Source organism: Kitasatospora sp. NPDC085464 (assembly GCF_044541955.1).
Taxonomy (GTDB): Bacteria; Actinomycetota; Actinomycetes; order Streptomycetales; family Streptomycetaceae; genus Kitasatospora.
Genome location: NZ_JBITTM010000001.1, coordinates 305991 through 361928 on the forward strand (window position 1 = coordinate 305991; position 55938 = coordinate 361928).

Here is a 55938-nt window from a genome sequence, read left to right on the forward strand (position 1 = left end):
CGCGCAGTTCGAGGTGGCCCAGCTCGGTGTTGGGCACCAGCGCGCCGTCCACGAAGAGCGCGCTGCCGATGCCGGTGCCGAAGGTGAGCACCATGACGACGCCGGAGCGCCCGCGGCCCGCGCCGTGCGTGGTCTCGGCGAGGCCGGCCGCGTCGGCGTCGTTGAGGACGGTCGCCGGCAGGTCCAGCGCCTCGCGGAACAGGCCCTCGGCGTCCACGCCGATCCAGCCCTTGTCCACGTTGGCCGCCGTCCTGGTCCGGCCGTCGACCACCACGCCGGGGAAGGTCAGCCCGACCGGGCCCCGGTGGTCGAAGTGGCGTACCACCTCGCACACGGCGGCGACCACGGCTTCGGGGGCGGACGGCTGCGGGGTGAGCACCTTGTACCGCTCCTCGGCGAGCGCGCCCCGGGCGAGGTCGACCGGTGCGCCCTTGATGCCCGAGCCGCCGATGTCCACGCCGAATACCGCCGTCATCACGTCCACCCTCCGCTGTCGCCGCGGACCCGCTTGTCCACAGCCTGTGAACAAAGCTACGAGAGCGCGCACGGGCCCGCACCGCAAAGAGCGGCGGAGACCGGCACCGCGGAGAGCAGGACGCAACAGGCAGGCCGCACAGCAAAGGACCCGGCACCCCGCGAGGGGGTGCCGGGTCCTCCGGAAGCGTCAGAGCTTGCCGGCCGCCTCGGCGCGCAGGTCGCGGCGCAGCTCCTTGGGCAGCGAGAAGGTCAGGTGCTCCTCGGCGGTCTTGACGGTCTCGACCGTGTCGTAACCGCGCGCGGCCAGGAATTCGAGCACGCCCTCGACCAGGATCTCCGGGACGGAGGCGCCGCTGGTCAGGCCGACGGTGCCGACGCCCTCCAGCCACTCCTCGCGGATCTCCTCGGCGAAGTCCACCAGGTGGGCGGCCTTGGCGCCGTACTCCAGGCCGACCTCGACCAGGCGGACCGAGTTGGAGGAGTTCTTGGAGCCGACCACGATCAGCAGGTCGGTCTCGGGGGCCATCTGCTTGACCGCGACCTGGCGGTTCTGGGTCGCGTAGCAGATGTCGTCGCTGGGCGGGCTGACCAGCGCCGGGAAGCGCTTCTTCAGCTCGCCGACGGTGGCCATGGTCTCGTCCACCGACAGGGTGGTCTGGGACAGCCAGACGACCCGGGACTCGTCCCGGACCTGCACGTTGGCGACGTCCTCGGCACCGTCCACCAGGTGGATCCGGTCCGGGGCCTCGCCCATGGTGCCGATGACCTCCTCGTGGCCCTCGTGGCCCACCAGCAGGATGTCGAAGCCCTCGTCGGCGAAGCGCACGGCCTCCTTGTGCACCTTGGTCACCAGGGGGCAGGTGGCGTCGATGGTGGCGAGCCTGCCGGCACGCGCCTCGTCGTGGACGGACGGCGCGACGCCGTGCGCGGAGAAGACCACGATCGAGCCCTCGGGCACCTCCTCCGTCTCGTCGACGAAGATCGCGCCCTTCTTCTCCAGGGTCTGCACCACGTACTTGTTGTGGACGATCTGCTTGCGGACGTAGATCGGCGCCCCGTACTGCTCCAGGGCCTTCTCCACGGCGATCACGGCGCGGTCGACGCCCGCGCAGTAGCCCCGGGGGGCGGCGAGCAGGACACGGCGCGGCGCGGTGTTGGACATGGCTCCATCGTACGGGCGGCAGCGGGCGGCGCCGCCCGGGGCGGGGAGCCGCGCCGACAACGGGCATTTTCCGTACAGACCCGATCACAAGTGCTCAAATGTGGTGTCTATGAGCTCTGCGAGCGAGCAGGCGACGCCGAGCGGCCTGCGCCGCAGCCTGGGCGTCCGCGATCTGATGGTCTACGGGCTGCTGTTCATCGCCCCAATGGCCCCGGTCGGCGTGTTCGGCGTGCTGGACGCCAAGAGCCACGGGGCCGTCGCCACGGTGTACCTGGTCGCCACGGTGGCGATGGGATTCACCGCCTTCTCGTACGCCCAGATGGTGCGCGCGGTGCCGCAGACCGGGTCGGTGTTCGCCTACGCCCGGGCCGGGCTGGGCGATGGGCCGGGGTTCATCGCCGGGTGGATGGCGATGCTCGACTACCTGCTGATCCCGGCGGTGGCCTACCTGTTCTCCGGGATCGCGCTGCACTCGCTGGTGCCGGGCGTCTCGCGCTGGGTGTGGACGGCGATCGCGGTCGTGGTGACCACCGCGCTCAACCTGGTCGGGGTGCGGACGGCGGCGGCGGTCGGCTTCGCGGTGCTCGCGATGGAGATCGCGGTGCTGCTGGTGTTCGTGGTCGCGGCCGTGGTGGCACTGGCCCAGGACGGCGCCCGGCGGGGCTGGGACACCCCGTTCACCGCCGTCGGCGGCTTCTCGTCGACCGCCGTGGTCGCGGCGGTGTCCGTCGCGGTGCTCTCCTACCTGGGCTTCGACGCGATCGCGACCTTCGTGGAGGAGGCGGTCGGCGCCTCGGAGGCGGTCGCCCGGGCGCTGCTCTGGTGCCTGGCGCTGGCCGGGGTGCTGTTCGTGACGCAGACCTACCTGGCGGCGCTGCTGGAGCCGCTGGGTCCGCGGCAGCTGGCGGCCGATCCGGTGGCGCAGGGCTCGGCCTTCTACGACACGGTGGAGAGCGGCATCGGGCACTGGCTGCACGTGCTGGTGGCGGCGAGCAAGGCGATCGGCGCGGCCTTCGCGGCCCTGGCCGGGCAGGCCGCGGCCGGGCGGCTGGTCTTCGCGATGGCCCGGGACGGACGGCTGCCGCGCGTGCTCGGCTCGGTCGACCCGGCCAGTGCGGTGCCGCGCCGGGCGCTGCTCGCCGCCGCGGTGATCACGATGGCGGCGGCGGTCTGGGCGGCGAACCGGGACGACGGCCTGGACCGGCTGACCTCGGTGGTGAACGTGGGCGCGCTGACCGCCTTCGCACTGCTGCAGGCCTCGGTGATCGGCTGGTACACCGTGCAGCACGGCTCGCGGGACCGGCTGCGGCACCTCGTCGTCCCGCTGCTGGGGATCGCCGTGATCGGCGCGGTGGTCTACGAGGCCTCGGCCACCGCCCAGCTGGTCGGGCTGGTCTGGCTGGCCGTCGGCCTGGTGGTGCTCGGAGTGCAGGGTTCGCCGGGCAGTGTCGGCAGGCGCCGCTAGCCTCGTCCCATGGCCAACACCAGCTCCCCCGAAGCCCCGCTCCCGGTCGGCAAGGTCTCCGCGCTGATCGGCGGCTGGATCGACCGGCTCGGCGCGGTGTGGGTGGAGGGGCAGATCACCCAGCTCAGCCGCCGCCCCGGGGCGGGCGTGGTGTTCCTGACCCTGCGGGACCCGCAGGCGGACGTGTCGCTCACGGTGACCTGCTTCCGCTCGGTGTTCGACCAGGTCGCGGACGTCGTGCAGGAGGGCGCGCGGGTCGTCGTGCACGCCAAGCCAGAGTGGTACGCGGCGCGCGGGCAGCTGTCGATGCGCGCCTCGGAGATCCGGCCGGTGGGCCTGGGCGAGCTGCTGGCGCGGCTGGAGCAGCTGAAGCGGCGACTCGCCGGGGAGGGGCTGTTCGCGGCCGAGCGCAAGCGGCCGCTGCCGTTCCTGCCGCAGTGCGTCGGGCTGGTCACCGGGCGCGGCTCGGCGGCCGAGCGGGACGTGCTGGAGAACGCCCGGCGGCGCTGGCCGGCCGTCCGCTTCGAGGTGCGCAACGTCCCGGTGCAGGGGGTCAGCGCGGTGGAGCGGGTGAGCGCGGCGGTGCGGGAGCTGGACGAGCACCCCGAGGTGGACGTGATCATCGTGGCCCGGGGCGGCGGCAGCGTGGAGGACCTGCTGCCGTTCTCGGACGAGGGCCTGGTGCGGCTGGTCGCGGCCGCCCGTACGCCGGTGGTCAGCGCGATCGGGCACGAGCCCGACCAGCCGCTGCTGGACTTCGTCGCCGACCTGCGCGCCTCCACGCCGACCGATGCCGCCAAACGGGTGGTTCCGGACGTCGGCGAGGAGCTGGCCAAGGTCCGCCAGCTGCGCGACCGCGCCCGCCGGCACGTGCTGGCCCGGGTCGAGCGCGAGCAGCACGGGCTGGACGGGCTGCGCAGCCGCCCGTCGCTGGCCGCCCCGCACCGGATGCTGGACGGACGCGGCCAGGAGGTGGAGGGCCTGCTGGAGCGGGCCCGGCGCACCCTGCGGCACCGGCTGGACCACGCACAGAGCGACCTCGGGCACACCCTGGCCCGGGTGGTCGCGCTCTCCCCGGCGGCCACCCTGGAGCGCGGCTACGCGGTGCTCCAGCGGACGGACGGCACGGTGGTGACCGACCCGGCCCAGGTCGCGCCCGGCGAGGGGCTGCACGCCCGGGTCGCGGGCGGCGGCTTCCCGGTCACCGTGGCCGAGGAGGACTAGCGGTGTCCGTCCCACCCCCTACGCTGGCACGCATGGCAGAGCAGCAGGAGCAGCAGGAGCAGCAGGACGCGGCGGCGGCCCCGAACCCGGACGACGCGCTGGGCTACGAGCACGCCCGGGACGCGCTGCTGGACGTGGTCCGGCAGCTGGAGAACGGCGGCACGTCGCTGGAGGAGTCGCTGGCCCTGTGGGAGCGCGGCGAGCAGCTGGCCAAGGTGTGCCAGCGCTGGCTGGACGGCGCCCGGGCCCGGCTGGACGCCGCTCTGGCGGCCGAGGACGGCGGGGCCCCGGGCGGCGAGTGAGGCGGCCGGGGCGGGCGCGACCCGGCGGAGGGCGTGAGGTGGATCACATCGACTTGGGGAATCGTTGAAGATTCACCTATGTTGGAGGAACTGATCGGCCACGGCCGGTCACACCGACGAACCCCCTCCCGCATGAGGTGCAGAAGCATGACCACCGACGCCCTGGTACTCGACGCCGCCGCTCAGGACCTGCTGTTCCGCGAGGCGCGCACCGCGAACACCTTCACCGACGAGCCGGTCTCCGAGGAGCAGGTCCAGGCCATCTACGACCTGGTCAAGTTCGGCCCGACCGCGTTCAACCAGCAGCCGCTGCGCGTCGTCCTGGTCCGCTCGGCCGAGGGCCGCGAGCGCCTCGTCCAGCACATGGCGGACGGCAACAAGGCCAAGACCGCCGCCGCCCCGCTGGTCGCCGTCCTCGCCGTGGACAACGAGTTCCACGAGGAGCTGCCGACCCAGCTGCCGCACTTCCCGCAGGCCAAGGACATGTTCTTCTCGGAGCGCAGCGTCCGCGAGCAGTCCGCCACGCTGAACGGCGCCCTGCAGGCCGCCTACTTCATCATCGGCGTGCGCGCCGCCGGCCTTGCCGCGGGCCCGATGACCGGCTTCGACGCCGAGGGCATCAACAAGGAGTTCTTCGGCGACGGCGAGCACTCGGTGCTGGCCGTGGTCAACATCGGCAAGCCGGGCGAGGACGCCTGGTTCCCGCGTTCGCCGCGCCTGGCGTACGACGAGGTCGTCACCACGGTCTGACCGGCCCGCGCGAAAGGGCCCCGCACCGGTTCGTCCGGTGCGGGGCCCTTCGGCGTTCGGGTGCGGGGCGGCGCTACTTGAGCGCCTGCGCCAGCTCGGCCAGCTCCTCGTAGGAGGCGGTGCCGGTGAGCACGGTCGTCCCGGAGCCGGTCTGCGCGGTCAGCGCGCGGGCCTTCTCGCCCTGGACCCGGTCCCAGGTGTGGCCGTCCACGTCGGAGGTGCCGTCCGGCTTGCCGCCGCGGACCTTGTCGGCGAGCAGCGAGTCGCGCGGCGCGTCGCTCTGCTCGACCGCCGCGTACTGGCCGGACGGCGTCACGAAGCCCAGGTGCCAGGCGTTGCCCTTGCCGTTGCTCTGGTCGGCCGAGCGGTAGCTGACCGAGGTGGCCCGCCACTTGTCGGACAGCCCGTCCGGGGAGAGCAGCGGGTACGGCGCGGCACGCTTGGCGGTGGCCGCGGCCACCTTGTACTCGACCACGTGCACCGGATCGCCGTCGGCGTCGTGCGGGAGGAAGAGGTACCCGATCCAGACGACGAAACCGACCGCCACCATCGACAGGACCATGTCCCGTACGGTCTGGCGACCCCTCATGCCCTTGCTCTCTGCAGCCACCCCCACATGGTGACTCATCCACACAACGGCACGGCCACCCGGGGTGCCCACGTACGGGTGAACCGGGACGAAGCGGTGGTTTTCGCCTGAGCATGGCGACCCGCGCCACAGACAGTCATCTCGTGGGCAGATACGATCGCAGAACCCTCACCACGGCGTTCGACCAGGCAGTAGTCGGGCGCTCACTGGCCGTCGCGTACAGAGAGGTAACGACGATGACCACGCAGTACCCGCACCACCTTCCCAGCGCCCTGGAGGTCGCGCCCGAGGCTCCGGACCGGAACCTCGCGCTCGAACTTGTCCGGGTCACCGAGGCGGCCGCGATGGCCGCCGGCCGGTGGGTCGGCCGTGGCGACAAGAACGGCGCGGACGGCGCGGCCGTCAAGGCGATGCGCACCCTCGTCTCGACCGTCTCGATGAACGGCGTCGTCGTCATCGGCGAGGGCGAGAAGGACGAAGCCCCGATGCTCTACAACGGCGAGCGGGTCGGCGACGGCACCGGTGCCGAGTGCGACGTCGCGGTGGACCCGGTGGACGGCACCACCCTCACCGCCAAGGGCATGAACAACGCCGTGGCCGTGCTGGCCGTGGCCGACCGCGGCACCATGTTCGACCCCAGCGCCGTGTTCTACATGGACAAGCTGGTGGCCGGCCCGGAGGCCGCCGAGTTCGTCGACATCACCGCCCCGGCGGCGGTGAACATCCGCCGGGTCGCCAAGGCCAAGGGCAGCGCCGTCGAGGACGTCACCGTCGTCGTGCTCGACCGCCCGCGCCACGACGGCCTGGTCCGGGAGATCCGCGAGGCGGGCGCCCGGATCAAGTTCATCTCCGACGGCGACGTGGCCGGCGCCATCATGGCCGCCCGCGAGGGCACCGGCGTCGACCTGCTGATGGGCGTCGGCGGCACCCCGGAGGGCATCATCGCGGCCTGCGCGATGAAGTGCATGGGCGGCGTGATCCAGGGCCGGCTGTGGCCCAAGGACGACGCCGAGCGGCAGAAGGCCCTGGACGCCGGCCACGACCTGGACCGGGTGCTCACCACCGACGACCTGGTCAGCGGCGAGAACGTGTTCTTCGTCGCCACCGGCATCACCGACGGCGAACTGCTGCGCGGTGTGCACTACCGTTCGGAGACCGCCACCACCAGCTCGCTGGTGATGCGTTCCAAGAGCGGGACCATCCGCGAGATCAACTCCACCCACAAGCTCTCGAAGCTGCGGGCCTACAGCGCGATCGACTTCGACCGCGCCAACTGACGAACCGGAAACGGCGCGTTCTGCGGACAGCAGGCAGCGGCCCCGGCGGAATCCCCCTCCGCCGGGGCCGCGGCACGTCCGGCCCCTGGCCCCCGGCCCCGCGGCGCCCGACTCCCGGGTCTTCGGCCCGCCGTCACCCGGCTATCCGGCGCCCGGCGGCCGCCGTCACCCGGGCCGCCTCGCGCAGCTCGCCGTCCCGGCGCCGCCGCCGGGCCAGCACCACCCGCCGCTCGGCGGCCGTCAGCCCGCCCCAGACGCCGTACGGCTCCGGCTGGGCCAGCGCGTGCTCGCGGCACTCCAGCAGCACCGGGCAGCGGGCACAGACCTGCTTGGCCTGCTCCTCGCGGGACAGCCGGGCCGCCGTGGGCTCCTTGGAGGGCGCGAAGAACAGCCCCACCTCGTCCCGCCGGCACGCCGCGCCGGTGTGCCAGGGGTCGTCCTCGCCCGCGGGGGCACCCGTCGGGCCGCCCGGGGGCTGCGGCTGCGGGCGGACGCCGGGCCGGCGCTCCAGCAGCTGCGCGGCGGCGACTGGCGAGGTGGTGCGGGACTCGATCGGATGCAGCACGGCCGTACTCCTGACGAGGCTCTCGGACACGGGGAACCCCGCTCCCCTGCCCGGCTGCGAGCCCCCGCTGTCCAACCCCCGGAACGGCCGCTCGGCCGCCTCCGGTGCGCAGCCGTACAAGAAGCGATGTGCGGAAGGAACTACCCCGCCCGGCCGCGATTCATGCACACTGCACGCAATCGACTACGGAGTGCACCGGCCACAACGTCAAGTGCCCGACCGGGAGTTGGCTCCCGGTCGGGCGCTGTGCTGGTCAACAGGGTTTACTCGGTGCCGAGTTGGCGGCGAACCCACTCCTTGAGCTTCTTGCCCCGGCGCGGCTTGGCGGTGCAACCGCCGAACATCGCAAGGCCCTTGACCCGGACGACCGGAGCGTACGGGTCCGCAGCGGTCTGCTCGCGGACGTCGAAGCCGCCGAACAGGCCGACCCCGCCGCCCTGCAGGCTGACGTTCTCCGGCACCCGGACCTCGACCCCGCCGAACATCGCCATCACCACGATCTCGACCTCGGGCGACTCGAAGACCGCGTCGCTCAGGTCGATCTCCACCCCGCCGAACGCGGCGAAGGCCTTCAGGTGCGAACCCACCCGCCAGCGGCCCTTCCGGGACGCGCCGCCGAAGATCGCCACCACCGCCGGCGACTCCTGCCGTGCGGGCGGCTGGGGCGTCGGGGCCGCCGCACCCAGCGGCTGCTTCTCGAAGGACAGCGGCCGGGCCGGCAGGTCCCGGGTCAGCGGCGCCAGGTCGCCGAAGGTCTTGGCGGCGTACGCGGCCTCGATGCGCTCCGCGTGCTCGTCCGCGTCCAGGCGCCCCTCGGCGTAGGCGTCGCGCAGCAGCTCCGCGATCTTCTCGCGGTCGGCGTCCGAGACGCGCATCTCCGCCTGCGCCGCCGGCGCGTGCGACGGCTGCGGCTTGGCCCCGGGCTTCGCCTCCGGCCTTGGTTCGGGCTTGAGTTCGGACTTGGTCATCGGTACGGGCGCCGGCACCGGCTGCCCCGGATCGTCGTGCGACGGCGAGTTGTCCACGGGGGCCAGCCTAGTCGCTCGCACTACTGCCCGAGTGAGCCCGGTCACGCAAGGCTGACCTGTCCGCAGGACGGCTCCGGCCGGGTCCTACCCTGGATGGTGCTTCGCCGACGCAGCCGGACCACTGGATAGCTAAGGACCGCCCCGATGGCTCCCACGCCAGACTTCGAGTACAGCGACCTGCTCCCCCTGGGCGCTGACCCGACCCCGTACCGCAAGCTCACCTCCGAGGGTGTCTCCACCGTCGAGGCGGGCGGTCGCACCTTCCTCCAGGTCGAGCCCGAGGCCCTGCGGCTGCTGACGGCCGAGGCGATGCACGACATCTCGCACTACCTGCGCCCCGCCCACCTCGCCCAGCTGCGCCGCATCCTGGACGACCCGGAGGCCAGCCCCAACGACCGCTTCGTCGCGCTCGACCTGCTGAAGAACGTCAACATCTCGGCCGGCGGCATCCTCCCGATGTGCCAGGACACCGGCACCGCGATCGTCATGGGCAAGCGCGGCCAGAACGTGCTCACCCGGGGCGGCGACGAGTCCGCCATCGCGCGCGGCGTGTACGACGCGTACACCAAGCTCAACCTGCGCTACTCCCAGATGGCCCCGGTGACCATGTGGGACGAGAAGAACACCGGCAACAACCTGCCGGCCCAGATCGAGCTGTACGCCACCGACGGCGACGCGTACAAGTTCCTCTTCATGGCCAAGGGCGGCGGCTCCGCCAACAAGTCGTACCTGTACCAGGAGACCAAGGCCATCCTGAACGAGGCGAGCATGCTCTCGTTCCTGGAGCAGAAGATCCGCTCGCTCGGCACCGCGGCCTGCCCGCCGTACCACCTGGCCATCGTGATCGGCGGCACCAGCGCCGAGTTCGCGCTGAAGACCGCCAAGTACGCCTCGGCGCACTACCTGGACAACCTGCCGACCTCGGGCAACGCCAAGACCGGCCACGGCTTCCGCGACCTGGAGCTGGAGGCCAAGGTCACCGAGCTGACCCAGAAGATCGGCATCGGCGCCCAGTTCGGCGGCAAGTACTTCTGCCACGACGTGCGCGTGGTGCGCCTGCCGCGTCACGGCGCCTCGCTGCCGGTCGCCATGGCCGTCTCCTGCTCCGCCGACCGCCAGGCGCTGGGCAAGATCACCGCCGAGGGCGTCTTCCTGGAGCAGCTGGAGACCGACCCGGCGAAGTACCTGCCGGACACCACCGACGAACACCTCGACGACGACGTGGTGCGCATCGACCTCGACCAGCCGATGTCCGCGATCCGCGCCGAGCTCTCCAAGTACCCGGTGAAGACCCGCCTCTCGCTCACCGGCACCCTGGTCGTCGCCCGCGACATCGCCCACGCCAAGATCAAGGAGCGCCTGGACGCCGGCGAGGGCATGCCCAAGTACCTGCAGGACCACCCGGTCTACTACGCGGGCCCGGCCAAGACCCCCGAGGGCTACGCCTCCGGCTCCTTCGGCCCCACCACGGCCGGCCGGATGGACTCCTACGTCGACCAGTTCCAGGCGGCCGGCGGCTCGATGGTCATGCTCGCCAAGGGCAACCGCAGCAAGCAGGTCACCGACGCCTGCGCCGAGCACGGCGGCTTCTACCTCGGCTCCATCGGCGGCCCGGCGGCCCGCCTCGCCCAGGACTGCATCAAGAAGGTCGAGGTGCTGGAGTACGCCGAGCTCGGCATGGAGGCCGTCTGGCGCATCGAGGTCGAGGACTTCCCGGCGTTCATCGTGGTGGACGACAAGGGCAACGACTTCTTCCGCGAGACCACGGAGGGCCCGCTGATCACCAACCTGCGGGTCCGCTCGAAGGAGTAGCCCGCACGCCCGGGGAATGACCCCGCACGCCCCCGGACCGCCCCGGCCGCCCTGCGACCGGGGCGGTCTTCTCGTGGCACGTGGTACGGAGAACTCGTACCATCACGGTACGGGGACACGGTACGCAGATGGAGGCACGACGGTGGCGATCAGCGCAAGCGAGGCCCGCACGCAGCTCTTCCCGTTGATCAAGAAGGTCAACGACGACCACGCCCCCATAAGGATCACCTCGAAGAGCGGGGACGCGGTCCTCATGTCCGCCGAGGACTACGACTCGTGGCAGGAGACGATCCACCTCCTGCGCTCACCTGCCAACGCCCAGCGGCTCATGGAGGCCGTCGCCCGCGATCGGGCCGGTCAGGCCGGCGTCAGCCGGACCATGGAGGAGCTGGAATCCCTGGCAGGAGAGGTGTGAGGAGCGTCCACTTCGACCCGGACGCCTGGGAGGACTTCCTGTTCTGGCTCGCGTCGAACCGGAGGATGGCCCAGCGGATCACCCGCCTCGTCGGCGAGATCCAGCGCGACCCGTTCGGTGGCATCGGGAAGCCCGAACCGCTGAAGGGCGACCTGGCCGGCTACTGGTCCCGCCGGATCGATGACGAGCACCGACTGGTGTACCGGGCCGACGAGAAGGAAGTGAAGGTCCTCAAGGCCCGCTACCACTACCAGTAGCAGCAGCCGGGCGGCACGCGCTCACGCGTCGAAGTCGTACTCCAGGACGTAGGAGGCGGCGTCCAGGATCATCTCGTTGAGCTCGACCACCTGGCCCTCGTCGGCGAAGGCGGTGCGGCAGATCAGGATCACCGGGGTGCCGGCGGACAGCTCCAGGCGGGTGGACTCCTCCCCGCTGGGCATCCGGGAGCGGACCTCCTCGCGGAAGTGCACGGGCTTGGCGCCGATCTCGGCCAGCCGGGCGTAGGTGCCGCCGGGGCCGGTGTCCTCGCGGGTGATCGCGGTACCGGCGACCAGACCGGCGGGCAGGTAGGAGGTGGAGAGCAGCACCGGCTTGCCGTCCAGCACGAAGCGGCGGTTCCGTACGCACATCGCGGCACCCGGGTCCACGCCGAGCACCCGGGAGACGTGCTCGGGCGCGCCCCGCTCGGTGACGGACACCTGGTCGACCACCAGGCTGCGGTTGTCGATGTCGGCCGACCATATCGACCGGCCGGACCCCCACTGCCCCTGCGCCAGCCGCTGGATGCCGCGCCGGCGCAGCGGCCGGAAGTCCCGCACGAACACCCCGGCGCCGCGGCGCGCCTCGGCGATGCCCTCGCTCTGCAGCACGCCCAGCGCCTGGCGGGCGGTCATCCGGGCCACGCCGTACTCGTCCATGAGGTCGTTCTCGCCGGGCAGGCGGTCGCCCGCGCGGTACCGGCCGGTGTCGATGGCCGCCTTCAGCGCGTCGGCGATCCGCTGGTACTTGGGCTGCTTGTCGCCACTGCTGCCGGTCATCGCCGCTCCCTCTGCCTCGGACAAATCGTAGGCGCGCCCGCGGCCGCTAGTAAGCCGATACGACCGTTGACATCTCTAGAGATATTAGCTTCTCTAGAGATGCTGGCCAGTCGCCTACCGAGCGAGGAGCACAGCGGTGAGCATCCGACAGCGCAACGCCCCGGCCTACCGACCGCACGTGGGTGAACTCGTCCTCGACCGGAGGACCGGACGCACCGGCATCTACATGGACACCATCGGCGGCGAGCACTACCTGCGCCCCGAGGGCGGCGGCCTCGAATGGGCCGCCGAACCGCACCACGTCTCGCCCGTTCCCGGGCCCCTCGATTCGGCTGAATGACTTCGCCTCCGGTAATTCCGGCGAAATCCCCGCGAACAGTTACATTCCGGACCCTGCTATCCCGCCGGTGAATCCGGAATTCCGGAACGCCCCACGCACACCGCCGGGCACGTTACGGATGACGCCGGTCACCATGCGTGCACCGGGAACGGGAATCGGCCACCAGCGCACCGGCGCACGAACTGGCGTGCACATATCCGACAGCGCCCCCGCGCCCGGACGGGGGCACGGGGGCACTCGGACCGCGCGGGTTACGGGTGGCCGGAGATCATGCCCTCCGGCTCGTAGACCTCGCCCGACTTGTCGGTGGCCGGCGTGGCGGGCTCCACCACGTGGTCGGCCTCGTCACCGAAGAAGTCGTTCTCGATCGTGTTCTTCTGCGCGTCCGTCGGCGCGGTGTACTCGGTCGGGTTCGAGGACGCGGCCACCGCGCCCTCGACAGCCTTGCCCGCCTCCACAGCGGCTGCCGGGGCGTCGGTCTTCGTCCCGTTCTCGGGCGTCGACGCCGCCGGGGTCTCGCTCTGGTCGTTGGCCATTGGGCGGCCGCCTTTCGGTCATCAATTGTGTCCAGCCCGACCTCCGTGGCGCGGGCGCCGGGACAGTATCGTAGGGTTGATTAAATGTCCGATAAACATCGTGCGACTTGCGGCGCTGTCCGGCAGAGTCAGGCGCCCGCCTAAGCTGAAGCACCGCGGCGGACCGCCGAGCGCCCTTTCACGGAATCGACACCACAGGCCATCGGGGGACTTCATGGAGTTTCGGGAGACGCCGCAGGGCCCTGCGCTGCGCTTCCAAGTCCTCGGTCCGGTTCAGGCCTGGCTCGACGGAAAGCCCCTCTCCCTCGGCTCCCCCCAGCAGCAGGCGGTTCTGACCACCCTTCTGCTGCACTCCGGCCGTCCGGTCACCACCCAGGACCTGGTCGACTCCCTCTGGGGCGACCGGCCTCCGGCCCAGGCCGTGGCCGCGCTCCGCACCTACATCTCGCGCCTGCGCTCCGTCATCGAGCCCCGGCGGGAGGTGCGCCGCCCCGCCGAACTCCTGGTCTCGGTCGCCGACGGCTACGCGCTGCGCGTCCCGGGCGAGGCGCTCGACCTGACGGTCTTCGAGCGGCTCTCCTCCGAAGCCTCGGCCGCCCGCACGACGGGCGACAAGCACGAAGCGCACCGGTTGCTGTCGCAGGCGCTGGCCCTGTTCAGCGGCCGACCCCTCACCGGCATTCCGGGCCCCTACGCCGACGCCCAGCGGCTGCGACTGGGAGAACGCCAGGTGGCGGCCTCGGAGGAGCTGTGCACCGTCGCCCTCGACATCGGCCTGCACGCGGAGATCGTCGGCGAGCTCAACACCCTGACGGCCGAACACCCGCTGCGCGAGCGACTGCGCGAGCTGCTGATGCTGGCGCTGTACCGCTGCGGGCGCCAGGCCGAGGCGCTCGGCGTCTACACCGACACCCGCAAGCTGCTGATCGAGGAGCTCGGGGTCGAGCCGGGTGCGGGCCTGTCCGCGATCCACACCCGCATCCTGGCGGCCGATCCCGATCTCGTCCTTCCGGCCGCACCCGCCCCCGCGCCCCGCGAGGAGGGTCCGGCCGCTCCGCCGGCTCCGGCTCAACTGCCCGCTGACGTCTCTGACTTCAGCGGTCGAACGGAACTGGTGGGCGACCTCTCCACCGTCCTGATGAACGCCACCGGCCAGGCCGTGGTGGTCACCTCCCTGGCCGGAATCGGCGGCGTCGGCAAGACCACCCTCGCGGTGCACGTCGCCCACCGCGTCCGCGCCGAGTTCCCGGACGGCCAGCTGTACGTCGACCTGCGCGGGGCCGGCGCCTCGCCCGCCGACCCGGTCGTCGTCCTCGGCGACTTCCTGCACGCCCTCGGTGTCACCGAGAACCCCGACTCGCTCGAACAGCGCGCCGCCCTCTACCGCTCGCTGCTCGCCAACCGGCGGATGCTCATCCTGCTCGACAACGCGCGGGACGCCGACCAGATCCGACCGCTGATCCCCGGCGTCTCCGGCTGCGCCGTCCTCGCCACCAGTCGCTCCCGGCTGGCCGGCATCCCGGGCGCCCAGCTGTTCGACGTGGAGGAGCTGACCCCGGACGAGGCGCTGGCGCTCTTCTCGGCCATCGTCGGCGAGCAGCGGGTCGCCGCCGAGCCTGAAGCGGCCATGAAGGTGGTCGCCGCCTGTGGCTTCCTGCCGCTCGCCGTCCGCATCGCCGCCGCCCGGCTGGCCAGCCGACCGCGCTGGAGCGTCTCCGACCTGGCCCGCCGGTTAGCGGACCAGCGCCGACGGCTGGACGAACTCCAACTCGGCAACCTCGCCGTGGAGACCACCATCGGGCTCGGCTACGGACAGCTGTCCACCGACGAGGCCCGCGCCTTTCGACTCCTCGCCCTGATCGACTCCCCCGACGTCCCGCTGGCGGCCGCCGCGGCGCTGCTCGGCGTGGACGAGTACACCGCCGAAGACCTCGCGGAGGCGCTGGTCGAGGCGAACATGCTGGAGTGCTTCACCCCGGGCCGCTACCGCTACCACGACCTGCTCCGGCTGTACGCCCAGCGGCAGAACGAGCGGATCGGGGACGCCGCGGAGCAGGAACGGGCGGTGCTGCGACTGCTCGACCTGCTCGTTCCGACCGTCCGCAACGCGGCCCAGGTCATCGAGCCCGACGACCGGCTCCCGGAACCGCTCAATCCGTTGAGTTCCTCAGGCCTGGACCTGCCGACGAGCCAGGACGCGCGGCAATGGCTCCGGACCGAGATCACCTTCCTGCTCAGCACGGTCGAGGCGGCCGTCCGAGGGCCGGGCTTCGTCCTGCGACCGGCCGTCGACCTGCTGATCGTCCTGAACAGCCTGGTCGGGGATCCCACCCACGGCTCCCGCGTGCGCCGCTCCCTGGAGACCGCCGAACAGAATGCCGCTGCCTCCGGGGACTCCGCCGCGCTCGCCCGGGTGCACTTCGCCTTCGGAACGCTCCAGTCGATCACCAATGACTTCCAGGGCGCCGAACGGTCGCTCCGGAACAGCCTGAGCCTTCAGGGTGCCGAGGAGATGACCATTCTTCGGTCGGCGACGACGAACGATCTGGGCATCATCCTCAGCCTGACGAACCGCCCGGCCGAGGCCATCTCGTTCTTCGAGCAGGCCCTCGCCATCAGCCGGGTGGTGCGCGTTCCGATCAACGAGGCCCGGCTGCTCGGCAACATGGCCCGGGCGCAACTGAGGCTGGGCGACACCGAAACGGCGGTGCGCTCGGTCATCGAAGCGGTCACGACGGCCCGGACGTCGAGGAACGGCCCGTGCCTCGCCGACACCCTCTACCAAACGGGCGTGGTGCTCTCCTCCACCGATGAGCCGGGAGCAGCCGTCGAGTACCTGCGCGAGGCGCACCAGCTGTTCCAGTCCCACCAGAACCCCCTCTGGGAGGGCTACACCCTGGCCCGCCTCGCCTCCGCCCTGCTGGCTGCCGGGCAGCACGCCGACGCCGCCGAGGCGGCCGGCGAGTCGCTCGCGATCGGCCAGGAGATGGACTCCGCCTACTGCCAGGGCCTGGCCAACGCCGCGCTGGGCGAGGCGTTGCTCGCCCTCGCCCAGCCCGCTCGCGGGCTCGCGTGCCTCCAGGAGGCGCACGCGATCTTCACGCGGCTCGGTGTGCCAGAGGCCTCCCCCGTGGCGGACCTCATCGCCCAGCAGCACACCGAGCCCTTCTCTCCCCCCGCGCCGTAAGGCCTCCGCTCCCCACGGAGAACCTCCCCCGATCCGCGCGTCGGCGCTCCCGCAGCCCCCCGGCTGCGGGAGCGCCCTCAACGCTTCCCCGGCGCTGGACTCCACTGTGCACCGGACCGATTGACGTTCGATAAACGACCGACAGTCTGCCTGCGGACCGGAGAAACCGCAGGTCAGCGGCGCCACCCCGGCGCGCCGTACGGCGTGCGGGGTCCGGCGCACCACCCCTGCCCGCACCGTCGTGCTTCCGCAACCCCGGCCACATCGACCCAAGCGCGACGAGTTGGCCGGAAAGGGACCCCACGACGCAGTGATCACGCATATTCTCAGATGCCAGTACGCACACGAGTGTCTGCCGCAGAGCGGGTCTGGGTGCAGTCGTCTCTGTGCTGCGGGGAGCGTGACACACCGCCACCGGCAACGGCCCGCGGGGCCGCAGAGGAGCCGACCGGAGGCCACGGGTGGAAGGGTGCCTCTCAACGTGACGACCGGACAGATATCGGACGCGTTCCCCGTCGGCGAGGACGCGGGGGACGACGAACCCGAGGTACGACGGCGCCGCGCGGCCCGGGCCCTGCAGGCGGTCGCCTTCGACACCATCGGCGCGGGGTACGGCGAGGCGTTCCCCGCCAAGGACGGGCAGCTGGCCTGCGGCCGGCGGCTGCTCGCCGAGCTCGAACCCGGCGCCCGGGTCCTGGACGTGGGCTGCGGCACCGGCGAGCCGACCGTCCGCCAGCTGACCGGGGCCGGGCTGCGGGTGACCGGCGTGGACCTCTCCGACGTGATGCTCTCGCTGGCCCGGCGGGCGGCGTTCCCCGGCTCGTTCCCGCCGGTGTTCCATCGGATCGACCTGTACGATCTGGCCACCGCGCGCGCCGACCGGGTCTGGAACGCCCCCGGGCTCGGCCCCGTCGGCCACGGCGCCTTCGCCGCCGTCACCGCCTTCTTCTCGTTGATCCTGCTGCCGCAGGACGAGATCCCCACCGTTCTCCGGCGCCTGCACGAACTCCTGCGGCCGGGCGGACTGCTGGCGCTCGGTATGGTCGAGGCGGACCTGGATCACGTTCCGCTTCCGTTCCTTGGCAGAGAGCTGCGGATCAGTGGGTATCTGAGGGAGGATCTGGAGCGGGTTCTGGTCGCGGCCGGCTTCGCCGTCGAGGAGTGTTCGGGGCATCCGTACGCGCCGGCCAGTACCTCGCTGCCGCCGGAGGAACAGCTGTTCCTGTGCTGTCGACGCGTCGGCTGACCGACCGATCGACCGGAACACCCACCCACGGAACACCCACCGACCACACAGAATCCAGGACAGGCAGCCGTGCGCGACCAGCTCAAGACCGAGGCGGAGCAGCCGCCCGCCGTCCCGGGCCAGCGCCGCCAGGTCCCGGCCCGGGCGCAGGCCCCGACGAGGACGCCGGCCGCGCGGCCGGAGCGCGCCGACGTGGCGGACCGCCTCGCGTACCTCGACTCGGCGACCCGGCGGATCAACAGCGCCCTCGACCTGGCCGCGACGCTGCGCAACATCGGCCGAGTGCTGGTCCCTACCCTGGCCGACGCCGCCGTGGTCCACCTCCGCGACCCGCTGCCCAACGTCGAACGCGAGCCCGGCTTCCCGGAGGAGCTGCGGATCCACCACAGCACCGGCACCCGGATCGGCCGCCGCGGCCGTCCGGGCGGCTTCGACGACCGGCGCCGCTCCCGCTACGGCGCCCGCTCGACGGCCGACAGCGGCCCGGCCACCCCGGTGACCCGCGGCGGGGCGCTCGCGCACGCCCTGCTGAGCCGTCGCCCCGCGGAAGCGGCCGTCCTCGGCACGCCCGGCGCCGAGCGCACCGAGGTGCTGCTGCGCGAGCTGTACGGCACCCGCGGGGTGGCGCGGCTGGCCGCGGGCACCTCCGTGGTCGCCCTGCCGCTGCGCGGCCGCAAGGCCGTCCTCGGACTGCTGGTGCTGATCCGCCGCCCTCCCGAACGCACCGGCCGCCCGGTCTTCGACGCCGCGGACACCGCGACCGCGGCGCACCTCGCCACCCAGGCCGGGCTGGCCGTGGACACCGCCCTGCGGTACGCCCGCGAGTGGGAGATAGCCAACGAACTCCAGCGCAGCATGCTGCCGTTGCGCCTGCCGCAGCCGCACGGGGTCCGGATCGCCCAGCGCTACCTGCCCGGCGAGCGCGGCGCGCAGGTCGGCGGCGACTGGTACGACGCCGTGCCGCTGCCCGGGAACCGGGTCGCCCTGATCGTCGGCGACGTGATGGGCCACTCGCTCACCTCGGCCGCCATCATGGGCCAACTGCGCACCAGCGCCCAGACCTTGGCCGCCCTCGACCTGCCGCCGCACGAGGTGCTCTACCACCTGGACGAGCAGGCCCAGCGGCTCGGCCGCGAACAGCACCTGGCCACCTGCGTGTACGCGGTCTACGACCCGATCGCCAACCGGGTGGTGCTGGCCAACGCCGGGCACGTCCCGCCGGTGCTGGTCCGCCCGGACGGGACGGCCGAGCTGGTGGAGCTGGACTCCGGGGCGCCGATCGGGGTCGGCGGGGTGGACTTCAACTCGGTGGAGCTGCCCGCGCCGCCCGGCTCGGCGCTGCTGCTGTTCACCGACGGCCTGGTGGAGACCCGCACCCGCCCGATCAGCGACGGCCTGGAGGTGCTGCGCGCCCGGATCGCCGCCGCCCGCTGGCAGTCCCCCGAGCAGCTGTGCATGGAGGCGCTGCGGATCCTGCCGCCCGGCGACCGCGGGGACGACATCGCCCTGCTCGGCGCCTGCTTCGACGGCATCCCGGCCGGGGACGTCGCGCACTGGTACCTGCAGCCGCGCAACGAGACGCCTGGCCGGGCGCGCCGGCTGGCCGCGCACACCCTGCGCCGCTGGGGGCTGGACGAGCTCAGCGAGGCGACCGCGCTGATGGTCAGCGAGCTGGTGACCAACGCCGTCCAGCACGCGACCCGGCCGATCACCCTGAGCCTGGTGCGCACCACCCGGCTGCGCTGCGAGGTCGGCGACGACAGCCCGCTGCTGCCGCGCCCGCGCCGGGCCGGCCCGGAGGACGAGCGCGGGCGCGGGCTGCAGATAGTGGCGAGGTGCGCGGACCGCTGGGGCGCGACCCGGCTGGGCACCGGCAAGGTGGTCTGGTTCGAGCAGCGGCTGCCGCAGCCGTAGGCCGTCCGACGGCCCCGCCCGACGGGACATGCGCCGGCGCCCGGCGGAAGTGATCCCACCGGGCGCCGCTCGGACACCTCCCGGGCGCCCTCGACCGGGGTGTTCAGACCCCGACCGGCTCCTTCGCGGGCTGCTCCTGCAGCCGCGCGATCAGCTGCTCGCCCTCCATGTCCACCCTCGGCACGACCTTCTCCAGCGGCTTCGGGAACCACCAGGCGGCCCGGCCGAACAGCGCCATCGCGGCCGGCACCAGCGCCATCCGCACCACGAAGGCGTCCACCAGCACGCCCACCGCGAGGGCGAATCCGATCGGCTGGACGATCGGGTCGTGGCCGAAGACGAAGGCCCCGAAGACCGAGATCATGATCAGCGCGGCCGCCGTCACCACCCGGGCGCCGCCCTTGACCCCGCCCACGACCGCCTCGCGCGGCGCCTTGCCGTGGACGTGCTGCTCCTTCATCCCGGAGACCAGGAACAGCTCGTAGTCCATCGCCAGCCCGAACAGCACCCCGATCAGCAGGATCGGCACGAAGCTGACCACCGGACCGACCTTCGGCACGTCGATCACGCCGTCCAGCCAGCCCCACTGGTAGACCGCGACCACCGCGCCGAGCGAGGCGCCGATGCTGAGCAGGAAGCCGAGCACCGCCTTGATCGGCACGAGCACCGAGCGGAACGCCAGCGCGAGCAGCACCAGCGCGATGCCGACGATCACGGCGACGAACGGCGGCAGGGCCTGGCCGAGCTTGGTGGAGACGTCGATGTTGGCGGCGGCGGTGCCGGTGACGGCGATGTCCGCGCCGGTGGCGGACTTCAGCTCGGCGCGCTGCCCGCGGATCTCGTCGACCAGCGCCTTGGTGCCCTCGTCGTCCGGTCCGGTCCGCGGGATGACGGGCACCAGCGCGGTCCGGCCGCTCGGGTCGACCTGCGGCGGCAGCAGCGTCCGGACGCCCTCCAGGCTCTGCAGCCTGCCCGCCACGCCCTGCACCGCCTGCTCCGGGTGCGGCGCGCCCTGGGCGTCCACGACCACCACCAGGGGCGCGTTGAAGCCGGGCCCGAAGCTGTCGCTGACCAGGTCGTACGCCTTGCGCGCGTCCGTCCCGACGGCCTGCGAGCCGCCGCCCGGCAGGCCGAGGTCCAGACTCGCCGCGGGCACCGCCATGACGCCCAGCCCGGCCAGGCCGACGAGCAGGACGGGCAGCGGCCGGCGGACCACGAAGCGGGCCCAGCGCTCGCCCATGGCGGTCCTGCCGGAGGTGCGCAGGGCCCGCTTCCAGACCGGCAGCCGGTCGACGGCGCGGCCGACGAAGCCCAGCACCGCGGGCAGCAGCGTGATGGCGACCAGGACGGCCACCACGACGGCGCCGGAGGCGGCCAGGCCCATCACGGTGAGGAACGGGACGCCCGCGACGGCGAGCCCGGCGAGCGCGACGACCACGGTCAGGCCGGCGAAGACGACGGCGCTTCCGGCGGTCGCGGTGGCACGGGCGGCGGCCTCCTCCGGCTCCAGTCCCTCGTCCAGGTGGCGCCGGTGACGGAACAGGATGAACAGCGCGTAGTCGATGCCGACCGCGAGGCCGACCATCAGGGCCAGCACCGGTGCGGTGGTGATGATCTGGAACGAGCCGGTGAGCGCCAGCAGTCCGGCCATCGCCACGGCGACGCCGACCAGCGCGGTCAGCAGCGGCAGCCCGGCCGCGACCAGCGTGCCCAGGGTGATCACCAGCACCACCCCGGCCACCACCAGGCCGATCGACTCGGAGCCGCCCTCGATCTGGGCGAACTTGTTGTACGCGTCGCCGCCGAAGGCCACGTCCAGCCCGGCCGCGCGGGCCGGTTCGGCCGCCGCCCTGACCGCGTCGCGCTGCTGGTCGGTGACGTCGGCGAGCTTGTGGTCGAAGGAGACCAGGGCGATCGTCACCCGGCCGTCGGGCGAGACGGCGCCGGTCGCGTACGGGTCGGGCACCGCGGCCACACCGGGGACGTGGGCGATCCGGTCGACGGCCGCGCCGACCGCCGCGGCCGCCTCTGGCGCGGTGGCACCGCCGGGCGCGGGGGCGGCGAAGACGACCTGGGCGGATGCGTGACCCTGCGCCGGGAAGGTGTCCTTGATCCGGTCCAGCGTCGTCTGCGCCTCGGTGCCGGGCACCTTGAACTCGTCGCTGGTCTTGCCGGCGAACGCACCCGCGGCCCCACCGACCGCGATCAGCACGGCGATCCAGACGGCCAGGACGGCACGCCTTCGGCGGAAGCAGAAGCGGCCCAGTCGGTACAGGTACGTGGCCATGGGTGGTCCCTCGGAGTCGGTCAGGGCAGGTCTCGCTCCACCGTACGCGCAACCTTGTCGCGTGACAAAGTCGACCGACAGATGCATTCGACCGAATCATCTGACACAGTTGGCCGACCATGGCGATACCCTGGCTGGATGGCTCATGTCCCCGCCTCCGAACGCCGCCCGCAGCTGGTCCAGGCCGCCATCGACCTGATGGCCCGGGAGGGGATCGCCGCCGGCAGCACCCGCGCGATCGCGGCCGAACTGGGCGTGGCACAGGCGACGGTGCACTACACCTTCGGCACCAAGAAGGACCTCTACCGGGCGGTGATCGAGCAGCTGACCGCCGAGTTCATCGGCTACGTCCGCGACGCCTACCCCGGCGACGGCTCCTTCACCGAGCAGGTCAGGACGCTGGTCCACGCGCTCTGGGAGAGCTCGACCGGACCGGACGGCCGCTGCCAGCTCCTCACCGAGTTCTCGGCGCTGGCGATGCGCGACCCCGACCTGCAGGAGATCATGCGGGGGCTCCAGCAGGAGAGCGAGGGCACCGCGACCGAGATGATCACCGCGCTCGCCGCGGCGCACGGCCTGCAACTCGCCACGCCCGCCGAGGAGATCGCCGTCCACTTCCTGACCGGGTTCCACGGCCTGACCGACCGTTACCTGTCGCTGCGCGCCCCCGGCGAGCAGCCCGGCCCGGACACCCTGCGGGCGCTGGACGTCCTGGTGGCCACCGCGGTCGGGCTCTGCCTGGGCACGCCCGCCGGCCTCTAGGAGCCCGCGGGGCGGCCCCTCCGCTCAGGAACCGATGATCCGGACCGGCAGTTCGACCAGCACCTCGCGCAGCGCCGCCGCGAAGCGCTCGTACTCGTCGCCGCGGGCCGAGCCGGGCCGGACGGCCAGACCGATCCGGCGGCCGGGCGCCGGCTCGGCGAAGCGGACGGCGGCGAGCCGGTCGCTGCGCCCGGCCTCGACGTCCAGCGCCGTGGCGGGCAGCAGGGTCACCCCGAGGCCGCCGGCGACCAGCTGGACCAACGTGGACAGCCCGGCCGCACGGGTGGTCGAGCCCGCCGGGTCGGCGCCGACCTCGCGGCAGATGTCCAGCGCCTGGTCGCGCAGGCAGTGGCCCTCCTCCAGCAACAGCACGTCCAGGTCGAGCAGCACGTCGCGCGGGACGTCGACCCGCCCGGCGAGCGGATGGTCGGTCGGCGTGATCAGGACGAAGTCCTCGTCGAAGAGCGGGATGTCCAGGGTCGGGGAGGCCCCGCCGGCCGGGAGCGCGAGCAGCAGGACGTCCAGGCGCCCCGAGGCCAGGCCCTCCAGCAGCGAGGGGGTGCGCTCCTCGTGGACGTGCGGCTCCAGCTCCGGGAAGCGGTCGCGGACCAGCCGCAGCACGGTGGGCAGCAGGTAGGGCGCGACGGTCGGGATGACGCCCAGGTGCAACGGCCCGGTGAACGGGCGGCGGGCGGCCTCGACCTCCTCGGTGAGCGCCTGCAGCGAGGCGAGCACCCGACGGGCGTGCTGGTGCACCCGCTCCCCCAGCGGCGTGACGATCACCCTGCGCGTCGTACGCTCGACCAGCTGCGCGCCCAGCGACTCCTCCAGTGCCGCGACCGCACCGGACAGCGCGGGCTGGCTGGTCCCGGTCGCCGCCGCGGCCTCCCGGAAGTGCCGGTGCTCGGCCACCGCGACGAAGGCCCGCAGCTGGGCGACGGTCGGGGTGCGCGGACTGCGGACCGTGGCACTCGTCACAGTCGGGTCGGCCTTGGCGGCGGCGCTCCGCCGGGAGCCCGGCCGCGACGTGGGGGATTCGGTACTGATAGCAATCTCCGATCAGACACATCCAGTGTAGCTATTTCCCTGATCAGTCCACGATGTGGAATCGTGCTGGGTGTCCGGAATCCGGACAAAGCTCCCCTCATCTCACTTCAGGAGAAGCGAACGTGCTCACGATCGGTGACAAGTTCCCCGAGTTCGACCTCAAGGCCTGCGTCGACCTGGACGCCGCGAGCGCCTTCGCTGACATCAACCACAAGACCTACGAGGGCAAGTGGAAGATCGTCTTCTTCTGGCCGATGGACTTCACCTTCGTCTGCCCGACCGAGATCGCCGCGTTCGGCAAGCTGAACGACGAGTTCGCCGACCGTGACGCCCAGGTCCTCGGCGTCTCCGGCGACTCCGAGTTCGTGCACCACGCCTGGCGCAAGGACCACAAGGACCTGCGCGACCTGCCCTTCCCGATGCTGGCCGACATCAAGCACGACCTGATGCGCGCCTGCGGCGTCGAGGCCGAGGACGGCACCGCCCAGCGCGCCGTCTTCATCGTCGACCCGAACAACGAGATCCAGTTCGTCATGGTGACCGCCGGCTCCGTCGGCCGTAACCCCAAGGAGGTCCTGCGGGTGCTGGACGCCCTGCAGACCGACGAGCTGTGCCCGTGCAACTGGAACAAGGGCGAGGACACCCTCGACGCCCAGGCCCTGCTGGCGGGCTGACCCATGGCTCTCGACGACCTGAAGGCCGCCCTCCCGGACTACGCCAAGGACCTCAAGCTCAACCTGGGCTCGGTCATCGGCAACTCCGACCTCCCCGCCCAGCAGCTCTGGGGCACCGTGCTGTCCTGCGCGATGGCCAGCCGCAGCGCCGGTCTGCTGCGCGAGCTGGAGCCGGAGGCCAAGGCCAACCTCTCCCCCGAGGCGTACACCGCCGCCAAGGGCGCGGCCGCGATCATGGGGATGAACAACGTCTACTACCGGACGCTGCACCTGCTCTCCGACAAGGAGTACAGCACGATGCGGGCCGGTCTGCGGATGAACATCATCGGCACCCCGGGCGTCGAGAAGGTCGACTTCGAGCTCTGGTGCTTCGCCGTCTCGGCCATCAACGGCTGCGGCCAGTGCCTCGACTCGCACGAGGCCGTCCTGCGCAAGGCCGGCGTCGAGCGTGAGGTCATCCAGGCCTCGATGAAGATCGCCGCCGTCCTGCAGGCCGTGGCCGGCGTCCTCGACTCCGAGGCCGCCCTCGCCGACGTCACCGCCTGACGCACCCGGCACCCGAGCGGGCCCCCTCCCGGACACACGTCCGGGAGGGGGCCCGTCGCCGTTTCCCGGTACGCCCGCGCGGGTCAGTCCGCGGCGGGCTGGGCGACCGGGCTCGGCTGGACCGCCTGGTTCGGCTGGACCGCAGCCGTGGGCTGGGTGGCGGCGGTGCGCTCGGCGGCCTCGCGGGCGGCTTCGAGGGCGACGAACACGGCCTGGCCGGCCTCGTTGCGACGGCGGAGGTGGGTGATCACGGTGTTGGTGACGGCGATCAGCGGGACGGCGACGACCGCGCCGCCGATGCCGCCGATGATGCCGCCGGCCGCGACACCGAGGACCACGCCCAGCGGGTGCACCCGGACGGCCCGGCCGAGGATCAGCGGCTGCAGGATGTGGCTCTCGACCTGCATCACCGCGATCAGCACCACCAGCACCATCAGCGCCGTCCACGGCCCCTGGGTGACCAGGGCGATCAGCACCGCGACGGTGCCGGTGACCAGTGCGCCGACCAGCGGGACGAAGGCGCCCAGGAAGATGATCACGGCCAGCGGCATCGCCAGCGGGACGCCCAGCAGGTCGATGCCGATCCCGATGCAGACCGCGTCGATGAAGGCCACGCACACGGTGCCGCGCACGTAGGCGGTGAGCGTCGCCCACGCCTTCGGGCCGGCGCCGGCCATCGCGAAGCGGGAGTGCCGGGGCAGCCCGCGCAGCGCCCAGTTCCAGATCCGCTCACCGTCGTAGAGGAGGAAGAAGGTGGTGAAGAAGGTCATCAGCAGCGCGGTCAGCACCTCGACGGCGATCTGCGCGCCGGTGATCGAGGCCGAGGTGAGCTGATCGGTGTTGGTGGTGATCGCCTTGGTGATCTGGTCGGCGAAGTCCTTGATCTGCTGCTGGGTCAGGTGCAGCGGCCCGGTGATCAGCCAGTCCCGCAGCTGGTTGACACCGTCCTTGACCTGGGCGGTGACGTCCGGCAGGTTGGTGCTCACCTGCCAGACCACGAACCAGCCGACCAGTCCGATCCCGGCCAGGCCGCTCAGGAAGACCACGCCGGCCGCCAGCGAGCGCGGCGCCCCGTGCCGGCGCAGCCAGGACACCGAGGGCTCCAGCAGCGCGGCGATCAACAGCGAGGCCAGCACCGAGAAGGCGACCAGCCGCAGCATGTCGACCACGTAGAAGACGACGTAGAGCGCGGCGCCGAGCAGCAGCAGTCGCCAGGTCGACTCGGCGGCCACCCGCAGTCCCCACGGCACCGCCTCGGCGGGGGTGGCGGGCCGACCGGGGTGGTACTCGCGGCCGAGCCCGGCGTGCGCGGTGGGCTCGGTGGGCGCGGCCGGAGCCGGTGCGACGGGTGCGGGTGCCTCGGCGACCGGCACCCCCGCCGGCACCGCGGGCGCCGGGGCGGGGTCGGCCCTGGGGACCGGCACCGGGCCGGACACCTCGACGGCCGGCACGGGCCCCTCGACGAGCGCGTGACCCTCCGTGAGCACGGGCACGGCGAGTTCATGCGGGTCGGCCGCCATCGCGGCGCGTCTGCGCCGTTCGATCACGGCGGCCGCGCTCGCCACCACGGCCATGCCCTTGGCCACGGCCTTGAAGGCCTTTCCGCCCCGCGCCATCCTCGCTACCACCGCTCCCCTGCCCGGTCCGCCGTGCCCGGCGGTACGCCGCGGGTCCTGCCGCGGCCGTCAGGGATGACGCTACCCGGCGAGGGTGCGGCGAGTCCGGCCGCCGGTCAGTTCGATTCGACGACCTCACTCCGGAAACCGGGGCAAATCGCCATGTTCCCGCTGGTTTCGGATGCACTTCGCTGGGGAGGAGTCGGGACGAGACCCCGGAGAGCACGGCTCCGGAGGGCATCGAGAGCCAACCGCCGGCGGACCGGCCGGTGCGGGGAGCAACCAGGACCCCTCCCCGCGCCCCGCGTCCGCATCCAGGACCGCACCGCCCGAGAGCGCACTGGTCAGCGCAGCCCGGGCGGCGCGGTTCGTCTTCTCCCGCCGGCACGCCGGCCGCCCCGGCCCAGGAACGGCGACGGCCCAGGAACGGCGACGGCCCCGGCCGCCCGCCCGGGAAGGGCGAGCGGCCGGGGCCGCACGGAGTGCGCCGCCGCAGCAGCAGCCGCTCCTAGTACCAGCTGTGGGCCTGCCAGAACGACCAGGCGCCGCAGGGGCTGCCGTAGCGGCTGTTCATGTAGTTGAGGCCCCACTGGATCTGGGTGGCCGGGTTGGTGCGCCAGTCGGCGCCGACCGAGGCCATCTTCGAGCCGGGCAGCGCCTGGACGAGGCCGTACGCGCCGGAGCTCTTGTTGGTCGCGGTGTAGTCCCAGCCGCTCTCGCGCTTCACGATCTGGCTGAAGCACTGGAACTGGGCGTCGTTGCCGACGATCTGCCGGGCCAGGTCCTGGACCGAGCCGGGGCTGACCGAGACCGGGGGCGTGTTGGTGCTGCCGTCGACAGCAGTCATCGCCGAACGGGCCTTCGACCGGTTGGCGGCCTCGGCGGCAGCCTTGCGGGCGTCGTCGGCAGCCTTGGCAGCCTTGTCCGCGTCGGCCTTGGCCTGGGCGTCGGCCTTCGCCTGGGCGTCCGCGGCGGCCTTCTGGCGCGCGGCCTCCTCGGCGGCCTTCTGCTCCGCGGCGGCCTTGGCAGCTGCGTCGGCGGAGGCCTGCTGGGCGGTTGCCTGCTGGCCGATGTTGTCACTGATGGTCTGCGCCTGGGCGCCAGAGGGGACTTCGGCAAGCAGGGTCGCGCCGGCGACGTCGACCGTCTGCGTGGTCTTGCCCTCGCTGCCCGAGGCCATACCGACGACGGCACCGACAGCGGTGACGGCGGTGGCGGAGGCCACAGCAACTCCCCGGACCGAGATCCGAGTCACATGGATTCCTTCCAGCATCGCCCACGCGTGACCGTGCGGACGCAACATGCCCCTTGGCACGGACCTCCGCACGGTGCTCTGGTCACGGGAGGTGCTGGCCCGGCGTCCGGTGCCGAGGTGAGGCGACCGGGCGTTGGAATCGGGCGGCGTACGGCTCATCGGTGTTCAATTATGCGTCCACCGACCGGAGTTGGCGGACCTTCCGGGCCTGACTCCCGGGGTCCGGAAGCCCTGCCGCGCCGTACGCGGGGCCTGACAGAACCCTCACCATGCCGCACGGGACACCGCGGACGCAATTCCCGCCCGCGTGGCGCATGTCACATTCACCACCCCGGAGTTCACCGGACGGAAAGCACTCGATGTGATGAAACGGATGGGGCCCGCTCCGTCAGGAGCGGGCCCCGGGGCGCGAATTGACCGCATTGTCCGACTATGTCCCGATCAGGGACGGATCACGGGTGGATGTCCTCCAGCATCTCCGTGACCAGCGCCGCGATCGGCGAACGCTCCGAGCGCGTGAGCGTGATGTGCGCGAACAACGGATGCCCCTTCAGCTTCTCCACCACCGCCACCACGCCGTCGTACCGGCCCACCCGGAGGTTGTCCCGCTGCGCCACGTCGTGGGTGAGCACCACCCGCGAGCCCTGGCCGATCCGGGACAGCACCGTCAGCAGGACGTTCCGCTCCAGCGACTGCGCCTCGTCCACGATCACGAAGGCGTCGTGCAGCGAGCGCCCCCGGATGTGGGTCAGCGGCAGCACCTCCAGCATCCCCCGGGAGATGACCTCCTCGATCACGTCCGGCGTGGTGACGGCGGAGAGGGTGTCGAAGACCGCCTGCGCCCAGGGGCCCATCTTCTCCGCCTCGGAGCCCGGCAGGTAGCCGAGCTCCTGACCGCCGACCGCGTACAGCGGCCGGAAGACCATCACCTTGCGGTGCTGCCTCCGCTCCAGCACCGCCTCCAGACCCGCGCACAGCGCCAGCGCCGACTTGCCCGTACCGGCCCGGCCGCCCATCGAGACGATGCCGATGTCCGGATCGAGCAGGAGGTCCAGCGCCACCCGCTGTTCGGCGCTGCGCCCGCGCAGCCCGAACGCCTCGCGCTCCCCGCGCACCAGCCGGACCCGCCCGTCGCCGGTGACCCGGCCGAGCGCGCGGCCGCGCTCCGAGGTGAGCACCAGTCCGGTGTGGACGGGCAGTTCGTCCACCCCGTCGACGTCCACCCCGGCGTCGTGGCCGGTCGCGAACAGCGCGTCCACCTGATCGGCCGGGACGTGCAGCTCGGACATGCCCGTCCAGCCGGAGGTGATCGCCAGCTCGGCCCGGTACTCCTCGGCGAGCAGGCCCACCGAGCTGGCCTTGATCCGCAGCGGCAGGTCCTTGGAGACGACGGTGACGTCGTAGCCCTCGGCCTGCAGGTTGCGGGCGACCGCGAGGATCCGGGTGTCCGCCTCACCGCCGCCGGCGCGGTAGCCGACCGGCAGTATCGACACGTCGGAGTGGTTGAGCTCGACCCTGATGGTGCCGCCGAGCTCGCCGACCGGGATCGGCTCGTCGAGCCGGCCGTGGCGGATGCGGTAGTCGTCGAGCAGTCGCAGCGCCTGGCGGGCGAAGTAGCCCAACTCCGGGTGGTGCCGCTTGGCCTCCAGCTCGGTGACGACCACCACCGGCAGGACGACCTCGTGCTCGTCGAAGCGGGTCATGGCGAGCGGGTCCGCCAGGAGCACGCTGGTGTCGAGAACGTACGTGCGCCGGTCTGGTGTCCGGCGGCTCTTGGAACTGACCACTAGGCCTCCAGAGCGGATGACCCTGCGTCATCCGCGGCAAGCCGGCCTCGCTGCCCCGGTGGCCTCGGGGCCGGACTGACTGGAGTATTCCCAGGCGGGGGGCGGTGCATTCGCGCCCCCGGCGAACTGACGGATCATTGCCGGTGAACGTTTGGCCTCGCGCGGCACCCGGGTAGGCCAGCCCTACGGCGGTCACTTCGCCGCGCGGCCGCCGGCCGGGGCCGCGGGCCCGCGACCAGGACGGGTCTAGAGCCCGAGCCGCCGGTTGCGCTGTTCGAACGCGCGCAGGGCGCGCAGGAAGTCGACCTTGCGGAAGGCCGGCCAGTACGCCTCGCAGAAGTAGAACTCGCTGTGCGCGCTCTGCCAGAGCAGGAAGCCGGACAGCCGCTGCTCGCCCGAGGTGCGGATGATCAGGTCCGGGTCGGGCTGGTTGCGGGTGTAGAGGTGCTCGGAGATGTGCTCGACGGTCAGGATCTCGGCCAGTTCCTCGATCGAGGTGCCGCGGCCGGCCTGTTCCTGGAGCAGCGAGCGGACGGCGTCGGCGATCTCGTGCCGGCCGCCGTAGCCGACGGCGACGTTGACCGTGATGCCGTCGATGTCGGCGGTCTCGTCGGCGGCGCGCTTGAGCACGTCGGCGGTGTGCTGCGGGAGCAGGTCCAGCGCGCCGACCGGGTGGACCCGCCAGCGGCGGGCGGCCGCCAGGCCGGTGACGGCGTCCTCGATGATGCCGAGCAGCGGGACCAGCTCGTCGGCCGGGCGGTCCAGGTTGTCGGTGGAGAGCATCCAGAGGGTGACGACCTTGACGTGGGTCTCGTCGCACCAGCCGAGGAACTCGGTGATCTTGTCGGCGCCGCGCTGGTGCCCGTAGGCGGTGGAACCGCCCGCGGCCTTGGCCCAGCGGCGGTTGCCGTCGAGGATCACGCCGATGTGGTGCGGGGTGCGCGCGAGGTGGACCTCGACCCGGCGGCCGTAGAGCCCGTACATCCCGCCCAGCAGGGTGCGCAGCCCCGGCGTCCGTTCGGCGACATCGCGCAGACCCATGTTTCCCGGACCCCTCCGTGCTCGTTCAGCGGGTGCGTCACCACCCCGGCGCAGCCTACTCCGGCAGGCACGCGCACGGTAAAGCCGCAGGTAGCGGTCTGGTCACGGTCCTGTGCGAAGTCTGTCGCAGGGAGCGCGTCGGGGCCCTCGGGGGAGCGCCCGGCGGTCGTCCGGGAGCCGCCCGGGGCGTCCGGTGGCGGTGGCGGTGCGGACACGGAACGGTCTCCGGATCCTTAACGGAACCGTAAGCCGTCCGTCCGGTGCTTGACGACCAGCAATGGTCTAGTCCAGCTTGTGACCCGGGACGGAACGACCCTCCGCCGTCCCTCACCCAGGCTCACCCCGGGCCCTCCCACGGCCTGCTCGGACGCAAAGCCCTCCCCCCACACGCGGCCGCCGCGCCCCCCACCGCGGCGGCCGCTCCTCCTCCCCCAGGAGCGTCATCCCATGGCCCGTACGCCGAACCAGCCCTCCCACAAGCGCCGGCGCAGCCCCCTCCCGGCCGTCGCGGCCGGTGCCACCGCCCTCGCCCTGGCCGGCGGCGGCCTCGCCCTCTTCGCCGGCGGCGCCGGCGCGGCGGTCGGAAACCTGGTCACCAACGGCGGCTTCGACGGCGGCCTGGGCGGCTGGAGCTGCACCGGCGCCGCGGCCGCCGTGTCCTCGCCGGTCCACTCCGGCACCGGCGCGCTGCAGGCGACCCCGGGCGCCGGCGACACCGCCGAGTGCACCCAGACCATCAGCGTGCTGCCCAACACCAGCTACACGCTGAGCGCCTGGGTCCAGGGCCCGTACGTCTACCTCGGCGCGCGCGGCACCGGCGGCACCGACCCCTCCACCTGGTCCAACCAGAACAGCTGGAACCAGCTGTCCACCACCTTCACCACCGGGGCGAACGCCACCAGCGTCACCGTGTACCTGCACGGCTGGTACGGCCAGGGCGCCTACCTCGCCGACGACGTCGCGCTGGCCGGCCCCGGCGGCACCGGCACCCCCTCGCCGACCGCGACCCCCACTCCCACGCCGACCGCGACGGCCACCGCCTCCCCCACGGCCACGCCCACGGCGACCCCCACCGCCACGCCCACCCAGACCGCGACGCCCACTCCCACCGCCACGCCGACCGGTACCACCCCGCCGACCACCGGCCTGCCGGCGCACGCCGTCACCGGCTACTGGCAGAACTTCGACAACAACTCGACCCCGCAGCGCCTGAGTGACGTCCAGAGCGCGTACGACATCATCGCGGTGTCCTTCGCCGACGCCGTGCCGACCCGCACCGGCGCGATCGGCTTCACGCTGGACCCCGGTCTGTCCAAGGCGCTCGGCGGCTACACCGACGCCCAGTTCCGCGCCGACCTCAAGGCCAAGAAGGCGGCCGGCAAGAAGGTCGTCCTCTCCATCGGCGGCCAGAACGGCGCGATCAGCGTCGGGGACGCCACCGCCGCGGCCAACTTCGCCGACAGCGCCTACGCGATCATCAAGGACTACGGCTTCGACGGCATCGACGTCGACCTGGAGAACGGCGTCCAGCCCGGCCCGCTGGCCGACGCGCTGCACTCCCTGCAGGCCAAGGTCGGCTCCGGCTTCGTCCTGACCATGGCCCCCGAGACCATCGGGATGTACAGCACCGCCGGCGCCTACTTCCAGCTGGCGCTGAAGACCAAGGACATCCTCACCGTCGTCAACACCCAGTTCTACAACTCGGGCGGCATGAACGGCTGCGACGGCAAGGTCTACAACCAGGGCACCATCGACTTCATCACCTCGCAGGTCTGCACCCACATCCAGGGCGGACTGCGGCCGGACCAGGTCGGCATCGGCGTCCCCGCCTCCACCCGGGCGGCCGGCGGCGGCTACGTCTCCCCGACCGTGGTGAACAACGCGCTGGACTGCCTGGCCACCGGCAACAACTGCGGCAGCTTCGTGCCGCCGGCCAAGTGGCCGACCATCCGCGGCGCGATGACCTGGTCGACCAACTGGGACGCCAACAACGGCAACGCGTTCTCCGACACGGTCGGCCCGTTCGTCCACCGGATGCCCTGAGGACCCACCTCCCCCGGCGCGCCGCTCCTTGAGGGTGGGGCAGGCGCGCCGACGGCGGGGCCCGTCGTACCGCTCCGGTACGGCGGGCCCAGCCGCGTTCCGCGCGTTCCGCGGTACGCCCGGCACCGCGCTACCGGGCCAGCACCGCCGTGAGCGCACCGAGCAGCAGGAACGGGCCCACCGGGACGTCGAGTCCGCGCACCGGGCGCCGGCGGACCAGGGCGGCGGCGGCCCGCAGCACCGCCCACAGACCGGCCAGCACGGCCGCGGCGAACAGTCCGCCGAACGCCACCGACCAGCCGTACCAGCCGAGCAACCCGCCCAGGGCGAGCCCGAGCGGGGAGTCCCCGGGCCCCAACGCCCTGACCCAGACGGCCAGTTCGAGCACCGCGCCGACCGCGAGAGCCACCAGCAGGCAGCGCAGCAGGGCGTCGGGCCTCCCCTCGGCCAGCGCCGCCACCACCAGCAGCGCGGCCACCCCGCCGAGCAGCGGCAGGGTCAGCCGGTACGGCAGCCGGCGCACCCGGGCGTCGACGAAGCCGAGTGCCACCCCGAACGCGGCGGCCCAGGCCAGCGCCGCGGTCACCGGCCCGTCCGCCGCGTACGCCACCGCGACGGCCACCGCCGCCGCGACCGTCTCGACCGACCACGCGCCCGCGCCCAGCCGCTCCCGGCAGCCCGGGCAGCGTCCGGTCGGCGGCAGCACGCGCACCTCGCGCGCGCACGACGGGCAGGCCCCGCACCACGGCTCGCCCTCCGGCACGGCGAACCGGGCGACCAGCCCGCGCAGCGGCGGAGCCGCCAGGAGACCGACCAGCACCGCCGCGACCACGACCGGCACCACCGGCGCACCCCCTCCTCGATCGACGAACCGGCCACATCCTCCCGCGCCGGGCCGGGCGCTGTCCGGCGTCCGACGACCGGCGGACGCGCCCCGGGCGCGGCGCCCGATGTGCCGTCCGTCTCGTTCCGCGTCGCACCCCGCCTGCACCCCTCGCATACGGGACCATTCCGGACAGTGCGCCCCCTCTTCGGAAGGCCCGCCGTTGCCCCCGCCTGCCGATCCAAGGAGGCCCCTCCGGGCCCTCCGGAGCACCTTCCCGGAGGACCACCGCCGGGGTCGTCCGTACCCCTAAAGTAGGCAGACATGCAGGTCATCCAGTCCAGCAAGCTCGCCAACGTCTGCTACGACATCCGCGGCCCGGTGCTCGACGAGGCGATGCGGCTGGAGGAACAGGGCCACCGCATCCTCAAGCTCAACACCGGCAACCCGGCCACGTTCGGCTTCGAGGCGCCCCCGGAGATCCTCCAGGACATCCTGCGCAACCTCTCGAACGCGCACGGGTACGGCGACTCCAAGGGCCTGCTCTCCGCCCGCCGCGCGGTGGTCATGCACTACGAGGACCGCGGGCTGCACGGCCTCTCGGTCGACGACGTCTTCCTCGGCAACGGCGTCTCCGAGCTGATCCAGCTGGCCATGACCGCCCTGCTGGACGACGGCGACGAGGTGCTCGTCCCGGCGCCGGACTACCCGCTGTGGACCGCCTCGGTCTCGCTGGCCGGCGGCACCGCGGTGCACTACCGCTGCGACGAGCAGTCCGAGTGGTACCCGGACCTCGCCGACATCGAGGCCAAGGTCACCGACCGGACCAGGGCCATCGTGGTGATCAACCCGAACAACCCGACCGGCGCGGTCTACCCCCGCGAGGTGCTGGAGGGCATCGTCGAGATCGCCCGCCGGCACGACCTGGTGGTCTACGCGGACGAGATCTACGACAAGATCCTCTACGACGACGCCGAGCACGTCCCGCTCGCCACCCTGGCCCCGGACCTCTTCTGCGTCACCTTCAACGGCCTGTCCAAGGCGTACCGCGTCGCGGGCTTCCGCTCCGGCTGGATGGTGCTCTCCGGCGACCGCACCCGGGCCCGCAGCTACATCGAGGGCCTCACCGTGCTCGCGTCGATGCGGCTGTGCGCCAACATGCCCGCCCAGCACGCGGTGGCCGCCGCGCTCGGCGGCCGGCAGTCCGTCCGCGACCTGGTGCTCCCCGGCGGACGCCTGCTCGCCTCGCGCGACGCCGCGTACGAGCTGCTGAACCAGATCCCCGGGGTCAGCTGCGTCAAGCCCAAGGGCGCCCTGTACGCGTTCCCGCGGCTGGACCCGAAGGTCCACAAGATCAAGGACGACGCCCGGATGGTCCTCGACCTGCTGCGCTCCCAGCGCATCCTGCTGGTCCAGGGCACCGGCTTCAACTGGCCCGAGCCGGACCACTTCCGGCTGGTCACGCTGCCGCGGGCCGAGGAGATCACCGACGCGGTGACCCGGATCGGCGACTTCCTCGGCGGCTATACCCAGCCTTGACCGTTCCTTTGACCGAGGTTCACCGGCAGGGCCGTAGGATTCCCGCGCGTCGGCGGCCCGGATTCCTCTCCGGGCCGTAGGGGGGACGAGCCGGTCGGCAGTGCGCCGCGGCCCGGGCCGACGCGGACACCGCGGCGCTCCACCGCCCGGACGGCTCCGCTCCCCTGCCCCCACTCCTCTGCAAGGGACCGGTCCGTCTTGACCATCCGCATTCCGCTCACCCGCGCCCGCGTCGCCGCGGCCGTCTCGGTCGCCGCCATCGCGCTGACCACCGCCCTGCCGGCCACGCCCGCCTCCGCCTCCACCGGCGGTTTCCGCATCCCGACGTCGAGCACCGTCGTGAACGCCAACTCCGGCAAGTGCCTGGAGATCGCGGACTGGAGCCACGACAACGGCGCCCCGGCCCGCCAGTGGGACTGCACCGGCGGCGCCAACCAGCGCTGGGACTACGTGCCCGACAGCGGCGGCTTCCGCCTGGTGAACCGCAACTCCGGCAAGTGCCTGGAGATCGCCGACTGGAGCCACGACAACGGCGCCCCGGCCCGCCAGTGGGACTGCACCGGCGGCTGGAACCAGCACTGGAACTACGCCGGCTCCATCGGCTCGCGCAACGAGCTCGGCCTGGCCAACCTCAACTCCGCCTTCCTCCTGGAGATCGCCGACTGGCGCACCGACAACGGCGCCCCGGCCCGCCAGTGGCAGGGGTCCACGGTGGGCGTCTGCCAGGGCAACCAGGCCTGGATCACCGCGATCACCCGCCTCTGACACCGCCCGCCCGCAGCACCCGGCACCGGGCGCTGCGGGCACCGCGGCGGGCGGTGCCCGGGGCGCGGAAAACACTACGGCCGGAGTCCCGGTCCGGACGATCTCCTTGGTCGGGGAAAGATCGTCCGGCGGAACTCCGGCCGTCCTGTCGCATCGGCGGGGCGCTCGGTTCGTGCCGCGCGACCGCCTCTCGCTCGGTTGAGGCTCAGGCTCAGCCGAGGCGCGCGACGAGGCTCCGGTACTCGTCCCACAGCTCCTTCGGGGTGTGGTCGCCGAAGGTCTCCAGGTGGGCCGGCACGAGCGCGGCCTCCTGGCGCCAGAGGTCGGCGTCCACGGTGAAGAGCAGGTCGAGGTCCTCCTGGGTCAGCTTCAGGTCACCGAGGTCGAAGCCCTCGACGGTCGGCAGCACGCCGATCGGGGTCTCGACGCCCTCGCCGGTGCCCTCCAGCCGCTCGACGATCCACTTGAGCACGCGGCTGTTCTCGCCGTAGCCGGGCCAGACGAACTTGCCCTCGGCGTTCTTGCGGAACCAGTTGACGTAGTAGATCTTCGGCAGCTTGGCGGCGTCCGCCTGGGCGCCGACCTTCAGCCAGTGGGCGAAGTAGTCGCCCATGTTGTAGCCGCAGAACGGCAGCATCGCGAACGGGTCGCGACGCAGCTCGCCGACGGTTCCCTCGGCGGCGGCGGTCTTCTCGGAGGCGATGTTGGCGCCGAGGAAGACGCCGTGCTGCCAGTCGAAGGACTCGGTCACCAGCGGGACGGCGGTGGCGCGGCGGCCGCCGAACAGGATCGCCGAGATCGGCACGCCCGCCGGGTCCTCCCACTCCGGGGCGATGGTCGGGCACTGCGCGGCCGGGACGGCGAAGCGGGCGTTCGGGTGGGCGGCCGGGGTGCCGGACTCGGGGGTCCAGTCGTTGCCGCGCCAGTCGGTCAGGTGCGCCGGGGGCTCCTCGGTGAGGCCCTCCCACCACACGTCGCCGTCGTCGGTGAGGGCGACGTTGGTGAAGACGGTGTTGCCCCAGAGGGTGTCGATGGCGTTGGCGTTGGTGTCCACGCCGGTGCCGGGGGCGACGCCGAAGAAGCCGGCCTCGGGGTTGATGGCGTACAGGCGGCCGTCGGCGCCGAAGCGCATCCAGGCGATGTCGTCGCCGATCGTCTCGACCTTCCAGCCCGGGACGGTCGGCTGGAGCATGGCCAGGTTGGTCTTGCCGCAGGCCGAGGGGAAGGCGGCCGCGACGTACTTGGCGTCGCCGCTCGGCGGGGTGAGCTTCAGGATGAGCATGTGCTCGGCCAGCCAGCCCTCGTCGCGGGCCATGGTCGAGGCGATGCGCAGCGCGTAGCACTTCTTGCCGAGCAGGGCGTTGCCGCCGTAGCCCGAGCCGAAGGACCAGATCTCCTTGGTCTCCGGGAAGTGCGAGATGTACTTGGTGCTGTTGCACGGCCACGCCACGTCCGCCTCGCCCTCCGCGAGCGGGGCGCCGACGGTGTGCACGGCCTTGACGAAGTCGCCGTCCTCGCCCAGCTGGTCCAGCACGGCCTGGCCCATGCGGGTCATCACGCGCATCGACACGGCGACGTAGGCGGAGTCGGTGATCTCGACGCCGTACGCGGCCAGCGGGGAGCCGACCGGGCCCATCGAGAAGGGCACGACGTACATCGTGCGGCCCTTCATCGCGCCGCGGAAGAGGCCCTGCTCGCCCTGGAAGACCTCGCGCATCTCGGCGGGGGCCTTCCAGTTGTTGGTCGGTCCGGCGTCCTTCTCCTGCTCGGAGCAGATGTAGGTGCGGTCCTCCACGCGCGCCACGTCCGTCGGGTCCGAGGCGGCGTAGTAGGAGTTGGGGCGCTTGTCCTCGTCGAGCTTCTTGAAGGTGCCCTGAGCCACCAGCAGGTCCGCGAGGCGCTGGTACTCCTCGTCGGAGCCGTCGCACCACTCGATGCGGTCCGGCTGGGTGAGCTCGGCGATCTCGCTCACCCAAGCGAGCAGCTGCTTGTGGCGGGTGGGCGCGGATGCGCTGAGAGCAGAGATCTCGTACGACACGATCGCTCCGTTTCACGCCATCTCGGCGAAGAGACGGCGTTGCGGGGGTCTGAGGGTGCTTGCAGCGTAGCTCCGGGCTCAAGGCCTGAACGCCCCGTGGCGTCGAAATTGACGCATCTTTTACTACATTAAGTATGATTACTCGCGGGTAACAGGTCGCTCACGTCCCGGACGGAGTGGGCGAGGCCACACTCCAAATACTCCAAAACGTCCAAGAGTGACGATCGCCACTTCCTACGCGTCAGTAACCTACGGATCCGTAGGTAGCCGGTAACATGCTGCGCATGACTGCTGCTGCGCTCGCTGAGAGCCTCGCGGAGGGCCCCGTCGAGAACGGGGAGAGCAAGCCGAAGTGGCGCGGCTGGCTGCACGCCGCGATGTTCCCCGCCACGGTGGCCGCCGGGATCGTGCTGATCTGCCTGGCCGACTCCACGCCCGCCAAGATCGCGTGCGCGATCTACTCGGTCAGCGCCTGGCTGCTGTTCGGGGTCAGCGCGGTGTACCACCGCTTCGACTGGGGCCCGCGCGGCGACGCGGTGCTCCGCCGGCTGGACCACGCGAACATCTTCCTGATCATCGCGGGCACCTACACGCCGTTCACGATCCTGTTGCTCAAGGGCGCGAACCAGCAGCTGCTGCTCTGGGCGGTCTGGGGCGGCGCGCTCGCCGGGATCGCCTTCCGGGTGTTCTGGGTCGGCGCGCCGCGCTGGCTGTACACACCGGTGTACCTCGCACTGGGCTGGGCCGCCGCGTTCTTCCTGCCGGACTTCCTGCACACCGGCGGAGTCGCCGTCCTGGTGCTGATGATCGTCGGCGGGGTGCTCTACAGCATCGGCGGCGTGGTGTACGGGCTCAAGCGGCCCGACCCCTCACCGCGCTGGTTCGGCTTCCACGAGGTGTTCCACGCCTTCACCCTCGGCGCGTTCATCGTGCAGTACGTCGGCGTCTCACTGGTGGCGTACAGCACGGGCGGCTGAACCCGGCGCACCACGACGGGCGGTCGAACGGTCCACGGACCGGGCGGCCGCCCGTTCGGCCGTCCAGGGCCGCTCGTACGGCGCCCGGACCTGCGGGTGGCGCAGGTACGGCAGGTGGTCGGCGGCACCGGGCTCCGGCTGCGCGGCCGGCTCCGGGTGCTCGTGGTGCGCCCGGTCCTCGTGGTGTGCCTGGTCCTCGTGCTGCTCCGGGTGCTCGTGGTGGTCCGGGTGCTCGTGCTGCTCCTGTCCGGCCCGGCGCTCGTCGCGCTCGCGCTGCTCCCGGTCGGCCGGGCGCCCCGCGGAGGACCGGGACGCCGACGGCTCCGGGCGCACTGCGCGGGTGCGGGTGCGGGCCTGCCGGGCGTCCAGCGCCTCCCGGGCCCGGCGGCAGCGCTCGCAGTGCGCGGCGTCCGGGCTCCCGCGGCGCGGACGGTGCCCGGCCGGGGACGGACGGCTGTGCAGGGCGCGCCAGCGGCGGCCGACGTAGACCATGAGCAGCAGGGTCTCGACCCCGGCGACCGCGAGGACCAGCAGGGCGCCGTTGATCAGATAGGCCGCGACCACGGCCAGCGCGGAAGCCACCACCGCCGCCGCGCCCCACACCTGGGCACTCGCCTGCTTGTCATCCGTGTCGGCCACTTCGGTCCCCTTTCCCCGGTGCCGGGCTCGTGGTCGGCTCCTGCCGCCCCACCCCTTCTCCGCTCTCGGCACGCGTCGGCCAGCACTGACCGATTGCCACATGGTATCTACCGACAGTCACTCCCCACTGCCCTCGGGCGGCGAACGACAGATCAACGTTGCGTCAATTCCTTGTGTGGAAGCAGCACTTCCAGGACACATCACGCAGCGTGACGAGCCTATGACAACATCATCATGTTGACGGAGACCATCTTTTGGGAGTTACTTTCATTTGAGAGAAACTTCCAGCAGAGGTCCCGGAGGTCGCCGTGCCCGCCGCCCCGCCCACTCCCGCCACCACCACCGCCCCGGCCGTCGCCACCGCCGACCCGCGTCGGTGGCTCGCCCTGGTCGCCGTCGCCCTGAGCGTCCTGGTGGTCAGCTTCGACATGACGATCCTGAACGTCGCCCTGCCCACGCTCGCCTCGCAGCTGCAGGCCACCACCGGTCAGCAGCAGTGGATCGTCGACGCCTACACCGTGGTCTTCGCCGCCGCGATGCTCCCGGCCGGGCTGTTCGGCGACCGCTTCGGCCGCCGCCGCACGCTCACCGTCGGCCTGGCGCTGTTCGGCCTCGCCTCCGCCGTCGGGATACTCACCGACTCCCCGGCCACCCTGATCGCCGCCCGCGCCGGGATGGGCCTGGCCGGCGCCCTGGTCATGCCGATGTCCATGGCGGTGATCCCCGGCCTCTTCCCGCCCGCCGAACAGCGCCGGGCCACCGCGATCCTGGCCGCCGCACTCTCCGCCGGCGCCCCGCTCGGACCGCTGATCGGCGGCTTCCTGCTGCAGCACTTCTGGTGGGGGTCGGTCTTCGCCGTCAACGTCCCGCTGACCGCGGTCGGCATCGTCGCCTGCGTCCTGCTGCTGCCCGAGAGCCGCAACCCCGCGGCGCCCCGGATCGACCTGCTCGCCGCCGTGCTCGCCGCCGGCGGCCTGGCCGCGCTCACCTACGGCATCATCGAGGGCACCGAACGCGGCTGGACCGACCCGCTGGTGACCGGCACGCTGACCGGCTCCTTGCTCGCACTCGCCGCCCTGGTGCTGCGCAGCCGCCGGCAGCGCGAACCGATGCTCGACCTCTCCCTGCTCGCCGACCGCACCTTCCGCTGGTCCTCCGTCGCGGCCACCCTGATCTCGTTCGTCCTGTTCGGCGCCTTCTTCGTGCTGCCCCTCTACTTCCAGAGCGTGCTCGGCACCGACGCCCTCGGCAGCGGGCTGCGGCTGATGCCGATGATGCTCGGGCTGATCGTGGCCGCCAAGCTCACCGACCCGCTGGTCGACCGCCTCGGCGCCCGTACGGTGATCGCCCTCGGCCTGGCGCTGCTCGCCGCCGCCCTGCTCTTCGGCAGCCGCACCGGCACCGCGGACGGCTACGGGCGGGCCGCGATCTGGCTCAGCGTGCTCGGGATCGGCATGGGCCTGTCGCTGATCACCGCCCAGGCGTCCGCCCTGGTCACGCTGCCGGCGGCGCGGGCCGGAGTCGGCTCCGGACTGCTGCAGACATTGCGCCAGGTCGGCGGCGCGCTCGGCATCGCCGTCCTCGGCAGCCTGCTGTCCGGGGCGTACCGGGGCGCGCTGGACACCGGCGGGCTGTCGGCCGCGGCGGCGCACCGGGCCGGGGAGTCGGTGGTCGCCGCCGACGCCGTCGCCCGCGCCGGGGGCGGTCCGGCGCTCGGTGCCTCCGCGCACGCGGCGTACGTGCACGGGATGGGGGTGGTGCTGCTGATCGCCGGGCTGGTCGCGGTGGCCTCGGCGGTGCTGGTCGCGGCGCGGATGCCGGGCGGCGACCCGGCCCCCACCGCCGGCTCCGGCGACTCCGGCCGCGCGGACGCCCCTGCCGTCACCGGAGATCACGGATAATCGGACACATGACTCCCCAGCAGCCGACCGCGGCCCTCCCGGACGCCCCGACCGACCCGGTCCAGGCGATGCTGGAGGCGCCGCTGTCGCTGCGCGAGCGGAAGAAGCTCAAGACCCGTCAGACCATCCGCCGCGAGGCGTACCGGCTGATCGCCGAGCAGGGCTACGAGAACACCACGGTGGAGCAGATCGCCGCCGCCGCCGAGGTCTCGCCGTCCACCTTCTTCCGGTACTTCGCCACCAAGGAGGACCTGGTCCTCTCCGACGAGTACGACCCGGCGATGATCGCCGCCCTGCTGGCGCGGCCCGCCGACGAGCCCTTCCTCACCTCCTGCCGGGAGGCCATCCGCAGCCTGCTCCGCCAGCTCCTCCGGCACGATCGCGAGGAGCTGTACACCCGGATGCGGCTGGTCACCGAGGTCTCCGCGCTGCGCGCCGGTGTGGCGCGCAGCAGCAGCAACCCGCAGCGGCTGTTCCTCACCGCGCTCACCCGGCGGGCCGGCGTCGAGGAGCCCACGTACGAGATGCGCGTCACCGCCGCCGCCATCGCGGCCGCCACCACCGAAGCCCTCCTGCAGTGGGCCGCGGCCGACGGCCGGGAGGACATCGCGGACTTGATCGACCACACCTTCGCCCTGCTGGAGAGCGGCTTCGCCGGGGTGTGAGCTCGGCCGTCCGGCCGGGGTGTGAGCCCGGCCGTCCGCCGTCCCGCCGCGCCGGGAGGCGCAGCAGGACAAGGAAGAGGGGACAGGCAGCGGGGCCCGGTCCGCTCGGCCCGGGCCCCGCTCCCGCTCACCCGCGGCGGACGCCCGTCCTCCGCCGCAGGACGGCGCCCGCGCCCACCAGCGCGGTGGCGCCCAGGGCCGCGGCCGCCGTCACGGCCGCCGGCATCGAACCACCGGCCGCCGCCGGCTCCGGCGCGGCCACGGGCTGCTCGGCGGCATCCGCCGGGTAGCCGCCGCCCCGGCCCGCCCGGTCGTACGCCGAGCCGGGCAGCTTGTCGCCGTACCGCCGGTGCACCAACTGCTGGTACGCGGTCAGCGTGACCCCGTCCGCGCCCACCGAGCGGCGGGCCTCGTCGTCCAGCGGCAGCACCCGGCCGTCGCGCAGCACGTACCAGGCGTCGACCTGCGGCTCGCGGAAGGCGGTTCCACCGCCGCTGCCCGCCGCCTTCGCCGCGTAGTCGCTCTCGTCACCGCCCGAGGCGATGTTCACCACCCGCCAGGACTCGCCCTGCCGGACCGTCCAGACCGAGGCGGTCTGTCCGTCCGCGGCCACCACCTTGCTGGCGGTGAACTCGGCCTTCGCCACCGGCGCGCCCGGGGTGCCGGCCACGAAGCCGGCGTCCAGGACGTACACCGGCACGGTGTCGCCGGCCAGCCGCGGCGCGGACGCGCTCGCCGCCCGCGCCTCCTCGGCGGCGCCGATGGTCAGCTGCCGGGTCGGCGGGACGCCCTGGCGGGCGAAGAAGTGGCCGACCCGGTCGAGGACGGCCGGGTCCTGGACCGCACCGCGGGCCTGGGCCAGCTCTGCGGCGGGCACCGGCGCGGGGGCCTCGGCCGCCGGTTCGGGGGCTGCGGCGTGCGCGGCCGGGGCGAAGGCCGCCACGAGGACGGCGGTGAGCAGGGCGCCCGCGGCGGCCCGACGGAGGTCACGGTTCTCGGTCATGGCCGCCCTCACGCGCCGATCCGGTACAGGGAGTGGGTCCACGAGAACGTGCCGTTGTTCACGTAGTACCAGTAGTCCGCCCAGTTGTAGCGGTAGTCGGACGGCCACGGGTCGCCCCAGTAGACCCAGTTGTTCCCGGTGTCGTAGCCGTAGAGGACGTGCATGTGACCGCCGCCCGAGCTCCACTGGATGCGGGTCTCGACCGGCCGGTCGGCGTCCACCTCGGCCTGCACGGTGCTGTAGCGCAGGTAGCCGGTGACGTACGCGCCCGGGTTGATGCCCACCCGGTCCAGCCCGTTCTGCACGTCGCCCAGCGTGGCCTGGCTGTTGGGGCAGACGGAGCCGGTCGCCCGGCCGAACGCGGCGTTGCAGAACTGGTTCTGGCTGTAGTCGTAGCCGAACCAGGTGGCGATGGTGTTCCCGCTCGCCGCCCAGCACCAGTTGGTCTGCTGTTGCTGCTGCATGGTGATGTTGAGCTTCTTGAACGTGCCGGCCTGGTCGGCCGTACTGCCCGGCGCGGCGGCCCGGCGGACCTGGTGCGGGGCCCGGTCCTGCCCGGGGGCGACGGCCGTGGGGGCGACCGCAGTGGGGGCGGCGACCGCGGGGGCGGCGACCGCGGCGGTGAACGCCGGGCCCAGCACGCCGAGCGCGATCAGCGAGACGGCACGGCGCAGCCGTATCCGTGGAACTGGCATGGGGGGATGCCTCCTTGCGCGAGTGGAGCGAGGTGCTGTGTGGGGGCGCGGTCCGGATCGCGCCCCGAGCATCGCGCCTGGCCACAGGCGGGTCAACGGCCCCGGGAGGCGCCCGGGCCGGGGTGTGAACGGCCGGGCGCGGGTGTGAACACCGCCGGGGAAACCCCCGCGCAGCAGGCCCGGACCGGTGACAAACCGCCGTACCGATGTGAATATTCACGGTCAAAAGCCGGTCCGTCCGCACCTCAGGAGGCCGTCATCCACCGGAGCGACCCAGCCGATCTCGCCGCCGCCCTGCGCACCGGCCCGTTCCACCTCGCCCTGCGCACCGCCATCGCCGCCCGGGGCCTCGCGCTGCACCGGATCCGCCGCCGCCTCGCGCTGCGCGGCGTGAACGTCGGTGTCACCAGCCTCAGTTACTGGCAGCAGGGCCGCCGTCGCCCCGAACGCCCGGAGTCGCTGCGCGCCGTCGCCGCCCTGGAGGACGTCCTCGACCTGCCCGAGCACTCCCTCACCCGGCTGCTCGGCCCCCGCCGCGCCGCCGGAACCGGACCCGCCGGACCGCCCGTACGGCCCTACCGCGACCTCATCTCCCCCGCCAGCGCCGTCGACGACCTGCTCAGCACCCTCGCCGGGCCGCGCGACACCGGCCTGCACACCGTCACCCACATCGAGCGCATCCGGGTCGGCCCCGACCGCCAACTCGCGCGCCGCGACTCCCAGCACGCGCTGCGCGCCCACCGCGACGGCATCGACCGCTACCTCGCGATCTACCAGGGGGACCCGGGCAGCGACATCACCCGCGTCGGCGTCCGGGCCGAGGAGAACTGCCGCCCCGGCCGCGTCCGCCGCGACCGGACCCACCACCTGCTCGCCGCCGAACTGCTCCTCGACCGCCGGTTACGGGCCGGCGACACCCACCTGCTCGGCTACGGCTTCGACGACGCGCCCTCCCCGGAGCCGAGCTGCGAGTACGTCCGCGGCTTCAACTCCGGCGCCGGCCAGTACGTCCTGCAGGTCACCTTCCACCCCGCCGCCCTGCCGGTGCGCTGCCACCGCTTCGCCCTCCACTCCCCGGGCGAGGCCCCGTACGAGAGCGAGGAGCTGACCCTCGACGGCCACCGCTGCGTCCACCTCGTCGCCACCGCGCTGCGGCCGTGCATCCTGGGGATCCGCTGGGACTGGGAGTGACGGGCGGCGGCCGGGGCATCGGCGGGCAACTCCCCTAGGCCGCCCGGAAGTCGAGGACCAGGCAGTCCTCCACCGGCAGGTACCCGATCTGCTGGTAGACGGAGTTGCTGGTCGGGTTCGCCAGGTCCGTGTACAGCAGCACCTCGGCGGCCCCGAGGGCCAGCACATGGGCCGAGGCGGCAGCCGTGACGGCACTGCCGTAGCCGCGGCCGCGGTGCTCGACAGGCGTGTAGACCGGGCCGATGCGGGACATCCCGGCGAGCACCGGGCTGGTGCCGGCCAGCGCGACCGGCTCGCCGCCGTCCTCCCACAGGTGGAGGCCGCCGGCCGCGGTCCGGTCGTCCACCGCCCGCGGCACGTCCGGCAGACGGACCCCCGCCTCGGCCCCGAACTCCTCGTACCAGCGGATCGCCAGCTCGCGGTCGGCCGGCCCGGCCGGCCGGTGCCGGCCCGCGGGCGGGCGCGGCGGACCGGTCAGCCGGCCGAGCCGGTAGAGCCGTTCCTCGACCCGGACGGACTGCTCGGTCCCGGTGGCCGCCGTCCACGCCGCGGCGAAGGCGCGGACCGCTCCGGCGCCCCCGGCGATCCCGTTCACGGTCGTGAACCCGCTCCCCACCGCGGCCAGTTCGACCGCCAGCTCGGCGGCCGCGGCCTCCGGCATGGCGGAGAGCCTGAGGTCGAACGGCGGCGTCTGCAGGAAGGCGCCCGCGACCGGGCTGCCCTCCTCGGCGCGCCACCAGCCGAAGACCGGTGGGTCGCCGAACACGTCCAGCCCGGACTCGGCCAGCCGGTGCGCGATGGTGAGCAGGACGGTGTTCTCAGCGGGGCTGGCCGCGAGGACGGCACCCGCCCGGGCCCGGAAGTCATCGAGGGAGGTGCTGAAGGTCCAGGTCATGGCCCATGTTCGCCCCGACCCGACCGATCCTGCCAACGATTGTCCGGGCCCTGCCGGACGGCCGCCGCCCCCCGGCCCCCGGCCCCCGGCCCTGCTAGTCGACCGTCGCGCCCAGTCGCTCCGCCAGCACCGCCGGATCGGTGGTCGGCGCGTCGCAGGCGAAGTGCCGGCAGACGTACGCCGCGGGCGCCCCGCCGACCAGCGGCCGGTCCGCCAGCAGCGGCACCTCGGTCTCCCCCGGCTCGCCCACCGCGACCACCGCGCCCGGCGCCGTCCCGAGCAGCGCCGCCCGCCGCAGCGCGGCCGTGGCCCCGTCCCCGGCCGGGCCGACCACGGCGACCTCGCGCGGCCCGTCCAGCAGCGCCTCCGCCACCGCCAGGCCCCAGCCGATGAACCGCGGCGCCCGCCCGGCGAGCGCGCCGACCACGCCGAGGGCCCGCTCGGCGGCCGTGCGGTGCCGGTCGGATCCGGTGTACGCGGCGTAGGTGAGCAGGGCGCCGGCGGCGGCCGTCCAGCCGGAGGGGGTGGCGTTGTCGGTGGGGTCCTGCGGGCGGCGGATCAGTTCCTCGGCGTCGTCGGCGGTGTCGTAGAGCGCGCCGGAGGCCTCGTCGGTGAAGTGCTTGAGGACGGTGTCGAGCAGACCGCCGGCCAGTTGCAGCCACTCCGCCTCGCCGGTGACGGCGTACAGCGCGAGGAAGCCCTCGGCGGTGTCCGCGTAGTCCTCCAGCACGCCCGCGTTGGCGCCGGGCCGGCCGTCCCGGGAGGTGCGCAGCAGCCGGCCGTCGGGGGTGAGGTGGACGGCGAGCAGCAGGTCGGCGGCGCGCTCGGCGGCCTCGACCAGGTCGGGCCGCTCCAGCAGTGCGCCGGTCTCGGCGAGCGCGGCGACGGCGAGGCCGTTCCAGGCGGCGACCACCTTGTCGTCCCGGGCCGGTGCGGGCCGGGCCGAACGGGCTTCGAGCATCCGGGCGCGGATCGCCTCGTACTCGGCGGAGTCCTCGGGCTCGGCGAGGAGTTGGAGGACGGAGGTGCCGTGCTCGAAGGTGCCGTCGGCGGTGACGGTGAACAGCCGGGCGGCGGTGGCCGCGTCGGCGGGGCCGAGCAGGTCGACCAACTGGCCGGGCTCCCACACGTAGTAGGCGCCCTCGGCGGACTTCCCGGTCTCCTCGTCCAGGCTGTCGGCGTCCAGCGCGGAGGCGAACGCGCCCTCGGGGGTGCGGAGTTCGCGCAGCAGGAAGTCCGCCGTGGTCAGCGCGGTCCGCCGCGCGAGCGCGGAGCCGGTGGCCCGCCACAGGTGCAGGTAGGCGCGCAGCAGCAGGGCGTTGTCGTAGAGCATCTTCTCGAAGTGCGGCACCACCCAGGCGGCGTCCACCGCGTACCGGGCGAAGCCGCCGCCGAGCTGGTCGTGGATTCCGCCGCGGGCCATCGCCTCGCCGGTGCGCACGGCCATCTCCAGCGCCGCCTCCGATCCGGTGCGCGCGTGGTGGCGCAGCAGGAACTCGACGACCATGGCCGGCGGGAACTTGGGGGCGCCGCCGAAGCCGCCGCGCGCCTGGTCGAACTCCCGGCTGAGGGTCACCAGTGCCTGGTGCAGGTCCGCCTCGCCGGGCGGGTTGTGGGCGCCGGCCGAGTAGACGGCGGCCCGCTGGGCCAGGTCGGCCCGGATCCGTCCGGCGACCTCGCCGACCTCCTGCCGCCGGTCCCGCCAGGCGGCGTCCACGCCCTCCAGCACCTGCCGGAACGAGGGCATCCCGTGCCGGGGCTCCGGCGGGAAGTAGGTGCCGAAGTAGAACGGCTCCTTGTCGGGCGTGAGGAAGACCGTCATCGGCCAGCCGCCCTGCCCGGTCGCGGCCTGCACCGCCTCCATGTAGACGGCGTCGACGTCCGGGCGCTCCTCCCGGTCCACCTTGACCGCGACGAACCGCTCGTTCAGGTACCCGGCGAGCCCGGCGTCCTCGAAGCTCTCGTGCGCCATCACGTGGCACCAGTGACAGGCGGCGTACCCGACCGACAGCAGGACCGGCACCCCGCGCCGCGCCGCCTCCTCGAAGGCCCCGGGGGACCACTCCCACCAGTCGACCGGGTTCTCGGCATGCTGCTGCAGGTACGGCGAGGTCGCGTCCGCGAGACGGTTCGGCATGCCCCCATCCTTCCGCATCGGCGGCCGGCGGGGGCCGGGGACTCACTCCTTCGGAGCCTCCGGCTCCTCCGCGAAGTCGACCTTCTTGAACTGGCGGTTCATGGACTTGGCCAGGAACCAGGTCGCCACGCCGAGGGCGGCGAAGACGACGAAGCCGAGGAGGCCGGGGGTGACCTTGGCGTCGTCGACGGCGAGGTCAGCGGCGAGGTGGAGGAGGTTCACGGGGGCGCTCATATCTCTATGGTGGCCCGGCTCACGGGGAGCCGGGCCATCGGGGGGTGCTTCAGTCGCGCGTGTCGGCGGCCTCGGCCGCCAGGGTGGGGGTGCGCAGGCCGGCGAACAGGTCGTCCTCCGGCAGGTCCACGTCGACCAGGGTACGGGCGAGCTCGTAGTCCTCGGTGGGCCAGACCTCGCGCTGGACCTCCAGCGGGACGCGGAACCACGGGCCGTCCGGGTCGATCTGGGTGGCGTGCGCGATCAGCGCCCGGTCACGGGTCTCGAACCAGTCGTCGCAGCGGACCCGCGTGGTGATCTCGCGCTCCTTGCGGCCGCTCTTCTCCCAGCCCGCGATCCACTCGCCGTACGGCGACTCGTGGCCGTGCTCGGTGAGGTACTGGTGCAGGGCGCGGATGCGGCCCATCGGGAAGCCGTGGTTGTAGTAGACCTTCAGCGGCTGCCAGGGGTCGCCGGCCTCGGGGTAGGCGTCCGGGTCGCCCGCGGCGTCGAAGGCCAGCATGGTGATCTTGTGGGTCATGATGTGGTCCGGGTGCGGGTACCCGCCGTTCTCGTCGTAGGTCGTGATGACCTGCGGCTTGAACTCGCGGATCAGCCGGACCAGCGGCTCGGCCGCCTCCTTGACGTCCTGCAGGGCGAAGCAGCCCTCGGGCAGCGGGGGCAGCGGGTCCCCCTCGGGCAGGCCGGAGTCCACGAAGCCCAGCCAGGCCTGCTTGACGCCGAGGATCGCCCGCGCCTCGTCCATCTCCTTGCGCCGCACCTCGTGGATGTTCTCCTCGATGTACGGGTCCCCCTGGAGCTTGGGGTTGAGAACCGACCCGCGCTCGCCCCCCGTGCAGGTGGCCACGAGTACGTCCACACCCTGCTCTACGTACATGGCCATGGTGGCCGCGCCCTTGCTGGACTCGTCGTCCGGGTGGGCGTGCACCGCCATCAGTCGCAACTGCTCAGTCAACGCCTTGCGTTCCTTCCACATCATCGGGCGTTCCGCGAAGTCCGGGTCTGCCCACCGTACGAACCGCTCACTCCGGGACCGCGTCGCCGCGGGGCCGGCCGCGGAAGTCGCCGACACGGCCGAGCCCTGCCCCCCGCCGGACCGGCCGCGGGCGAGCCCCTCCTATAGTGACGGACTGGAGGAGCGTCGCATTCCCCCGCACCACCCGCGCGGCCCCTCCCCCAGGAGAGGACAGGGTCCGATGACTGCAGAGACCACCGCCGCCCGGCTGCCCGAGGGGCGCTACGGACGCGGCGGCGACCGCGAGGCGGACCGCCGCCTGAAGGTGGTCGGCGCGGTCTGCGGCGTGCTGGGCCTGGGTCTGATCGCCTGGCTGGGCGGCTCCTACCTGCTGCGCGAGACGAAGATCAACGGCTCGGTGCCGACCTTCCAGGTGGTCTCCGACTCCGAGGTCCAGCTGCACCTCACCGTGCGCAAGAGCGAGGGCCAGGCCGGCACCTGCACGGTCCGCTCCCAGGGCGACGACCACGGGGTGGTCGGGGTGGCCGACTTCCCGGTCCCGGCGGCCGGCGACAGCTACGACGCGGTGGTCACCCTGCGCACCACGGCCCGCGGCACCACCGCCGAACTGCTGGGCTGCACGCCCGCCAAGTAGGGCGCATATTCGATCCGGGGAGCGGGCATCCGTAAAAGGTCCCGCTCTCCGTCCTGTACACCGCGGCGTAACGCCACCGTCAATGCCGCGCCAACGCCTCTCCCGCTTGTCGGCAGGACTTGTTAGGCTCGTGGTTTCGCCCCTTCCGCACCGGATGGTACGGGAGCGGGCGTTGCTTTGTAGTTGAGACCGATATCACCACCAACCCCGGCTGACGACTCACACCCTCAGCACAGCCCCAGCACCTACGAGGAGCACCCGTGACCCAGACCAGCGAGAACGTGACCTGGCTCACTCAGGCCGGCTACGACCAGCTCAAGGCCGAGCTGGATCATCTGACCGGGCCCTGGCGCATCGAGATCGCCCAGAAGATCGAGGCGGCGCGCGAGGAGGGCGACCTCAAGGAGAACGCCGGTTACCACGCGGCGAAGGAGGAGCAGGGCAAGTACGAGCTGCGCATCCGTCAGCTGACCCAGCTCCTGGAGCGTGCCAAGGTCGGCGAGGCCCCGGCCGACTCGGGCGTGGTGGCCCCGGGCATGGTCGTCACGGTCGCCTTCGACGGCGACGAGGACGATCTCATGGAGTTCCTGCTCGCCTCCCGCGAGGTGGCCGGCTCCGACAACCTGGACGTCTACTCGCCGCAGTCGCCGCTGGGGCGCGCGATCGACGGCAAGCAGATCGGCGACGAGGCCACCTACGAGCTGCCGAACGGCAAGCCGGCCATGGTGAAGATCGTCAAGGTCGTGCCGCACGCCGGCTGATCCGGCCCGCGACAGCGCGAGGGCGGCCGTGGAGTCGGGGACTCCACGGCCGCCCTTTCCGTGTCCCGGGCGGCACCCGGGGCCCGGCGCGCCCGCTCAGGCGGTGGCCGAGCGGTACTTGCGCACCGACAGCCACGAGAACACCGCCGTGATCAGGACCGACCACATCACCGACACCAGGGCGGCGTGCTGCATCGGCCAGGCGCCGTCCACCGGCCCGACCTGGTTGCCGAACAGCTCCCGGCAGGCCTGCACGGTCGCGCTGAACGGGTTCCAGTACGCGATCTGCTGCAGCCAGTCCGGCATCGAGCTGACCGGCACGAAGGCGTTGGACACGAAGGTCAGCGGGAACAGCCAGATCAGCCCGGCCGAGGTGGCCGCCTCGGGGCTGCGCACCGACAGGCCGATCAGCGCGCCGATCCACGAGAAGGCGTAGCCGAACAGGAGCAGCAGGCCGAAGGCGGCGAGCGCGTTGAGCACGCCGTCGTGGATCCGCCAGCCGACCAGCAGCGCCACCAGGCCCAGCACGATCACGATGAAGCCGGTCTGGACGAGGTCCGCCAGCGTGCGGCCGACCAGCACCGCCGAGCGGGCCATCGGCAGCGAGCGGAAGCGGTCCACCAGGCCCTTGGTCATGTCCTCCGCGATGCCGGCCGAGGCGCCGGCGGTGGCGAAGGTGACGGTCTGGGCGAAGATGCCGGCCATCAGGAACTGGATGTACGTGTGGGAGCTGGAGTCCGTCCCGGGGATCTTGATCGCCCCGCCCATGACGTACGAGAACAGCAGGACGAACATCACCGGCTGCATCAGGCCGAAGACGACGATCTCCGGGATGCGGGTCATCCGGCGCAGGTTGCGCTTGGCGACCACCCAGGAGTCGTGCAGGGTGGCGGACAGCCCCCGGCGCTGTCTGGGCACGGGCGCGCCGATGGCGTGCTCGGTGGCGGTGCTCATCTCAGTGCTCCTTCCCGGCCGCGACGGCCTGCTTGTCCGGTCCCCGGTCCCCGCTGTCGGCCGCGTCGGCGGTCCTGCCCCTGCCCCGGCCGCCGCGGCCGCGCGCCTTGGGGTCGGCACCGCCCTCCTCGGCCTCCTGCTCGGCGACGTGGCCGGTCAGGGTGAGGAAGACGTCGTCCAGGGTCGGGCGGCGCAGCCCGATGTCGTCGATCTCGATCCCGCGGGCGTCCAGTTCGCGGATGGCGTCGGCGAGCACCCGGGCACCGCCGCTGATCGGCAGGGTGATCCGGCGGGTGTTCCGCTCCACCGTCGGCTCGCTCAGCGCGTAGCCGGACAGCGCCGCGACCGCATCGGCGACGACCCCGGGCTCGTGCACCACGACCTCGATCCGCTCGCCGCCGATCTGGGCCTTGAGCTGGTCGGCGGTGCCCCGCGCGATCACCCGGCCGCGGTCGACCACCGCGATGTCGTGGGCGAGCCGGTCCGCCTCCTCCAGGTACTGGGTGGTGAGCAGCAGCGTGGTGCCCTGCTCGACCAGGGTCTCGATGACCTCCCAGAGCGCGAGCCGGTTGCGCGGGTCGAGACCGGTGGTCGGCTCGTCCAGGAACATCACCGGCGGGCGGACGACCAGCGCGGCGGCGAGGTCCAGGCGGCGGCGCATGCCGCCGGAGTAGGTCTTGGCGGTGCGGTCCTTGGCGTCGGTCAGGTTGAACCACTCCAGCAGCTCCAGCGCCCGGGCCTTCGCGTCGCGGGCGCTCATCTGGTAGAGCTCGCCGACCATGGTGAGGTTCTCGAAGCCGGTCAGGTACTCGTCGACCGCCGCGTACTGACCGGACAGGCCGATCAGGCTGCGGACCCGGTTGGGGTTCTTGAGCACGTCGACCCCGGCGACCACCGCGCGGCCGGAGTCGGGGCGGAGCAGGGTGGTGAGGACCCGCACGGTGGTGGTCTTCCCGGCGCCGTTCGGGCCGAGCAGCCCGAGCACCGTGCCCTCGGGGACGTCGAGGCTGACGCCGTCCAGGGCTCGTACGTCGCCGAAGGTCTTCACCAGGTTCTCGGCTTGGATGGCTGGCGCCATGGCCTGCCTCATCTCCTCGGACGTATGGGGCGATCTGTCCCACTCTGCCCCGCTTTCGGGCACGCGGTCGACTCGATTTTCGACATGCGGGACTCGAACACGATGTATCGCGAGCCTCCCAGTACGCGATATATCGCGTCAAGGGACACGGCTCCGCCATCGTTCCAGGGAGGAGCCGCGGCACACCGCAGCAACGACCGGCAATCGGGGCCCGAACCACCGGCAACTGGGCACCCGGTGGACGCTCCCGCCCCACCCGCCCCACCGGAACGCCCGCCGGCTAGTCGGAGACGACGTACCCCGAGTCCCGCAGCTCGCCGACCACCGCCGCGCAGTGCTCCGGCCCCTTGGTCTCCAGGTGCATGTCCACCTCGACCTCCGCCAACCCCAGCCGCGGGTCGATCCGCACGTGCGCCACGTCCAGCACATTGGCGTCCAGCCTGGTCAGCACGCCCAGCAGGTCCGCCAGCGAGCCCGGCTTGTCCGCCAGCCGCACCCGCAGCGACAGGTAGCGCCCGGCCGCCGCCAGCCCGTGCCGCAGCACCCGCTGCATCAGCTGCGGGTCGATGTTGCCGCCGGACAGCACCGCCACCACCGGGCCCTCGAAGGAGTACGGCCGCTCCAGCAGCGCCGCGATCGGGGCCGCCCCGGCCGGCTCGACCACCAGCTTCAGCCGCTCCAGGCCGAGCAGCAGCGCCCGCGACAGCGAGTCCTCGGAGACCGTGTGGATGCCGTCCGCCAGCGTGTTGACCACCTCGAAGGGGATGTCCCCCGGGCGCCCGACCATGATCCCGTCGGCCATGGTGGCGAAGTGCTCCAGCGACACCGGCCGCCCGGCCGCCAGCGAGGGCGGGTACGCGGCGGCGCCGGCCGCCTGCACCCCGACCACCCGGACGTCCGGCCGCAGCGGCTTGACCGCCGCCGCGATCCCGGCGAGCAGCCCGCCGCCGCCCACCCCGACCAGGATGGTGCGCACCTCGGGGCACTGCTCCAGGATCTCCAGCCCGACGGTCGCCTGGCCGGTGACCACGTCCCAGTGGTCGAAGGGGTGGATGAACACCGCGCCGGTCGCCTCCGAGTACCGCTGGGCGGCCCGCAGCGCCTCGTCCACGTTGGCGCCGTGCAGCCGCACGTCCGCGCCGTACTCGCGGGTGGCCGCGACCTTCGGCAGCGGCGCCGCGACCGGCATGAACACCGTCGACTGCACCCCCAGCAGCGCGGCCGCCAGCGCCACCCCCTGGGCGTGGTTCCCGGCGCTCGCCGCCACCACCCCGCCGGCCCGCTGCACCGGCGAGAGTCCCGCGATCCGCACGTACGCCCCGCGCAGTTTGAAGGAGCCGGTGCGCTGCAGGTTCTCGCACTTCAGGTGGACCGGCGCGCCGATCAGCCCGGAGAGGTGCCGGCTGCCCTCCATCGGGGTCACCCGGGCGATCCCGACGAGCATCTTCTGGGCGCCGCGGACGTCGTCGAGGGTGATCGGCCAGTTGTGCATGCTGCCAAGGTTAGAGGTCCGGACGACGGCAATCCGGGACGCCGGGCCTGTTCCCGGGCCCGCCGAGCCCGCGTACGCTGCTGGTTCTGAGCCTCCCTCACCGCACGACGATCGTGAGCCGCGATGACGACGACCTCGCCCCAGGCCACCGACCGCACCGACCCCGTGCACACCCAACTGCAGTACCAGCTCGCGGTGTTCGCACGCCGCATGGAACAGGTCCGCACCTCCGGCGGCGGGGTCGGAGCGCTGGACCGGGCCGCCTACCTGCTGCTCGACCGGCTGGAGCGGCACGGCCCCGCCAACGTCAAGGCGCTGGCCGAATCACTGGGCGTGGACTCCTCCACGGTGACCCGCCAGGTCGCCCCGCTGGTCGCGGCCGGGCTGGTCGGCCGGGTACAGGACCCGGCCGACCGCCGCGCCGTACGGCTCGCGCTGACCTCCCGCGGCTCCGGCCGGCTCGACGAAGTCCGGGACGGGCGGGCCGAGTTGACCCGCCGCCTGGTGGCCGACTGGCAGCCGGAGGAGCAGCACGCGTTCTGCGCCCTGCTGGCCCGCTTCAACCACGCGATGGAGTCGTACACGGCGGACCAGCAGGGGCAGTGAACCCCGGGGGCCTCAGCCGAGCGCCTGCTTGAGGTCGGCCAGCAGGTCGTCGATCGACTCGATGCCGACCGAGACGCGCACCAGGTCGGACGGCACCTCCAGCGCCGAGCCCACCACCGAGGCATGGGTCATCCGGCCCGGGTGCTCGATCAGCGACTCGACGCCGCCGAGGGACTCACCGAGGGTGAACAGCTGCGCGCGGTTGCAGACCTCGACGGCCGCCTCCTCGCCGCCCGCGACGCGGAACGAGACCATGCCGCCGAAGGCCTTCATCTGCTTGGCGGCGATGTCGTGGCCGGGGTGCTCGGGCAGGCCCGGGTAGAGCACCTGGCTGACCTTGGGGTGGCTCGCCAGCAGCTCGGCGACCTTCTCCGCGTTGGCGCTGTGGCGGTCCATCCGGACGCCCAGCGTCTTGATGCCGCGCAGCACCAGCCAGGCGTCGAACGGGCCGGAGACCGCGCCCATCGCGTTCTGGTGGTAGGCGACCTCCTCGCCGAGGGCCGCGTCGGCCAGCACCAGCGCACCGCCGACCACGTCCGAGTGGCCGCCCATGTACTTGGTGGTGGAGTGCACGACCGCGTCCGCGCCGAGCGCGATCGGCTGCTGCAGGTACGGGCTGGCGAAGGTGTTGTCGACCACCAGCAGCGCGCCGGCGCCGTGCGCGATCTCGGCGAGCGCGGCCAGGTCGGTGATGCCCAGCAGCGGGTTGGACGGGGTCTCCACCCACACCGCGCGGGTGTTGGGACGCATCGCGTCGCGGACGGTGGCCAGGTCCTGGGTGTTGGCCACGGAGAACTCGACGCCCCAGCGGGTCAGCACCTTGGCGAAGAGCCGGAAGGTGCCGCCGTAGGCGTCGTTGGGGATCACGATGTGGTCGCCCGGCTTGAGGATGGTGCGCAGCAGGGTGTCCTCGGCCGCCAGGCCGGAGGCGAAGGCGAGGCCGCGGGCGCCGCCCTCCAGCGCCGCGAGGCACTCCTCCAGCGCGGTGCGGGTCGGGTTGGCGCTGCGGCTGTACTCGTAGCCGCCCCGCAGGCCGCCCACCCCGTCCTGCTTGTAGGTGGACACCTGGTAGATCGGCGTGACGACGGCCCCGGTCTGGGGGTCTGCTTCCTGCCCCGCGTGGATGGCGAGGGTCTCGAAGCCCTGGGGAAGCTGGTGCTCGGTCATGACTCCGAGCCTAATGGCCGCACGTCGACGCGCTCGCCGGAACCCGGAGCACTGGCGGAAACCACCGCCACCGCGGGCCGCCGCCGTCCGGAAGCACCCTCCCGGAATCCGGGGGCGGCCGTTCGCGTTGCAGAGTGAGCCACGTTTCCCGACCCGCTGGAGCAGGCCGTGTTGTTCAACCGCCACAAGACCTCGCTCGTCCCCGCCGACCAGGCGCTGCCCGGTCGGCCGACCGCGGCCTTCGAGCTGCGCGACCCGCACACCGTGCTCGGCCACCCGCTGAGCGGTCCGTACCCGGAGGGCCTGGAGGTGGCCGACTTCGGGCTGGGCTGCTTCTGGGGCGCCGAGCGCACGTTCTGGCGCCTGCCCGGCGTCTGGACGACG

General features: G+C 72.8%; 52 protein-coding genes (2 of these 52 running past the window's edge). 26 read left to right on the plus strand and 26 right to left on the minus strand.

The window, feature by feature from the left end; all coding sequences use genetic code 11:
- Positions 1-475 carry the 5' portion of a polyphosphate--glucose phosphotransferase gene (ppgK, locus tag ACIGG8_RS01345; RefSeq protein WP_350522184.1) on the minus strand. 272 nt of this gene lie to the left of the window's left edge, so the window shows 475 of its 747 coding nt (coding positions 1-475); the start codon lies at positions 473-475; its stop codon lies beyond the left edge, outside the window.
- A gap of 189 nt (positions 476-664) precedes the next feature.
- Positions 665-1639, minus strand: coding sequence for a 4-hydroxy-3-methylbut-2-enyl diphosphate reductase (locus ACIGG8_RS01350; RefSeq protein WP_350522185.1), 975 nt, complete (start codon positions 1637-1639; stop codon positions 665-667).
- 109 nt (positions 1640-1748) lie between these two features.
- Here ACIGG8_RS01350 and ACIGG8_RS01355 point away from each other — a divergent pair, with 109 nt between their 5' ends.
- The 4 genes from ACIGG8_RS01355 (at position 1749) to ACIGG8_RS01370 (ending at position 5380) form a co-directional block, all read left to right on the plus strand.
- Complete coding sequence (locus ACIGG8_RS01355) at positions 1749-3104, plus strand: APC family permease (protein WP_396544635.1); 1356 nt, start codon at positions 1749-1751, stop codon at positions 3102-3104.
- 9 nt (positions 3105-3113) lie between these two features.
- Positions 3114-4328 carry an exodeoxyribonuclease VII large subunit gene (gene xseA, locus ACIGG8_RS01360; RefSeq protein ID WP_396544637.1) on the plus strand — a complete coding sequence of 405 codons (1215 nt, stop codon included), beginning with the start codon at positions 3114-3116 and terminating at the stop codon, positions 4326-4328.
- A 32-nt stretch (positions 4329-4360) separates the two neighbouring features.
- Positions 4361-4630 (plus strand): exodeoxyribonuclease VII small subunit, encoded by a 270-nt coding sequence (locus ACIGG8_RS01365; RefSeq protein WP_396544639.1) that lies wholly within the window; start codon positions 4361-4363, stop codon positions 4628-4630.
- A 147-nt stretch (positions 4631-4777) separates the two neighbouring features.
- Positions 4778-5380 (plus strand): malonic semialdehyde reductase, encoded by a 603-nt coding sequence (locus ACIGG8_RS01370; RefSeq protein ID WP_350522189.1) that lies wholly within the window; start codon positions 4778-4780, stop codon positions 5378-5380.
- Positions 5381-5453: 73 nt separating this feature from the next.
- Here the strand turns inward: ACIGG8_RS01370 and ACIGG8_RS01375 are convergent, their stop codons facing one another.
- Positions 5454-5990: a DUF4245 domain-containing protein gene (locus tag ACIGG8_RS01375; protein ID WP_350522190.1), complete on the minus strand. Its 537-nt coding sequence runs from the start codon at positions 5988-5990 to the stop codon at positions 5454-5456.
- A 215-nt stretch (positions 5991-6205) separates the two neighbouring features.
- Between ACIGG8_RS01375 and glpX the strand changes: the two genes are divergently transcribed.
- Positions 6206-7246 (plus strand): class II fructose-bisphosphatase, encoded by a 1041-nt coding sequence (gene glpX / locus ACIGG8_RS01380; RefSeq protein ID WP_224283188.1) that lies wholly within the window; start codon positions 6206-6208, stop codon positions 7244-7246.
- 133 nt (positions 7247-7379) lie between these two features.
- On the opposite strand, the gene ACIGG8_RS01385 is transcribed toward glpX, so the two are convergent.
- Positions 7380-7811: a WhiB family transcriptional regulator gene (locus ACIGG8_RS01385; RefSeq protein WP_350522191.1), complete on the minus strand. Its 432-nt coding sequence runs from the start codon at positions 7809-7811 to the stop codon at positions 7380-7382.
- 263 nt (positions 7812-8074) lie between these two features.
- A complete protein-coding gene (locus ACIGG8_RS01390) occupies positions 8075-8779 on the minus strand; it encodes a DUF1707 domain-containing protein (RefSeq protein WP_396544757.1) in 705 nt (234 codons plus the stop codon).
- A 204-nt stretch (positions 8780-8983) separates the two neighbouring features.
- Here ACIGG8_RS01390 and ACIGG8_RS01395 point away from each other — a divergent pair, with 204 nt between their 5' ends.
- From ACIGG8_RS01395 to ACIGG8_RS01405, 3 genes are all read left to right on the plus strand, one after another.
- On the plus strand, positions 8984-10651 hold the full coding sequence (locus tag ACIGG8_RS01395) for a fumarate hydratase (RefSeq protein WP_396544642.1): 1668 nt from the start codon (positions 8984-8986) through the stop codon (positions 10649-10651).
- 142 nt (positions 10652-10793) lie between these two features.
- Positions 10794-11066 carry a type II toxin-antitoxin system Phd/YefM family antitoxin gene (locus ACIGG8_RS01400; RefSeq protein ID WP_396544644.1) on the plus strand — a complete coding sequence of 91 codons (273 nt, stop codon included), beginning with the start codon at positions 10794-10796 and terminating at the stop codon, positions 11064-11066.
- Positions 11063-11323, plus strand: a complete 261-nt coding sequence (locus tag ACIGG8_RS01405) for a Txe/YoeB family addiction module toxin (protein WP_396544646.1) — start codon at positions 11063-11065, stop codon at positions 11321-11323. The genes ACIGG8_RS01400 and ACIGG8_RS01405 overlap by 4 nt, the downstream gene beginning before the upstream one ends.
- 21 nt (positions 11324-11344) lie before the next feature.
- On the opposite strand, the gene ACIGG8_RS01410 is transcribed toward ACIGG8_RS01405, so the two are convergent.
- On the minus strand, positions 11345-12103 hold the full coding sequence (locus ACIGG8_RS01410) for a GntR family transcriptional regulator (RefSeq protein WP_350522196.1): 759 nt from the start codon (positions 12101-12103) through the stop codon (positions 11345-11347).
- Between the two features lie 136 nt (positions 12104-12239).
- Between ACIGG8_RS01410 and ACIGG8_RS01415 the strand changes: the two genes are divergently transcribed.
- A complete protein-coding gene (locus ACIGG8_RS01415; protein ID WP_350522197.1) occupies positions 12240-12443 on the plus strand; it encodes a hypothetical protein in 204 nt (67 codons plus the stop codon).
- A 251-nt stretch (positions 12444-12694) separates the two neighbouring features.
- On the opposite strand, the gene ACIGG8_RS01420 is transcribed toward ACIGG8_RS01415, so the two are convergent.
- Positions 12695-12979, minus strand: coding sequence for a hypothetical protein (locus tag ACIGG8_RS01420; RefSeq protein WP_396544649.1), 285 nt, complete (start codon positions 12977-12979; stop codon positions 12695-12697).
- 214 nt (positions 12980-13193) lie between these two features.
- Here ACIGG8_RS01420 and ACIGG8_RS01425 point away from each other — a divergent pair, with 214 nt between their 5' ends.
- From ACIGG8_RS01425 to ACIGG8_RS01435, 3 genes are all read left to right on the plus strand, one after another.
- Positions 13194-16166, plus strand: coding sequence for an AfsR/SARP family transcriptional regulator (locus ACIGG8_RS01425; protein ID WP_396544651.1), 2973 nt, complete (start codon positions 13194-13196; stop codon positions 16164-16166).
- A 481-nt stretch (positions 16167-16647) separates the two neighbouring features.
- Positions 16648-17412 carry a class I SAM-dependent methyltransferase gene (locus tag ACIGG8_RS01430; RefSeq protein ID WP_396544653.1) on the plus strand — a complete coding sequence of 255 codons (765 nt, stop codon included), beginning with the start codon at positions 16648-16650 and terminating at the stop codon, positions 17410-17412.
- Between the two features lie 69 nt (positions 17413-17481).
- On the plus strand, positions 17482-19326 hold the full coding sequence (locus ACIGG8_RS01435; RefSeq protein WP_350522200.1) for an ATP-binding SpoIIE family protein phosphatase: 1845 nt from the start codon (positions 17482-17484) through the stop codon (positions 19324-19326).
- Between the two features lie 103 nt (positions 19327-19429).
- Here the strand turns inward: ACIGG8_RS01435 and ACIGG8_RS01440 are convergent, their stop codons facing one another.
- Positions 19430-21613: an MMPL family transporter gene (locus tag ACIGG8_RS01440; protein ID WP_396544655.1), complete on the minus strand. Its 2184-nt coding sequence runs from the start codon at positions 21611-21613 to the stop codon at positions 19430-19432.
- A 138-nt stretch (positions 21614-21751) separates the two neighbouring features.
- Between ACIGG8_RS01440 and ACIGG8_RS01445 the strand changes: the two genes are divergently transcribed.
- Positions 21752-22375, plus strand: a complete 624-nt coding sequence (locus ACIGG8_RS01445; RefSeq protein ID WP_396544657.1) for a TetR/AcrR family transcriptional regulator — start codon at positions 21752-21754, stop codon at positions 22373-22375.
- A 24-nt stretch (positions 22376-22399) separates the two neighbouring features.
- Here the strand turns inward: ACIGG8_RS01445 and ACIGG8_RS01450 are convergent, their stop codons facing one another.
- On the minus strand, positions 22400-23353 hold the full coding sequence (locus ACIGG8_RS01450) for a LysR substrate-binding domain-containing protein (protein WP_350522203.1): 954 nt from the start codon (positions 23351-23353) through the stop codon (positions 22400-22402).
- Positions 23354-23544: 191 nt separating this feature from the next.
- Here ACIGG8_RS01450 and ACIGG8_RS01455 point away from each other — a divergent pair, with 191 nt between their 5' ends.
- Both ACIGG8_RS01455 and ACIGG8_RS01460 read left to right on the plus strand, forming a co-directional pair.
- Positions 23545-24096 carry a peroxiredoxin gene (locus ACIGG8_RS01455; protein ID WP_350522204.1) on the plus strand — a complete coding sequence of 184 codons (552 nt, stop codon included), beginning with the start codon at positions 23545-23547 and terminating at the stop codon, positions 24094-24096.
- Positions 24097-24099: 3 nt separating this feature from the next.
- Positions 24100-24642 (plus strand): alkyl hydroperoxide reductase, encoded by a 543-nt coding sequence (locus ACIGG8_RS01460; protein WP_350522205.1) that lies wholly within the window; start codon positions 24100-24102, stop codon positions 24640-24642.
- A gap of 83 nt (positions 24643-24725) precedes the next feature.
- Here ACIGG8_RS01460 and ACIGG8_RS01465 read toward each other — a convergent pair whose 3' ends face one another.
- From ACIGG8_RS01465 to ACIGG8_RS01480, 4 genes are all read right to left on the minus strand, one after another.
- A complete protein-coding gene (locus ACIGG8_RS01465; protein ID WP_396544661.1) occupies positions 24726-26258 on the minus strand; it encodes an AI-2E family transporter in 1533 nt (510 codons plus the stop codon).
- Positions 26259-26766: 508 nt separating this feature from the next.
- Positions 26767-27513, minus strand: a complete 747-nt coding sequence (locus ACIGG8_RS01470; RefSeq protein WP_396544663.1) for a transglycosylase SLT domain-containing protein — start codon at positions 27511-27513, stop codon at positions 26767-26769.
- A 452-nt stretch (positions 27514-27965) separates the two neighbouring features.
- Entirely contained in the window at positions 27966-29300 is a 1335-nt protein-coding gene (locus ACIGG8_RS01475) for a PhoH family protein (protein WP_396544665.1), read from the minus strand.
- A gap of 246 nt (positions 29301-29546) precedes the next feature.
- Positions 29547-30341: an isoprenyl transferase gene (locus ACIGG8_RS01480; RefSeq protein WP_350522209.1), complete on the minus strand. Its 795-nt coding sequence runs from the start codon at positions 30339-30341 to the stop codon at positions 29547-29549.
- A gap of 447 nt (positions 30342-30788) precedes the next feature.
- Here ACIGG8_RS01480 and ACIGG8_RS01485 point away from each other — a divergent pair, with 447 nt between their 5' ends.
- Complete coding sequence (locus ACIGG8_RS01485) at positions 30789-32384, plus strand: chitinase (RefSeq protein WP_396544667.1); 1596 nt, start codon at positions 30789-30791, stop codon at positions 32382-32384.
- Between the two features lie 130 nt (positions 32385-32514).
- On the opposite strand, the gene ACIGG8_RS01490 is transcribed toward ACIGG8_RS01485, so the two are convergent.
- Positions 32515-33228: a prepilin peptidase gene (locus tag ACIGG8_RS01490; protein WP_396544669.1), complete on the minus strand. Its 714-nt coding sequence runs from the start codon at positions 33226-33228 to the stop codon at positions 32515-32517.
- 303 nt (positions 33229-33531) lie between these two features.
- On the opposite strand from ACIGG8_RS01490, the gene ACIGG8_RS01495 reads away from it, so the two are divergent.
- Together ACIGG8_RS01495 and ACIGG8_RS01500 are read left to right on the plus strand one after the other, a co-directional pair.
- Positions 33532-34746 carry a pyridoxal phosphate-dependent aminotransferase gene (locus tag ACIGG8_RS01495; RefSeq protein ID WP_396544671.1) on the plus strand — a complete coding sequence of 405 codons (1215 nt, stop codon included), beginning with the start codon at positions 33532-33534 and terminating at the stop codon, positions 34744-34746.
- A gap of 198 nt (positions 34747-34944) precedes the next feature.
- Positions 34945-35511, plus strand: a complete 567-nt coding sequence (locus tag ACIGG8_RS01500) for an RICIN domain-containing protein (RefSeq protein ID WP_396544673.1) — start codon at positions 34945-34947, stop codon at positions 35509-35511.
- A gap of 211 nt (positions 35512-35722) precedes the next feature.
- Here ACIGG8_RS01500 and ACIGG8_RS01505 read toward each other — a convergent pair whose 3' ends face one another.
- The gene (locus tag ACIGG8_RS01505; protein WP_396544675.1) at positions 35723-37549 is read right to left on the minus strand and encodes a phosphoenolpyruvate carboxykinase (GTP); all 1827 of its coding nucleotides are present in this window, start codon (positions 37547-37549) and stop codon (positions 35723-35725) included.
- Between the two features lie 284 nt (positions 37550-37833).
- Here ACIGG8_RS01505 and ACIGG8_RS01510 point away from each other — a divergent pair, with 284 nt between their 5' ends.
- A complete protein-coding gene (locus tag ACIGG8_RS01510; protein ID WP_396544677.1) occupies positions 37834-38526 on the plus strand; it encodes a hemolysin III family protein in 693 nt (230 codons plus the stop codon).
- Here the strand turns inward: ACIGG8_RS01510 and ACIGG8_RS01515 are convergent.
- Entirely contained in the window at positions 38497-39165 is a 669-nt protein-coding gene (locus tag ACIGG8_RS01515; protein WP_396544679.1) for a hypothetical protein, read from the minus strand. The genes ACIGG8_RS01510 and ACIGG8_RS01515 overlap by 30 nt on opposite strands.
- Before the next feature lie 308 nt (positions 39166-39473).
- Between ACIGG8_RS01515 and ACIGG8_RS01520 the strand changes: the two genes are divergently transcribed.
- Both ACIGG8_RS01520 and ACIGG8_RS01525 read left to right on the plus strand, forming a co-directional pair.
- The gene (locus ACIGG8_RS01520) at positions 39474-41066 is read left to right on the plus strand and encodes an MFS transporter (RefSeq protein ID WP_396544681.1); all 1593 of its coding nucleotides are present in this window, start codon (positions 39474-39476) and stop codon (positions 41064-41066) included.
- Positions 41067-41074: 8 nt separating this feature from the next.
- Entirely contained in the window at positions 41075-41731 is a 657-nt protein-coding gene (locus tag ACIGG8_RS01525) for a TetR family transcriptional regulator (RefSeq protein WP_350522218.1), read from the plus strand.
- A 127-nt stretch (positions 41732-41858) separates the two neighbouring features.
- Here ACIGG8_RS01525 and ACIGG8_RS01530 read toward each other — a convergent pair whose 3' ends face one another.
- Entirely contained in the window at positions 41859-42734 is an 876-nt protein-coding gene (locus tag ACIGG8_RS01530; protein WP_396544683.1) for a hypothetical protein, read from the minus strand.
- A gap of 8 nt (positions 42735-42742) precedes the next feature.
- Positions 42743-43429: a papain-like cysteine protease family protein gene (locus ACIGG8_RS01535; protein ID WP_396544685.1), complete on the minus strand. Its 687-nt coding sequence runs from the start codon at positions 43427-43429 to the stop codon at positions 42743-42745.
- Between the two features lie 258 nt (positions 43430-43687).
- Between ACIGG8_RS01535 and ACIGG8_RS01540 the strand changes: the two genes are divergently transcribed.
- A complete protein-coding gene (locus ACIGG8_RS01540; protein WP_396544759.1) occupies positions 43688-44620 on the plus strand; it encodes a hypothetical protein in 933 nt (310 codons plus the stop codon).
- Positions 44621-44654: 34 nt separating this feature from the next.
- Here ACIGG8_RS01540 and ACIGG8_RS01545 read toward each other — a convergent pair whose 3' ends face one another.
- From ACIGG8_RS01545 to mca, 4 genes are all read right to left on the minus strand, one after another.
- On the minus strand, positions 44655-45515 hold the full coding sequence (locus tag ACIGG8_RS01545; RefSeq protein WP_396544687.1) for a GNAT family N-acetyltransferase: 861 nt from the start codon (positions 45513-45515) through the stop codon (positions 44655-44657).
- A 94-nt stretch (positions 45516-45609) separates the two neighbouring features.
- Positions 45610-47652: a thioredoxin domain-containing protein gene (locus tag ACIGG8_RS01550; protein ID WP_396544689.1), complete on the minus strand. Its 2043-nt coding sequence runs from the start codon at positions 47650-47652 to the stop codon at positions 45610-45612.
- 42 nt (positions 47653-47694) lie between these two features.
- Positions 47695-47886: a hypothetical protein gene (locus tag ACIGG8_RS01555; RefSeq protein ID WP_350522223.1), complete on the minus strand. Its 192-nt coding sequence runs from the start codon at positions 47884-47886 to the stop codon at positions 47695-47697.
- Positions 47887-47935: 49 nt separating this feature from the next.
- Entirely contained in the window at positions 47936-48841 is a 906-nt protein-coding gene (gene mca, locus ACIGG8_RS01560; RefSeq protein WP_396544761.1) for a mycothiol conjugate amidase Mca, read from the minus strand.
- A 241-nt stretch (positions 48842-49082) separates the two neighbouring features.
- On the opposite strand from mca, the gene ACIGG8_RS01565 reads away from it, so the two are divergent.
- Together ACIGG8_RS01565 and greA are read left to right on the plus strand one after the other, a co-directional pair.
- Entirely contained in the window at positions 49083-49496 is a 414-nt protein-coding gene (locus tag ACIGG8_RS01565) for a DUF4307 domain-containing protein (RefSeq protein WP_350522225.1), read from the plus strand.
- Between the two features lie 260 nt (positions 49497-49756).
- On the plus strand, positions 49757-50257 hold the full coding sequence (gene greA, locus ACIGG8_RS01570; protein WP_350522226.1) for a transcription elongation factor GreA: 501 nt from the start codon (positions 49757-49759) through the stop codon (positions 50255-50257).
- Between the two features lie 96 nt (positions 50258-50353).
- On the opposite strand, the gene ACIGG8_RS01575 is transcribed toward greA, so the two are convergent.
- The 3 genes from ACIGG8_RS01575 to ilvA form a co-directional block, all read right to left on the minus strand.
- Positions 50354-51211 (minus strand): ABC transporter permease, encoded by an 858-nt coding sequence (locus ACIGG8_RS01575; protein ID WP_396544692.1) that lies wholly within the window; start codon positions 51209-51211, stop codon positions 50354-50356.
- A 1-nt stretch (position 51212) separates the two neighbouring features.
- Positions 51213-52289: an ATP-binding cassette domain-containing protein gene (locus ACIGG8_RS01580; protein WP_396544694.1), complete on the minus strand. Its 1077-nt coding sequence runs from the start codon at positions 52287-52289 to the stop codon at positions 51213-51215.
- A 280-nt stretch (positions 52290-52569) separates the two neighbouring features.
- Positions 52570-53781, minus strand: a complete 1212-nt coding sequence (ilvA, locus tag ACIGG8_RS01585; protein ID WP_396544696.1) for a threonine ammonia-lyase — start codon at positions 53779-53781, stop codon at positions 52570-52572.
- A 123-nt stretch (positions 53782-53904) separates the two neighbouring features.
- Between ilvA and ACIGG8_RS01590 the strand changes: the two genes are divergently transcribed.
- Positions 53905-54387 (plus strand): MarR family winged helix-turn-helix transcriptional regulator, encoded by a 483-nt coding sequence (locus tag ACIGG8_RS01590; protein ID WP_396544698.1) that lies wholly within the window; start codon positions 53905-53907, stop codon positions 54385-54387.
- A 12-nt stretch (positions 54388-54399) separates the two neighbouring features.
- Here the strand turns inward: ACIGG8_RS01590 and ACIGG8_RS01595 are convergent, their stop codons facing one another.
- Positions 54400-55554, minus strand: coding sequence for a cystathionine gamma-synthase (locus tag ACIGG8_RS01595; protein WP_350522231.1), 1155 nt, complete (start codon positions 55552-55554; stop codon positions 54400-54402).
- A 168-nt stretch (positions 55555-55722) separates the two neighbouring features.
- On the opposite strand from ACIGG8_RS01595, the gene msrA reads away from it, so the two are divergent.
- A protein-coding gene (gene msrA / locus ACIGG8_RS01600; protein ID WP_396544701.1) for a peptide-methionine (S)-S-oxide reductase MsrA crosses the window boundary here: on the plus strand, positions 55723-55938 show its start. Its footprint extends 450 nt past the window's final position; 216 of the gene's 666 nt are visible here — the first part of the coding sequence; the start codon lies at positions 55723-55725; the stop codon falls past the right edge of the window.

What these genes read in the sequence shown, in the direction of transcription:
- ACIGG8_RS01530 (WP_396544683.1), bottom strand. Translation starts at nt 42,734, where the DNA reads ATGACCGAGAACCGTGACCTCCGTCGGGCCGCCGCGGGCGCCCTGCTC.
- ACIGG8_RS01580 (WP_396544694.1), bottom strand. Translation starts at nt 52,289, where the DNA reads ATGGCGCCAGCCATCCAAGCCGAGAACCTGGTGAAGACCTTCGGCGAC.
- ACIGG8_RS01365 (WP_396544639.1), top strand. Translation starts at nt 4,361, where the DNA reads ATGGCAGAGCAGCAGGAGCAGCAGGAGCAGCAGGACGCGGCGGCGGCC.
- ACIGG8_RS01595 (WP_350522231.1), bottom strand. Translation starts at nt 55,554, where the DNA reads ATGACCGAGCACCAGCTTCCCCAGGGCTTCGAGACCCTCGCCATCCAC.
- ACIGG8_RS01370 (WP_350522189.1), top strand. Translation starts at nt 4,778, where the DNA reads ATGACCACCGACGCCCTGGTACTCGACGCCGCCGCTCAGGACCTGCTG.
- ACIGG8_RS01395 (WP_396544642.1), top strand. Translation starts at nt 8,984, where the DNA reads ATGGCTCCCACGCCAGACTTCGAGTACAGCGACCTGCTCCCCCTGGGC.
- ACIGG8_RS01390 (WP_396544757.1), bottom strand. Translation starts at nt 8,779, where the DNA reads ATGACCAAGTCCGAACTCAAGCCCGAACCAAGGCCGGAGGCGAAGCCC.
- ACIGG8_RS01465 (WP_396544661.1), bottom strand. Translation starts at nt 26,258, where the DNA reads ATGGCGCGGGGCGGAAAGGCCTTCAAGGCCGTGGCCAAGGGCATGGCC.
- ACIGG8_RS01510 (WP_396544677.1), top strand. Translation starts at nt 37,834, where the DNA reads ATGACTGCTGCTGCGCTCGCTGAGAGCCTCGCGGAGGGCCCCGTCGAG.
- ACIGG8_RS01555 (WP_350522223.1), bottom strand. Translation starts at nt 47,886, where the DNA reads ATGAGCGCCCCCGTGAACCTCCTCCACCTCGCCGCTGACCTCGCCGTC.
- ACIGG8_RS01460 (WP_350522205.1), top strand. Translation starts at nt 24,100, where the DNA reads ATGGCTCTCGACGACCTGAAGGCCGCCCTCCCGGACTACGCCAAGGAC.
- ACIGG8_RS01495 (WP_396544671.1), top strand. Translation starts at nt 33,532, where the DNA reads ATGCAGGTCATCCAGTCCAGCAAGCTCGCCAACGTCTGCTACGACATC.
- ACIGG8_RS01590 (WP_396544698.1), top strand. Translation starts at nt 53,905, where the DNA reads ATGACGACGACCTCGCCCCAGGCCACCGACCGCACCGACCCCGTGCAC.
- ACIGG8_RS01480 (WP_350522209.1), bottom strand. Translation starts at nt 30,341, where the DNA reads ATGGGTCTGCGCGATGTCGCCGAACGGACGCCGGGGCTGCGCACCCTG.
- ACIGG8_RS01545 (WP_396544687.1), bottom strand. Translation starts at nt 45,515, where the DNA reads ATGACCTGGACCTTCAGCACCTCCCTCGATGACTTCCGGGCCCGGGCG.
- xseA (WP_396544637.1), top strand. Translation starts at nt 3,114, where the DNA reads ATGGCCAACACCAGCTCCCCCGAAGCCCCGCTCCCGGTCGGCAAGGTC.
- ilvA (WP_396544696.1), bottom strand. Translation starts at nt 53,781, where the DNA reads ATGCACAACTGGCCGATCACCCTCGACGACGTCCGCGGCGCCCAGAAG.
- ACIGG8_RS01550 (WP_396544689.1), bottom strand. Translation starts at nt 47,652, where the DNA reads ATGCCGAACCGTCTCGCGGACGCGACCTCGCCGTACCTGCAGCAGCAT.
- ACIGG8_RS01575 (WP_396544692.1), bottom strand. Translation starts at nt 51,211, where the DNA reads ATGAGCACCGCCACCGAGCACGCCATCGGCGCGCCCGTGCCCAGACAG.
- glpX (WP_224283188.1), top strand. Translation starts at nt 6,206, where the DNA reads ATGACCACGCAGTACCCGCACCACCTTCCCAGCGCCCTGGAGGTCGCG.
- ACIGG8_RS01525 (WP_350522218.1), top strand. Translation starts at nt 41,075, where the DNA reads ATGACTCCCCAGCAGCCGACCGCGGCCCTCCCGGACGCCCCGACCGAC.
- ACIGG8_RS01355 (WP_396544635.1), top strand. Translation starts at nt 1,749, where the DNA reads ATGAGCTCTGCGAGCGAGCAGGCGACGCCGAGCGGCCTGCGCCGCAGC.
- ACIGG8_RS01485 (WP_396544667.1), top strand. Translation starts at nt 30,789, where the DNA reads ATGGCCCGTACGCCGAACCAGCCCTCCCACAAGCGCCGGCGCAGCCCC.
- ACIGG8_RS01565 (WP_350522225.1), top strand. Translation starts at nt 49,083, where the DNA reads ATGACTGCAGAGACCACCGCCGCCCGGCTGCCCGAGGGGCGCTACGGA.
- ACIGG8_RS01535 (WP_396544685.1), bottom strand. Translation starts at nt 43,429, where the DNA reads ATGCCAGTTCCACGGATACGGCTGCGCCGTGCCGTCTCGCTGATCGCG.
- ACIGG8_RS01425 (WP_396544651.1), top strand. Translation starts at nt 13,194, where the DNA reads ATGGAGTTTCGGGAGACGCCGCAGGGCCCTGCGCTGCGCTTCCAAGTC.
- ACIGG8_RS01410 (WP_350522196.1), bottom strand. Translation starts at nt 12,103, where the DNA reads ATGACCGGCAGCAGTGGCGACAAGCAGCCCAAGTACCAGCGGATCGCC.
- ACIGG8_RS01350 (WP_350522185.1), bottom strand. Translation starts at nt 1,639, where the DNA reads ATGTCCAACACCGCGCCGCGCCGTGTCCTGCTCGCCGCCCCCCGGGGC.
- ACIGG8_RS01440 (WP_396544655.1), bottom strand. Translation starts at nt 21,613, where the DNA reads ATGGCCACGTACCTGTACCGACTGGGCCGCTTCTGCTTCCGCCGAAGG.
- ACIGG8_RS01445 (WP_396544657.1), top strand. Translation starts at nt 21,752, where the DNA reads ATGGCTCATGTCCCCGCCTCCGAACGCCGCCCGCAGCTGGTCCAGGCC.
- ACIGG8_RS01420 (WP_396544649.1), bottom strand. Translation starts at nt 12,979, where the DNA reads ATGGCCAACGACCAGAGCGAGACCCCGGCGGCGTCGACGCCCGAGAAC.